The organism is Streptomyces diacarni, from assembly GCF_003323715.1.
GTDB lineage: Bacteria > Actinomycetota > Actinomycetes > Streptomycetales > Streptomycetaceae > Streptomyces > Streptomyces diacarni.
This window is the reverse complement of sequence record NZ_QOIN01000019.1, coordinates 57,319-114,989: the sequence shown is the minus strand read 5'-3', so window position 1 is coordinate 114,989 and position 57,671 is coordinate 57,319. Positions and strand designations below refer to the sequence as shown.

The 57,671-nt window shown below is 72.2% G+C and carries 49 protein-coding genes and 1 pseudogene (2 of these 50 only partly in view); 28 read left to right on the top strand and 22 right to left on the bottom strand.

Annotation, left to right across the window (positions count from 1 at the left end):
- From DTL70_RS00605 to DTL70_RS00565, 9 genes are all read left to right on the top strand, one after another.
- Window positions 1–29: the 3' end of an aspartate dehydrogenase domain-containing protein gene (locus DTL70_RS00605; protein WP_114019804.1), read on the top strand. Its footprint begins 766 nt before the window's first position; only the last 29 of its 795 coding nucleotides appear in the window; its start codon lies off the left edge, out of view; its stop codon occupies window positions 27–29.
- Window positions 30–82: 53 nt separating this feature from the next.
- A complete protein-coding gene (locus DTL70_RS00600; RefSeq protein WP_114019840.1) occupies window positions 83–871 on the top strand; it encodes an alpha/beta fold hydrolase in 789 nt (262 codons plus the stop codon).
- 44 nt (window positions 872–915) lie between these two features.
- Entirely contained in the window at window positions 916–1,437 is a 522-nt protein-coding gene (locus DTL70_RS00595; RefSeq protein WP_114019803.1) for a cupin domain-containing protein, read from the top strand.
- The gene (locus DTL70_RS00590) at window positions 1,430–2,191 is read left to right on the top strand and encodes an SDR family oxidoreductase (protein ID WP_114019802.1); all 762 of its coding nucleotides are present in this window, start codon (window positions 1,430–1,432) and stop codon (window positions 2,189–2,191) included. Before DTL70_RS00595 ends, DTL70_RS00590 begins: the two co-directional genes overlap by 8 nt.
- Window positions 2,192–2,258: 67 nt before the next feature.
- The gene (locus tag DTL70_RS00585) at window positions 2,259–3,047 is read left to right on the top strand and encodes an SDR family oxidoreductase (protein ID WP_114019801.1); all 789 of its coding nucleotides are present in this window, start codon (window positions 2,259–2,261) and stop codon (window positions 3,045–3,047) included.
- A 20-nt stretch (window positions 3,048–3,067) separates the two neighbouring features.
- Entirely contained in the window at window positions 3,068–4,720 is a 1,653-nt protein-coding gene (locus tag DTL70_RS00580; RefSeq protein ID WP_114019800.1) for a thiamine pyrophosphate-binding protein, read from the top strand.
- An 11-nt stretch (window positions 4,721–4,731) separates the two neighbouring features.
- Window positions 4,732–5,718, top strand: coding sequence for a PDR/VanB family oxidoreductase (locus DTL70_RS00575; RefSeq protein WP_114019799.1), 987 nt, complete (start codon window positions 4,732–4,734; stop codon window positions 5,716–5,718).
- Between the two features lie 34 nt (window positions 5,719–5,752).
- Window positions 5,753–5,986 (top strand): recombinase-like helix-turn-helix domain-containing protein, encoded by a 234-nt coding sequence (locus tag DTL70_RS00570; protein ID WP_114019798.1) that lies wholly within the window; start codon window positions 5,753–5,755, stop codon window positions 5,984–5,986.
- Window positions 5,987–5,988: 2 nt separating this feature from the next.
- On the top strand, window positions 5,989–7,113 hold the full coding sequence (locus tag DTL70_RS00565; protein WP_114019797.1) for an aromatic ring-hydroxylating oxygenase subunit alpha: 1,125 nt from the start codon (window positions 5,989–5,991) through the stop codon (window positions 7,111–7,113).
- Here DTL70_RS00565 and DTL70_RS00560 read toward each other — a convergent pair.
- From DTL70_RS00560 to DTL70_RS00505, 12 genes are all read right to left on the bottom strand, one after another.
- Window positions 7,035–7,577 carry a MarR family winged helix-turn-helix transcriptional regulator gene (locus DTL70_RS00560; RefSeq protein ID WP_114019796.1) on the bottom strand — a complete coding sequence of 181 codons (543 nt, stop codon included), beginning with the start codon at window positions 7,575–7,577 and terminating at the stop codon, window positions 7,035–7,037. The two genes, DTL70_RS00565 and DTL70_RS00560, sit on opposite strands and share 79 nt — an antisense overlap.
- Window positions 7,578–7,922: 345 nt before the next feature.
- Complete coding sequence (locus DTL70_RS00555) at window positions 7,923–9,272, bottom strand: cytochrome P450 (RefSeq protein ID WP_245978871.1); 1,350 nt, start codon at window positions 9,270–9,272, stop codon at window positions 7,923–7,925.
- Between the two features lie 40 nt (window positions 9,273–9,312).
- Window positions 9,313–10,542, bottom strand: a complete 1,230-nt coding sequence (locus tag DTL70_RS00550; RefSeq protein WP_220183583.1) for a selina-4(15),7(11)-diene synthase — start codon at window positions 10,540–10,542, stop codon at window positions 9,313–9,315.
- A gap of 396 nt (window positions 10,543–10,938) precedes the next feature.
- On the bottom strand, window positions 10,939–12,444 hold the full coding sequence (locus DTL70_RS00545) for a cytochrome P450 (RefSeq protein WP_114019838.1): 1,506 nt from the start codon (window positions 12,442–12,444) through the stop codon (window positions 10,939–10,941).
- A 44-nt stretch (window positions 12,445–12,488) separates the two neighbouring features.
- A complete protein-coding gene (locus tag DTL70_RS00540; RefSeq protein WP_114019795.1) occupies window positions 12,489–13,109 on the bottom strand; it encodes a GTP-binding protein in 621 nt (206 codons plus the stop codon).
- The gene (locus tag DTL70_RS00535) at window positions 13,090–13,440 is read right to left on the bottom strand and encodes a DUF742 domain-containing protein (RefSeq protein WP_114019794.1); all 351 of its coding nucleotides are present in this window, start codon (window positions 13,438–13,440) and stop codon (window positions 13,090–13,092) included. Before DTL70_RS00535 ends, DTL70_RS00540 begins: the two co-directional genes overlap by 20 nt.
- Window positions 13,437–13,841 carry a roadblock/LC7 domain-containing protein gene (locus tag DTL70_RS00530; protein ID WP_181860706.1) on the bottom strand — a complete coding sequence of 135 codons (405 nt, stop codon included), beginning with the start codon at window positions 13,839–13,841 and terminating at the stop codon, window positions 13,437–13,439. Before DTL70_RS00530 ends, DTL70_RS00535 begins: the two co-directional genes overlap by 4 nt.
- Window positions 13,842–13,844: 3 nt before the next feature.
- Window positions 13,845–15,383 (bottom strand): sensor histidine kinase, encoded by a 1,539-nt coding sequence (locus tag DTL70_RS00525; RefSeq protein ID WP_114019793.1) that lies wholly within the window; start codon window positions 15,381–15,383, stop codon window positions 13,845–13,847.
- Window positions 15,384–15,715: 332 nt separating this feature from the next.
- On the bottom strand, window positions 15,716–16,021 hold the full coding sequence (locus tag DTL70_RS00520) for a hypothetical protein (protein WP_114019792.1): 306 nt from the start codon (window positions 16,019–16,021) through the stop codon (window positions 15,716–15,718).
- Window positions 16,022–16,100: 79 nt separating this feature from the next.
- A complete protein-coding gene (locus DTL70_RS00515) occupies window positions 16,101–17,759 on the bottom strand; it encodes a catalase (protein ID WP_114019791.1) in 1,659 nt (552 codons plus the stop codon).
- A 168-nt stretch (window positions 17,760–17,927) separates the two neighbouring features.
- Window positions 17,928–18,401 carry an acyl-CoA-like ligand-binding transcription factor gene (locus DTL70_RS00510; RefSeq protein WP_114019790.1) on the bottom strand — a complete coding sequence of 158 codons (474 nt, stop codon included), beginning with the start codon at window positions 18,399–18,401 and terminating at the stop codon, window positions 17,928–17,930.
- A gap of 91 nt (window positions 18,402–18,492) precedes the next feature.
- A complete protein-coding gene (locus DTL70_RS00505; RefSeq protein WP_114019789.1) occupies window positions 18,493–19,089 on the bottom strand; it encodes a DinB family protein in 597 nt (198 codons plus the stop codon).
- A gap of 199 nt (window positions 19,090–19,288) precedes the next feature.
- Here DTL70_RS00505 and DTL70_RS00500 point away from each other — a divergent pair, with 199 nt between their 5' ends.
- The 4 genes from DTL70_RS00500 to DTL70_RS00485 all read left to right on the top strand — a co-directional run bounded on the left by DTL70_RS00500 (window position 19,289) and on the right by DTL70_RS00485 (window position 23,892).
- A complete protein-coding gene (locus DTL70_RS00500) occupies window positions 19,289–20,050 on the top strand; it encodes a DeoR/GlpR family DNA-binding transcription regulator (RefSeq protein WP_114019836.1) in 762 nt (253 codons plus the stop codon).
- On the top strand, window positions 20,047–20,991 hold the full coding sequence (pfkB, locus tag DTL70_RS00495; RefSeq protein WP_114019788.1) for a 1-phosphofructokinase: 945 nt from the start codon (window positions 20,047–20,049) through the stop codon (window positions 20,989–20,991). The genes DTL70_RS00500 and pfkB overlap by 4 nt, the downstream gene beginning before the upstream one ends.
- A 67-nt stretch (window positions 20,992–21,058) precedes the next feature.
- Window positions 21,059–23,161, top strand: a complete 2,103-nt coding sequence (locus tag DTL70_RS00490) for a PTS fructose transporter subunit IIABC (RefSeq protein ID WP_114019787.1) — start codon at window positions 21,059–21,061, stop codon at window positions 23,159–23,161.
- A gap of 197 nt (window positions 23,162–23,358) precedes the next feature.
- Window positions 23,359–23,892 (top strand): ferritin-like domain-containing protein, encoded by a 534-nt coding sequence (locus DTL70_RS00485; RefSeq protein WP_114019786.1) that lies wholly within the window; start codon window positions 23,359–23,361, stop codon window positions 23,890–23,892.
- 9 nt (window positions 23,893–23,901) lie between these two features.
- On the opposite strand, the gene DTL70_RS00480 is transcribed toward DTL70_RS00485, so the two are convergent.
- From DTL70_RS00480 to DTL70_RS00460, 5 genes are all read right to left on the bottom strand, one after another.
- Window positions 23,902–26,121, bottom strand: a complete 2,220-nt coding sequence (locus DTL70_RS00480) for a right-handed parallel beta-helix repeat-containing protein (protein ID WP_245978867.1) — start codon at window positions 26,119–26,121, stop codon at window positions 23,902–23,904.
- The gene (locus tag DTL70_RS00475) at window positions 26,118–27,608 is read right to left on the bottom strand and encodes a M1 family metallopeptidase (RefSeq protein ID WP_114019785.1); all 1,491 of its coding nucleotides are present in this window, start codon (window positions 27,606–27,608) and stop codon (window positions 26,118–26,120) included. Before DTL70_RS00475 ends, DTL70_RS00480 begins: the two co-directional genes overlap by 4 nt.
- Window positions 27,605–29,278 (bottom strand): extracellular solute-binding protein, encoded by a 1,674-nt coding sequence (locus DTL70_RS00470; protein WP_114019784.1) that lies wholly within the window; start codon window positions 29,276–29,278, stop codon window positions 27,605–27,607. Before DTL70_RS00470 ends, DTL70_RS00475 begins: the two co-directional genes overlap by 4 nt.
- A 65-nt stretch (window positions 29,279–29,343) precedes the next feature.
- Window positions 29,344–30,204 carry a carbohydrate ABC transporter permease gene (locus tag DTL70_RS00465; protein ID WP_114019783.1) on the bottom strand — a complete coding sequence of 287 codons (861 nt, stop codon included), beginning with the start codon at window positions 30,202–30,204 and terminating at the stop codon, window positions 29,344–29,346.
- A gap of 115 nt (window positions 30,205–30,319) precedes the next feature.
- A complete protein-coding gene (locus tag DTL70_RS00460) occupies window positions 30,320–31,198 on the bottom strand; it encodes an ABC transporter permease (RefSeq protein WP_114019782.1) in 879 nt (292 codons plus the stop codon).
- 395 nt (window positions 31,199–31,593) lie between these two features.
- On the opposite strand from DTL70_RS00460, the gene DTL70_RS00455 reads away from it, so the two are divergent.
- The 10 genes from DTL70_RS00455 to DTL70_RS00410 all read left to right on the top strand — a co-directional run bounded on the left by DTL70_RS00455 (window position 31,594) and on the right by DTL70_RS00410 (window position 45,597).
- Window positions 31,594–32,580 (top strand): hydroxyacid dehydrogenase, encoded by a 987-nt coding sequence (locus DTL70_RS00455; protein WP_114019834.1) that lies wholly within the window; start codon window positions 31,594–31,596, stop codon window positions 32,578–32,580.
- Between the two features lie 65 nt (window positions 32,581–32,645).
- Entirely contained in the window at window positions 32,646–33,743 is a 1,098-nt protein-coding gene (locus DTL70_RS00450; RefSeq protein WP_114019781.1) for a LacI family DNA-binding transcriptional regulator, read from the top strand.
- 40 nt (window positions 33,744–33,783) lie between these two features.
- A complete protein-coding gene (locus DTL70_RS00445; protein WP_245978865.1) occupies window positions 33,784–36,201 on the top strand; it encodes a polysaccharide lyase 8 family protein in 2,418 nt (805 codons plus the stop codon).
- 29 nt (window positions 36,202–36,230) lie between these two features.
- Complete coding sequence (locus DTL70_RS00440; RefSeq protein WP_114019780.1) at window positions 36,231–38,171, top strand: DUF2264 domain-containing protein; 1,941 nt, start codon at window positions 36,231–36,233, stop codon at window positions 38,169–38,171.
- 132 nt (window positions 38,172–38,303) lie between these two features.
- Window positions 38,304–39,584: an FAD-binding protein gene (locus tag DTL70_RS00435; protein WP_114019779.1), complete on the top strand. Its 1,281-nt coding sequence runs from the start codon at window positions 38,304–38,306 to the stop codon at window positions 39,582–39,584.
- A gap of 163 nt (window positions 39,585–39,747) precedes the next feature.
- Window positions 39,748–40,734, top strand: a complete 987-nt coding sequence (locus DTL70_RS00430; RefSeq protein WP_114019778.1) for a glycoside hydrolase family 16 protein — start codon at window positions 39,748–39,750, stop codon at window positions 40,732–40,734.
- A gap of 78 nt (window positions 40,735–40,812) precedes the next feature.
- Window positions 40,813–41,109 carry a DUF1330 domain-containing protein gene (locus DTL70_RS00425; protein WP_114019832.1) on the top strand — a complete coding sequence of 99 codons (297 nt, stop codon included), beginning with the start codon at window positions 40,813–40,815 and terminating at the stop codon, window positions 41,107–41,109.
- A gap of 200 nt (window positions 41,110–41,309) precedes the next feature.
- Entirely contained in the window at window positions 41,310–42,764 is a 1,455-nt protein-coding gene (locus DTL70_RS34005) for a cytochrome P450 (RefSeq protein ID WP_245978863.1), read from the top strand.
- Entirely contained in the window at window positions 42,761–43,879 is a 1,119-nt protein-coding gene (locus DTL70_RS00415) for a cytochrome P450 (protein WP_245978862.1), read from the top strand. The genes DTL70_RS34005 and DTL70_RS00415 overlap by 4 nt, the downstream gene beginning before the upstream one ends.
- A 269-nt stretch (window positions 43,880–44,148) precedes the next feature.
- Entirely contained in the window at window positions 44,149–45,597 is a 1,449-nt protein-coding gene (locus DTL70_RS00410) for a PP2C family protein-serine/threonine phosphatase (RefSeq protein WP_245978861.1), read from the top strand.
- A 57-nt stretch (window positions 45,598–45,654) separates the two neighbouring features.
- Here the strand turns inward: DTL70_RS00410 and DTL70_RS00405 are convergent, their stop codons facing one another.
- On the bottom strand, window positions 45,655–46,425 hold the full coding sequence (locus DTL70_RS00405; protein WP_114019777.1) for a LysR family transcriptional regulator substrate-binding protein: 771 nt from the start codon (window positions 46,423–46,425) through the stop codon (window positions 45,655–45,657).
- Between the two features lie 58 nt (window positions 46,426–46,483).
- Here DTL70_RS00405 and DTL70_RS00400 point away from each other — a divergent pair, with 58 nt between their 5' ends.
- Together DTL70_RS00400 and DTL70_RS00395 are read left to right on the top strand one after the other, a co-directional pair.
- Window positions 46,484–46,891, top strand: coding sequence for a DUF5997 family protein (locus DTL70_RS00400; protein ID WP_114019776.1), 408 nt, complete (start codon window positions 46,484–46,486; stop codon window positions 46,889–46,891).
- Window positions 46,892–47,083: 192 nt separating this feature from the next.
- Window positions 47,084–48,298, top strand: coding sequence for an acyltransferase (locus DTL70_RS00395; protein WP_245978860.1), 1,215 nt, complete (start codon window positions 47,084–47,086; stop codon window positions 48,296–48,298).
- A gap of 43 nt (window positions 48,299–48,341) precedes the next feature.
- On the opposite strand, the gene DTL70_RS00390 is transcribed toward DTL70_RS00395, so the two are convergent.
- The 4 genes from DTL70_RS00390 to DTL70_RS00375 form a co-directional block, all read right to left on the bottom strand.
- Window positions 48,342–49,790, bottom strand: coding sequence for a polysialyltransferase family glycosyltransferase (locus DTL70_RS00390; RefSeq protein WP_114019775.1), 1,449 nt, complete (start codon window positions 49,788–49,790; stop codon window positions 48,342–48,344).
- Window positions 49,791–49,799: 9 nt separating this feature from the next.
- A complete protein-coding gene (locus DTL70_RS00385; protein ID WP_114019774.1) occupies window positions 49,800–50,765 on the bottom strand; it encodes a glycosyltransferase family 2 protein in 966 nt (321 codons plus the stop codon).
- A gap of 312 nt (window positions 50,766–51,077) precedes the next feature.
- Window positions 51,078–52,112 (bottom strand): acetylserotonin O-methyltransferase, encoded by a 1,035-nt coding sequence (locus DTL70_RS00380; RefSeq protein ID WP_245978859.1) that lies wholly within the window; start codon window positions 52,110–52,112, stop codon window positions 51,078–51,080.
- A 77-nt stretch (window positions 52,113–52,189) separates the two neighbouring features.
- Window positions 52,190–52,801 carry a TetR/AcrR family transcriptional regulator gene (locus DTL70_RS00375; protein WP_114019772.1) on the bottom strand — a complete coding sequence of 204 codons (612 nt, stop codon included), beginning with the start codon at window positions 52,799–52,801 and terminating at the stop codon, window positions 52,190–52,192.
- A gap of 330 nt (window positions 52,802–53,131) precedes the next feature.
- Between DTL70_RS00375 and DTL70_RS00370 the strand changes: the two genes are divergently transcribed.
- The 3 genes and pseudogenes from DTL70_RS00370 to DTL70_RS00360 form a co-directional block, all read left to right on the top strand.
- The gene (locus DTL70_RS00370) at window positions 53,132–56,059 is read left to right on the top strand and encodes a penicillin acylase family protein (RefSeq protein ID WP_114019771.1); all 2,928 of its coding nucleotides are present in this window, start codon (window positions 53,132–53,134) and stop codon (window positions 56,057–56,059) included.
- Window positions 56,060–56,400: 341 nt separating this feature from the next.
- Window positions 56,401–57,456 carry a Ppx/GppA family phosphatase gene (locus tag DTL70_RS00365; RefSeq protein ID WP_114019827.1) on the top strand — a complete coding sequence of 352 codons (1,056 nt, stop codon included), beginning with the start codon at window positions 56,401–56,403 and terminating at the stop codon, window positions 57,454–57,456.
- Window positions 57,457–57,589: 133 nt separating this feature from the next.
- A pseudogene (locus tag DTL70_RS00360) lies at window positions 57,590–57,671 on the top strand (SigB/SigF/SigG family RNA polymerase sigma factor) (its annotated part continues 752 nt past the right edge of the window); the annotation flags it as partial.

The window sequence follows — 57,671 nt, the reverse complement described above, 5'->3', positions numbered from 1 at the left end:
TGGCCCACAGCCCGGGGCGGATCCTGTGACCGCCGCGCCCCGGCACGCCGCCGCCGGCGCACGGGCCCGGCCGGCCTACGACCTGCGCGGCTTGCACGTGGTCGAGGCGGGCGCCGAGGGGCCGCTGCTGCTGTGCCTGCACGGCATCGGCTCCTCCTCCGCCTCCTTCGGACCGCAGCTGGCCGAACTCGGCGGGCACGCCCGGGTGCTCGCCTGGGATGCTCCCGGCTACGCCGACTCGGCCGACCCCGAGGCGCCGTTGGGCCTGGACGACTTCGCGGACGTGGCCGCGGCGCTGCTGCGCTCGCGCGGCGCCCGCGAGGAGCCGGGCTCCCGCGCCCACGTGCTCGGCGTCTCCTGGGGCGGGGTCGTCGCCCAGCGGCTCGCTCTGCGCCACCCCTCTCTCGTCGCGTCCCTCGTGCTGGCCGACTCCACCGCCGGATCGGGCGGCGACCCGGGCAAGGCCGAAGCCATGCGGGCCCGCGCGGCTCAGTTGCGGGAACTCGGGGCCCGGGCCTTCGCCCGGGAGCGGGCCCCGCGGCTGGTCTCGGCCGCCGCGCCCGAGGACCTGGTCCGCCGGGTCGCCGACACCATGGCCGCGGCCGTCCGGCTGCCCGGGTACGGCTACGCGGCCGAGTCCATGGCCGCCACCGACCTGCGGGCCGACCTGCCCGCGCTGGCGGCGCCCGCGCTCGTGCTCTGCGGCGACCAGGACCGCGTCACAGGGCCCGAGGCCTCCCAGATCCTGGCCGGCGGCATCCACCGCGCCGCCTACGTGATCGTCAAGGACGCCGGTCACCTCGCCAACCAGGAGCAGCCCGCGCGCTTCAACGCCTGGGTGCTCTCCCACCTGCACATCGTCACCGCGTGACACCGACCGGGTCACCGCCAGACACCGACCGAAAGGACACCACCGTGCCGCTGACCACCACCGCCTACGACGGCAACGGCGACCTCGCCGCCTACACCGACTCGCTCATCGCCACCCGCGCCTCCCGCGAGCCCGACTGGGACACCCTCGCCTTCCAGGAGAAGGCCGGGCCGCAGTTCCGCCGCGCCCAGATCCGCTACGTGGGCTCCGGTGCCACCGGCAACCACGAGGGCGACAACCACATACTGGCCTCGGGCGGGTTCACCTTCTCCAACATGCTGCTGCCGCCCGGCGCCGAGGGCCCCGCGCACACCCACCACGACGTCGAGGAGGCGTTCTTCGTCCTGGAGGGCGAGGTCCGCGTCGGCGTGCACCGCGGCCCCGACGAGACCGAGTACCGCACCCTGGGATACCGGGACATGATCGTCGTGCCCGCAGGGGTGACGCGCTCCCTCAAGAACGAGGGCGAGACCGACGCGCTGTTCTGCGTCATCATCGGCACCCAAAAGCCGCAGGTGCCCTCCTACCCCGAATACTCCCCGCTGTACGGCGTCACCCGTGACTGAGCCACCGGCGGCAGCCCGGACGGTCGTGGTGACCGGTGCGGGCCGTGGTCTGGGGGAGACCATGGCCCGCCGGGCGGCCCGCGACGGATTCCGCGTCGTGGTCGCGGAGGTGGACGCCGCGCGCGGCGAGGCGAGTGCCGCACGGCTGCGCGAGGAGGGGCTGGAGGCGCACGCGACCCCGTGCGACGTCGCCGACCCGGCCTCCGTCGCCGCCATGGCCGACCGCGTCACCGCCCTCGGCCCGCTGTACGCGGTGGTCAACAACGCGGCCCTGGCCAACGGCGTGGGCGGCAGGGAGTTCCAGGAGATCGACGTCGCGGACTTCGACCGGCTGTGGGCGGTCAACGCGCGCGGCCCCTGGCTCGTCGCCAAGGCGCTGTACGGGCCGCTCACCGCGCACGGCGGGCCCGGACGCATCGTCAACATCGCCAGCGACGCCGCCTTGTACGGGTCGCCCCGGCTGGCCCACTACCTCGCCACCAAGGGCGCCGTGATCGCCCTCACCCGGGGCATGGCACGAGAGCTCGGCGACCACGGCGTCACCGTCAACGCGCTGGCGCCCGGCCTCACCGAGTGCGAGGCGACCGCCTCCGTGCCCGGGGAACGGCACGGGCTCTACCGCGCGAACCGCGCCATCTCCCGTGCCCAGCAGCCCGAGGACCTGACCGGGCTCCTCTCCTTCCTGCTGAGCGAGGAGTCCCGGTATGTCACGGGTCAACTCCTCGCCGTCAACGGCGGCTTCACCATGCACTGACGGCACTGACGGCACTGACCAGGCCACCCGCACCACTCCCCCGCCCCTTCCCCTTTGGAGTACACCCATGGATCTCGGCCTTGCCGACCGCGCCTACCTGGTCACCGGCGGTAGTTCGGGCGTCGGCCTGGCCACGGTCCGCGCCCTGCTGGCGGAAGGCGCGCGGGTCGCCACCTGCGCCCGTGACGCCGCCCGGCTGGCCGCAGCCACCGACCGGCTGCACGCCGAGCCCGCCGCCCTGTTCAGCGACGTGTGCGACGTACGGGACGCGGACGCGGTGGCCGCCTTCACCGACCGTGCCGCCGCCGCACTCGGCGGTCTCGACGGCCTCGTCAACAACGCGGGCGGGTCCCGCATGAAGACGCTGGACGAGACGAGCGCGCAGGACTGGCGGGACGAGCTGGAGCTGAAGTTCGCCGGGATACTCCATCCCCTGCGCGCGGCCCGGCCGCATCTGCGGGCCTCGGACGCGGGCAGTATCGTCAACGTCAACGCCGTCCTCGCCAAGCAGCCCGAGCCCCGGCTGATCACCACCAGCGCGGCCCGCGCCGGCATCCTCAACCTCTCCAAGTCCCTGTCCAGCGAGCTGGCCGGCGAAGGAATCCGGGTCAACTCGGTGTGTTTGGGACTGATCGACACAGGACAGTGGACGAGACGACACGCCGCGGCGGACTCCGGCCTGAGCTACGCGGACTGGCAGGCCGAACTCGCCGCCGACCGGGGCGTCGCACTCGGCCGCCTCGGCAGCGCGGAGGAGGTCGCCTACGCCGTCGTCGCGCTGCTGTCCCCCCGCGCCTCCTACATCACCGGCACCAGCCTCGACGTCTGCGGCGGAGTCGGCCGCGGCGTCCTGTGACCCCCCGAGGAGCACCCTGCATGCGTTACGACAACGGAGGCGAGCTGCTGGTCGCCGTCCTGCGAGAACTCGGCGTCGAGGTGGTCTTCGGAATCGTCAGCGTGCACAACCTGCCGCTGGTCGAGGCCGTCGACCGGGAACTGCGGTTCGTGCCCGTACGGCACGAGGCGAGCGCCGTCAACGCGGCCGACGCCTACGGCCGCGCCCGCGGCGGCATCGGCTGCGCCCTCACCTCCACGGGGACCGGCGCGGGCAACGCCGCCGGATCCCTCATCGAGTCCCTCAGTGCGGGCGCGTCCGTGCTGCACGTCACCGGGCAGATCGAAAGCCGCTACCTGGGCGGCGGCCGGGGCTTCATCCACGAGACCAGGGACCAGCTCGGCATGTTGCGGGCCGTCTGTGCCCACGCCGCCACCGTCGGGTCGGCCGGCGACGCGGGGCGGGTACTGCGCGCCGCGGCGGCCGCCGCGCTGGCCACCCCCGGCGGGCCGGCCAGCGTCGAGTGGCCCGTCGACCTCCAGTACGCCCGGCAGACCGACCGGAGCGAGCCGCCCGCGCGAGCGGCGCTCCCCCACCCCGCCGGCAGCGGGCTGCGGTCCGCGGCCGAGGCGCTGGCCGGCGCCGCCCGCCCCCTGGTGTGGGCGGGCGGCGGCGCGGCCCGCGCGGGACGGCAGCTGCGCACCCTGCTGGAGGCGACCGGCGCCGGGCTGCTGACCTCCAACTCCGGGCGCGGCGCCGTGCCCGAGGACCATCCGCAGGTCATCGGCAACTTCGCCACCGCTCCCGCGGCCCGCGCCCTGCTGTCCGACGCGGACGTGCTGCTCAGCGTCGGCACCCACTTCCGCTCCAACGAAACCGCCGACTACGCCCTCGCCCTGCCCGACACGCACCTCCAGATCGACGCGGACGCCGCCGCGCTGGGCCGCGTCTACCCGGTGACGCACCCGCTGCACGGCGACGCGGCCCGCGTCCTGACCGCGCTGACCGACGCACTGCCAGGCACACTGCCCGACGGCGCGCACCCGCAGGAGAGCTGGGGCGCCCGCGTACGCGGCGTACGCGCCGACGTGCGCGCCGCGCTGCACGACTCCCTGGGGCCCCAGGCCGCCGTCTGCGACGCGCTGCGCACCGCACTGCCGCGCCGGGCCGTGGTCGCACGGGACGTCACCATCCCCTCCTCCAGCTGGGGCAACCGGCTGCTGGAGCTCTACGACCCGCGCGACAACGTCTTCCCGCGCGGCGGCGGCATCGGCCAGGGCCTGGGCATGGGCATCGGCGCCGCACTGGCCCGCCCGCACGAGCCGACCGTGGTGGTCGCCGGGGACGGAGGCCTCGCCGTGCACCTGGGCGAACTGCTCACCCTCGCCCAGGAACGCCCGCGCCTGACGCTCCTCGTCTTCAACGACGGCGGCTACGGAGTGCTGCGCAACATGCAGGACGCGTACGCCGAGCGCCGCAGCGGCGTCGACCTGTGCACCCCCGACTTCGCCGGGCTCGCCGCCGCCTGCGGCCTGCCGTACGCACGCGTCGCCGCACCCGAGGAGGCCGCACCGGTCATCGGCGAGGCCGTCGCGGCGCACGGACCCACGCTCGTGGAAGTCGACCTGATGGCGCTCGGCCCCATGAAGACCCCGTTCACCCCGCCCGTCAAGATCCCCGCCACAGGTGCGTGAGGAGGCCGGCCATGACCGATGCCACCGGGCCCGACCCGGCCGAGGGCGGCGACGCCGTCCCGCTCGAACTGCTCGTCCACCGCATGACCTGGGAGGCCGACGGCGTCCTCTCCCTCGAACTCGTCCACCCCGACGGCAAACCGCTGCCCGCCTGGACACCCGGCGCCCACCTGGACGTGTCGGCCGGGGGACACACGCGCCAGTACTCGCTGTGCGGAGACCCCCGCGACACCGACCGCTACCGGATCGGCGTCCTGGACGAGCCCGGCTCGCGCGGCGGTTCGCGGCACATCCACACCGCGCTGCGCCCCGGCCACACGGTGGCCGTGCACGGCCCGCGCAACCACTTCGCGCTGGAGGACGCCGAGGCCTACGTCTTCCTCGCCGGCGGCATCGGCATCACCCCGATCCTCGCCATGGCCCGCGAAGCCGACCGCGGCGGCGTGCCGTACACCCTCGTGCACGGTGGCCGCACCCGGACCTCGATGGCGTTCGGCGCAGAGCTGGAGGCCCTGCGCGGCGGCACCGTACGGCGCGTACCGCAGGACGAGCAGGGCCACCTCGACCTTCGGGCAGCACTCGGACACCTCTGCGAGGGCACGCTCGTCTACTGCTGCGGCCCCGAGGGGCTGCTGGCCGCCGCCGAGGAGGCCTGCCCCCCGGGACAGCTGCGCACGGAAAGGTTCGCGGCACCCGCCGGTGGACAAGCCGGGGCCCGGGACGGCGACGAGGCGGCCTTCGAGGTCGAGTGCCGCACCTCCGGGATCACCCTCGACGTCGCACCGGACACCTCCATCCTCGACGCCGCGGAGGCCGCGGGGCTGCCCGTCGCCAGCTCCTGCCGCGACGGCATCTGCGGCACCTGCGAGACCAGGGTCCTCGACGGCACGCCCGACCACCGCGACTTCCTCCTGAGCGAAGCCGAACAGGCCGCGAACACCACGATGATGATCTGCGTCTCGCGGTGCGCCTCGGACCGGCTCGTTCTCGACATGTGACCGCCCGCCACCTCGACCCGCTGGAGAACAGCCCATGAGTACCGCAGAGCACACCTGGCCCTCCCTGGACGTCCACCAGTCCCGCAACCACGAGCCCACCCCCTACGAGAGGAAGCTCGCCCGCACCCTGGAGGAGGTCTTCACCCAGGACGGGCACGAACTGGCCGACGTCGTCGCCGGGCTCAACGCCCGCCAGGTCCGCACCCCCGACGGGCAGCCGTGGACCGAGGAGACCTTCACCGCCGAGATGCACCGCCTGGGAGCCTGACCATGAAGTACACCCCGCTGTCCACCGCCGCGGACGCCGAGCACATCTACGCCAACGGGCTGCGCAACCAGTGGCACCCGGTCGTGCCCTCCCACTTCGTACGCCCCGGCGGACTGCGCAAGGTCACGGCCCTCGGCGAGAACTGGCTGCTGTTCCGCCGCGCCGACGGCACCCTCGCCATGCTCGCCGACCGCTGCCCCCACCGCGGGGCCCCGCTCTCCCTGGGCCGGCACCTGGGCGACCGTATCGCCTGCTGGTACCACGGTGTCGAGGTCGACGGGGGCGGCACCGTCACCTCCGTCCCCGGGCTGCCGGGCTGCGCGCTGGAGGGCCGCACGCTGGTGACCTCGCTTCCGGTGCGGGAGATCGGCGGAGCGATCCTCGCCTACTTCGGGGACGAGGAGCACCCCGAGCCGGTTCAGCTCACCCTGCCCGAGCCGCTGACCGACCCCGAGGTCTCCTCGTTCCTGTGCTACGCCGAGTGGGAGGTCCCCTGGCGGTACGCCATGGAGAACCTGCTGGACCCGATGCACGGCGCCTTCCTGCACCACGAGTCGCACACCATGTACGACGGCGACACCACGGCGAAGTTCCGCATCAGGGAGACCGAGCGGGGCTACTTCTTCGAGAAGACCGACCAGCGCGGCGTCAACTTCGACTGGGTCGAACTGTGCCGCACAGGCGTCGACTGGGTCGACCTGTCGATTCCCTACCCGCCCTCGGCAGGACCCGGCGGCCCGTTCGGCATCGTCGGGATGGCCTGCCCCGTCGACGCCGGGCGCACCGGGGTCTTCTTCTGGCGCTACCGCCGCGTCACCGGCTGGCAGCGCGACACCTGGCGGTTCCTGTACCGCACCCTGATCGAGGAGCGGCACTGGCAGGTGCTCGAACAGGACCGCGCGATGCTGGAGGCGATGCCGCGCGACGCCGACCAGCGCGAGAACCTCTACCAGCACGACCTCGGCGTCGTCCGGCTGCGCCGGCTCTACCAGGGCCACGCCAGGGAACAGGCGGGCCGGGCGGGGGAGCGGTCCGCGGGGAACGGGGCTCAGGTCTCCTCGGCGCCTTCGGGAACCTCCGCGTCCAACAAGGAGCGCTCCAGCTTGGACAGCAGCCGGGCCAACTGACGCCGCTCGGCGGGTGAGAGACCGCCGAGCATCCGGCGCTCGTTGTCCAGATGCTCGGCGAACACCTCGTCCACCGTGGCCAGCCCCGCGTCCGTGAGCCGCGAGTAGACGATCCGCCGGTCCTCGGCGTCCCGCTCGCGCACCAGCAGTCCGTCCTTCTCCAGCCGGTCGATCCGCAGCGTCACGCCCGCCGAGGAGACCAGCCCGGAGTCGGCCAGTTGCCCCGCCGTCAGCCGGTAGGGCGCGCCGGCCCTGCGCAGCGCCGTCAGTACGTCGAACCCGGCCACCGAGAGGCCGTGCCGCTCGATGGGGCCCTGCATCCGGGCACTGTAGTGGAGGAAGGAACGATGCAGCCGGGCGAGCACCTCGAGCGGAGCGGTGTCCAGGTCGGGCCGCTCCCGCGCCCAGTCCTCGACGATCCCCGCCACCGCGTCGCGCCGCCCCGCGGCCTTGCCCGCCGCCATACCGCCCCCTCGCCTCGTGTCCGTGACAGCGAGGAAATCTTAGCCCCTAAGTTTCGACGGCCGACCGCCGCGAGGCCGCGCGTGCGGCACGGCGCCGGGCTGACGCGGGCCGTTGGGGTGGTGGCGGGCGGCGCCCACCCGGGCGAGGAAGCGCTCGCCCGAAGACGACGCGACGCGGCGCTCGACTTCAGCTTCGGCTTCGGCTTCGGGGCGCCGCGGCGGACCGCCGACCTGAACCCCGTCCGCACCAGCCGGTGCTTCACCAGGCTCCGGGCCGACGCGACGCCCCCGGTCCGGTGGCCGGGGGCGAAGGCACGAGGGAGAGCGGCTACCGCGCTCGGGCGGTCACACCCTCGCCGTCCGCGGCATCACCCGCATCGGCAACCGGTCCGGGTGCGCCACCGCCGAAGCCACCTCCTTCACGGAGTGTTCGGGCAGGGGTTCCAGCCGCCAGCGCGCCAGCACGGTGGCCAGCGTGATGACGATTTCCGCCCAGGCGAAGCCGTCACCGATGCACTTGCGGTTGCCGGAACCGAACGGGATGTAGTCCTCGCGCGGTCGGCCCTGGCGGCGCTCGGGCAGCCACCGGTCCGGGTCGAACCGCTCGGGGTCCTCGTAGAGGCGCCCGTCGCGGTGCAGCGCGTAGAGGCTGAAGGCGATCTCGGTGCCGACCGGCAGTTCCGCGCCGCCGAGTTCGACGGGTGTGGTGACCCGGCGCATCAGCAGCGGAACCGAGTGCATGCGCGACACCTCGCGCAGCACCTGGTCCATGTACTCCAGCTTGGGCACGTCCTCGAAGGTGACGGGCCGGTCACCGACCACGGATTCGATCTCGGCCAGCAGGCGGTCCTCGACCTCGGGGTGGGTGGCCAGTTCGTGGAAGGTCCACGACAGCGTCGAGGCGGTCGTCTCCGTGCCGGCGAACATGATGGCGACCAGTTCGTCACGCACCTCACGGTCGCTGAGCGCCTCTCCGGTGTCGCTGTCGCGGGCGGCGAGCAGCATGGAGAGCAGGTCGTTGGCCTCGGGGTCCTCGTGCTCGCGGGAGGCCGCCACGACGTCGTCGATGACCTTGCGCAGGCGGGTGGCGGCCGCGTCGAACTTCCGGTTGGCCGGGATCGGCAGCCGGTCCAGCAGCCTCGGCGTCACGGCGCGCAGCAGTGCGGTCTTCAGCAGGATCGGCACGTCGCGGCGGACGGCCACGGCGGCGGGGCGGCTGATGTCGGTGGAGAACATCGTCTCGGCGAGGGTGCCGACCGAGAACTCCGCCAACTCCTCGTCGACGGCGATCGTCTGGCGGGCGGACCAGCCCTCGGCCATGGCCGTGGCCCGGTCCGCCATCACGCGCGCGTACTCGGCGATGCGCTCCCGGTGGAAGGCCGGCTGCATCAGCCTGCGGTGCGGACGGTGGATGTGCGAGGGCGCGGTCGGCAGGGAGTCGCCGACCAGGACCCGCGCCCTGACGAAGAAGCGGCCCTTGTCGACGTTTCGGGCCTTGGTCACCAGAAGTTCGTGGGTGAGGTCGGCGCTGGTGACGAAGTAGATCGGGAGGGTGCCGACGTCCACCCGGACCAGGTCGCCGGTCGACCTGAGGGACTGCATGAAGTCCAGCGGTCGCCGCAGCAGGGGGACGACGTGGCCGAGCAGGGGAAGTCTTCCCGGGGCCCGGGGTATCGCGCGCAGGGCGGTGTTCACTTGGGTGCTCCTCTTCGTGACGCTCTCGGCGGTCTTGTGCTCAGGCGCGGGAGCAGTGGTGGTGTCCGGCCATCGCCACGCGGTCCTTCGCGGGGCGCTGGGCGACGGGGACGGCCGCGTCCCCGCCGGCCGGCTGCCTGCGGCGCGGGGTGGGGAGCGCCGCCGGGACCGGCCCGTTGGAGCCTCGGGAGCCGTCGGGGCCTTCCGGTCCTTCGGTTCCTTCCGGGAGGAGGTCCCACCACCAGGAGACGGCCGGGATGTCGAGAGGTTCGGTGCTGTCGTCCGTCGGTGTGTCGCGGAACGTGGTGGGCAGGTCGGCGGGGTCCTCGGGGGTGGTGTACCGGCGCGAGGAGATGCCCCAGTCCTGGGCGGCCCGGATGAAGGAGGTGAGGCTTGTCAGGTACTGGCGCAGTTGCGGGCTGCCGGAGGCGGCGAGGTGGGCGCTCAGCCTCAGGAACAGGCACATGACGCGGTCGCGTTGGGCGACGGCGGTCTGGAGGGCGTCCGCGGGTCTCATCGCGTGGTGGTGTTCCAGCACGCGCAGCACGTTGAGGTAGTACTGCTGGCCCCGGGACTCCTTGTGGTAGGAGAAGAGGTCGTTGTCCCACGTGATGATGAAGTAGGCCATCTCGGCGGCGGCCCGCACGGACGTGCTGTCCCTCTCGTGCGGCTGGAGTTCATAGCCGTAGCCCATCTCCAGCAGCGGCATCACGACGGACGTGGCGCCGTCGTAGAGCCGCATGAGGGTGTAGTCGTTGAGGTCGGGGACGGTGCCCTTGTTGCGGTGCGAGGCCTCCCACACGACGGACAGGAAGTACTCCCGCAGCGCGTCGACCCAGCGGGCGACCTGCCCCGGTGTCGCGTGCAGGTTCATCCGGTACCGCAGGTCCCGCAGCCCGGCGGCCAGGGAGTCGCCGGTGAGCATGGGGGCTTCCGGGTTCTGGGCTATGCGCAGCAGCCGGGAGAGTTCGGGGACGAGTTCCTTGGGGTCGGCTCCGAGTTCTCCCTCTTCGCAGTGGCCGTCGTCGACGCCGAAGAGCCACAGGACGAAGTCGGCGAGCAGCGAGATGACCTCTTCGTCGCCGTCCGGGAGGATGCGGGCGGCGAAGGTGCCTATGTCGTGGCCGATGAGCTTTTCGCGCAGTTCACGTGAGCCGATGTCGAAGCTCTTGGCCCAAGCGGCGGTCTGTTGGTCGATCCGCTCGTGGCGGGGGTGTATCGCCGGGGGAATCGGAGAATAGACGGGCGGAACCAGTACCCCGTGCTCCACTATCGATCACCTCAGTCACTCCTGCGGCCGCGCCGCTTCCTTGCCCGAACACTCGTCGAGGGTCTGCCGGCGGCGCGCCGGGGTTCCGGACGCGCCGCCGCGCACGCCAGGCGCCATGCCGAGGCCCGCCCCCTGGCGGGGACGGGCCGACACGTGGCACGGAGCGGATGACGCGGCGTGACCCTCTTTGCTCATGTGTATCCATTGCCACAAGCAACCATTCACGCCACAGGTGACTCAGTGGGGCGCGCTTGGCATATTCGGCACGGCAACTGGGGCGATTCCGCCGCGGACCGAGAGAACTCGGGCGTCATCCTGCGGGAGCGCGCACGGACGCGCACCCCGCAGGAAGGCAGAAGAACCGGATGAACGAGGCGAGTCGGAACAGTCAGGCAATCACCGGCCACGGCCGCGCAGTCGGCGCCTGACGGCCGCCCAGCCCGTCCCGCGCTCCGGCTCGGACGACGGTACGGCCCCGGCCGCCGCCGGGGCCCCGGGCGGCGGCGACGGCCGCACCTGGGTTCCGACAGCCGCGCCAGCTGGGGGCTCGGGCGGCGGCAGGGGCTGCCGGGCCGACGCGGACGTCTCGCCGGGCCTCGGCCGCCCCGTCCGACGCGGCGACGTGAACGAGGTGGGCAGCGCCACGAGCCGACGGGACATCAGGGCCGAGTCCCAGCGCAGCTCCTCCTGCGGCACCGCGAGCCGCAGGTCGGGAAGGCGCGAGAGCAGCGTGTCGAGTCCCGTGTCCGCGATGGCCCGGCCCAGGTCCCGGCCCGGGCACTCGTGCGGCCCGGCGCTGAAGGCCAGATGGGAGCGGTTGCCGTGCAGCGGCACCGACAGGTCGGGCCGGACCGCGGGGTCGACGTTGCCCGCCGCGAGCCCGAGGACCAGCATGTCGCCGGCCTTGATCTGCCGGCCGGCGAGCTGGGTGTCGCCCGTCGCCCACCTGCCGATGTTCGTCGTCATCGGCGGCTCGTCCCACAGCACCTGTTCCAGGGCGTCCGGCAGGGTCATGTGCCCCCCGGCCAGGGTCGCCCGGAAACGGCGGTCGGTGAGCAGCATCCGCAGCGTGTTCGCGATCAGGTTGACCGTCGGCTCGTTGGCGGAGACCAGGGTGACGCGCAGGTGCTCGCGGACCTCGTCGTCGGACAGCCCCGCCGGGTGCTCGATCAGCTTGGAGGCCACGTCGTGCGCCGGCTCCACCCGCTTGCGCTCCACCAGCCGCTGGAGGGTGTCGGTGATGAAGTCGTTGCTCTCGACTGCGGTCTCGGTGCCCTGGATCATGTCCTTGGCGGCCTTGACCAGCTGGGGCCCGTACTCCTCCTCCATGCCGAACAGCTGCGTGATGACCCGCAGCGGCAGCTGGTCGGCGAACTGCTCGACCAGGTCGGCCTGTCCGGCGTTCTCGAAACCGTCGATCAGCTGGTGCGTGAAGCGGATCACGTACCGGCGGATGCCGCGCGACTCGAAGCGCGACAGACTGTCGGTGAGCGCCTGGCGCAGCCGCTGGTGCTCCATGCCGTCGGCGAACACGCACAGCGGCTGCCACGTGGTCAGCGGAGCGAGCGGATGGTCAGGGGGGATCCTGCCCTCGCGCATGGCGTGCCAGTGGCGCGAGTCCCGGGAGAAGAGCGAGGGCGTGCGGGCCACTTCGAGGTTCTCACGGTGGCCGAGCACCAGCCAGACACGTACGTCGCCGGGCAGCAGCACCGGGGCCACCGGGCCGTGCTCGGACCGCAGCTTCTCGTACAGCCTCATGGGGTCGGTGTCGGCCTCGGGGCCGAAGAGGCGGCGCAGCCCGTCCGCGCCGCCGCCCGGCCCGGCGCCCGCGGCGTGCGCGGGGCAGCCGGGCGGCGGGGCGGCCGCCGTTCCGGCGCCGGGCTCGGGCCGCGGGGACGGCACATACGTCTGATGCCGCTCGTCCGAGGGGTTGGGGGGTTGCGGGGTCACGTCGCCTCCGAAGTCATGGCGAGGGAGTGCAGGTACTGCATCAGCGCCAGGAGGACGCCCTTGCTGGACTCCCGGTTCCGGGCGTCACACGCCATGAGCGGCACCTCGTCCGTCAGGTCCAGCGCCTCACGCAACTCCCCGTCGGTGTAGGACGGCGCCTCGTCGAACGCGTTGACGGCCACCACGAAGGGCGTCTGCGACTCCTCCAGGCGGCCGAGCACGTCGAAGCTGGCCTCCAGCCGCCGGGTGTCGACGAGCACCACGGCACCCAGCGCCCCCTCGAACAGGCCGTTCCACAGGAACCAGAAGCGCTGCTGCCCCGGTGTGCCGAACAGGTACAGGACCAGCTCGTCGTTGAGGCTGATGCGGCCGAAGTCCATGGCGACGGTCGTCATCGACTTGCGCTCGACGCCGGCGAGATCGTCGACGCCGGCGCTGGCCTCCGTCATCGTCTCCTCGGTCGTCAGCGGCCTGATCTCGCTCACGGAGCGCACCAGGGTCGTCTTGCCGACGCCGAAGCCGCCCACGATGACGATCTTGACCGCGGAGGTGGCCGACGCCGGCAGCGCGTCCTCGCTCCGAGGCCCCGCTGCCGTCTCAAAGGTTCTGGAGGCCATGGATCACCGCCTTGATGATGTCGATGTCGGGAAGGGCAGGGGCAGGCGCCCTGGCTTCCACACGTTCTTCGGCCAAGAGGTCGGCGAGCAGCACACTGACGATGCTCACCGGGAGTTTCAGGTGTGCCGAGATCTCCACGACACTCAGCGGGGACGCGCACACCCGCAGGATCGACTCGTGCTCGGGCTGCATGCCGATCTGCGGCGGGGTACGGGAGACGATTAACGTGACCAGGTCGAGGCCGGTCTCGTCGAAGCCGCTGCGCCCGCCCGTCAGGACGTACAACCGCTCCGGACCGCCCTCGTCCCAGTCCTCGCCCACCTGCGTCATCGCGCCAGCCGGTCGCCACGCGGGGGGCTGGTGAGGTGGGCGCCGATCCGGGTGACCAGGCCGCGCATGTGCTGCCCGACGAGGCCCATGTCGACCCCCTCGTCGACCAGGACGACCAGGTGCGCCCCCTCACCCGCCGCCATCAGGTGCAGGAAGCCGCCGTCCAGTTCGATGACGACCATGCGCATGCTGCCGTTGCTGTGCGGGAACTCCTCGGCAGCCGCTCTGGCCAGGCTCTGCAGGCCTGCTCCGATCGCCGCCAGCCGGTCGGAGGTGTCCTTGTCCAGCGGGCATTGAGCCATGCACAAGCCGTCCGACGACAGAAGGACGACATGGCGGGTCTGCGGGATGCTGTCCGCCAAGTCCTTGAGCATCCAGTCCATGTCGGGCTGCCGAACCATCGATCACTCACCTTCATCCGACGACTTGTCGCTGTGTTCCTGGGCGGCAGTCGTTGCCGATCGCTTGCCTGACAGGCCCTCCTGGAAGGCGCCCATCCACATCCCGGGCGCGGGCTCGTCAGACGTCGTCTCCTCCCGCTCGCTCTCCTCCACCGCGGGAGCACCGGCCCTCGTGCGGGCGGTGGACCGGCCGCCCCGGCGGCTGCGCCGCTGCGGCAGCCCACTGGCGGTGCGCTCGGCGACCTGCGGCGTCTCCTCGTCCATCAGCTCCTGCTCCCCGCGGCCGGAGGTCGACGGTGTGTCCTTCCTGGCCGGCGACACGGACGCCGCGGGCCGGTCCGCCGGCCGCTGCCCCGATGTGGCGCCGATGCCGTGGGCGCGCCCGCTCGCGGGCGCCGTGGTGATCAGTTCGTGGGGGACGACGAGAACGGCGCGCACGCCCCCGTAGGCGGACGGTGCCAGCGACACCTGGAAGTCGTACTCCTGCGCCAGGCGCCCGACCACGGTCAGGCCGAGGCGCGGCGCCTCACCGAGGTCGTTGAGGTCGATGCCCTCTCGCGCGGTCTCCAGCATGTGCTCGGCGCGGCTCCGCGCCTCCTCGCTCAGCCCGAATCCGCCGTCCTCGATCTCGACGGCGATGCCGGCGTGCACCTCGCCCGCCGTCAGGTGGACGCGGGTCTGCGGCGGCGAGTAGCAGGTGGCGTTGTCCAACAGTTCGGCCAGCGCGTGGATCAGCGGCTCCACCGCGCGTCCCATGACGGCGACCTCGGCGACCGAGTGCAGCGAGACCCGCTGGTAGTCGGCGATCCGCGACATCGCGCCACGCAGCACGCTGTAGAGCGGCACGGGCTGGCTCCACTGCCGCCCGGGCCGGGCACCGCCGAGTACCGCGATGGTGTCGGCGAGCCGGCTGATCAGGGCGTTGCTGTGGTCCAGGCGCAGCAGGTCGGCGAAGAACTCGCGGCTCTGTCCGTGCCGCTCCTCCATCTCCCGCAGGTCGGTCGCCTGGCGGTGCACGATGGCCTGGACGCGGCGGGCGATGTTGACCACGCCGCGCTGCGCGGAGTCACGCAGCGACTCCTCGGCCCGCACCGCCTCGACCACGGAGCGCACCAGCTCGTGGTGCGCCGCCTCGAACTCGGTCCCGAGCCCGGTGGCGGGGCCCGCGGAAGCGGCCGAGCGCACCACGTTCTCGGCGAACTCGCCCCGGCGCAGCGCTTCGACCGCTTCGGGTAGCCGCTCCTTGGCCAACCGCACGGTCGCGGCCTCCTGCTCGTGCAGGTGCCGCTGGAGGGCCGCCTGGTGCTCCGCGTACTGGCTCCGCAGCGTCTCCAGCGCCCGTCCCCTGCGGGACAGTTCACCGGTGGTGAGTGCGACGGCGGCGGTCCCCACGACCCCGCACCAGATGACCGCGGAGCGCGCGTCGCCGGGGACCTGGGTGGCCGCGACGGCCGTGGCGGCGGCCATGGCGAGCGCGGGGAGCCACCACATCCAGGGCGGCGCGGACCGTTGACCTCCGGGCGACGAACCCGTGCGCATCATCAGCGTCCTCAAATCGTTCGACGGACTGGGCAAAGAGGCGATGTGGGCAGCAGCGAGTGCACCTCCGGCCCGCCGACGGGCTCGCCCCACCGTTTTGGGACCCGTGCAGAACTGGACGTGACCGGAGATCCGGTGACGCACCGTCATGCCGAGTCGCAGGCAGCATAACCGGAATGGATCACCACGGAACAAGCGAGGTCCACTCCGGATGTGCGCGCGCCACCCTCGACGCGGTGGACACGCCGTGGCCGCGCCCCGGCGTCACAGCTCCCTCACGACCCTCTCACCCCGCTGTCACCGCGCCGTGGCCGGCCACCTGCCCAGGCGCGCGTTCACGGCCGGGGGTTGGTGCGGTGCCAGCGGGGGCGTGCCTCACCGCCGCGGCGTCCTGCGACGGACGCGCAGCGGGGGCACACCCGCTGCACGCGGTCCGCCGCTCCCCCGGAGTCGGGGAGGATGTCGGGCCAGGCGACGTGGGCGAACCGCGTCAGCCGCGACCGGCTGAGCGAGAGGCCGCACACGGTCTGGTTCAGGCCCTGTTCCCAGGCGTGCGCCTCGCCCGCGGGCAGCCGGCGGCCGTCTTCGTCGTCCACCCACTGCCCCGACGCGGCGACCGCGTACCGCTTCGTCGCTGCCATTCCCGCTCGTGCCTCCCGACGTGCTGATCCCCTGCGCGTTCTCCCCTTCTCCGGTTCCCCGTGGGCTTCCCCTGACGCGTCAGCGGGTGACGACGTGCCGCTCGTCCGGGACGCAGTGGGTCATGGTGAGGCCCGAGACGTCCCGCGCAGGGTTGCTGCCCAGGTGCGCCAGCCGCTCGCGGTCCTCCTCTGTCAGGTTCTGGCCGGCCAGCGGCTCGAGGCCGGAGACGTCATCGGGACCGATGCCCAGGCCCTCGCCGACGCGGAGGCCGAGTTCGTTCTCCACGAGCAGGAAATGCCAGACCATCCGTTCTTGGACCCTGCGGTCGGCCTGGGAGATCAGGTCGACGAAGTTCTTCACCAGGTCGTCCCGCTCCCAGTCCTCCAGCAGGCGGTACCGCTGGCCCGCCTGAAGGTAGTCGTTGGTGCGCGGAATGCGTTTGCGGGTGACCCGGCCCTGGATTTCGGGCCCTTCGTCGTCGGTGGTCGGATACCGGCTTTCGCGCAGTCCGCCCATGACCGACGGCTCGTAGTTGACCTCCGGATTCCCCGCGTGCGGATCCTGTTCGAAGGCCATCATTCCGTCGCGCTGGTTGGTGTGCACGGTGGCGTTCTTGGCGCGGTTGACCGGGAGCTGCAGGTAGTTCGGGCCGACGCGGTAGCGCTGCGTGTCGCTGTAGGAGAAGGTCCGCCCCACGAGCATCTTGTCGTCGGAGAAATCCAGGCCGTCGACGAGGACGCCCGTGCCGAAGGAGATCTGCTCGTTCTCCGCGTAATAGTCCTCGACGGTGCGGTCGAGAACCATACGGCCCACCGGCTTGGGCGGGAAGTCCTGCTCCGGCCAGGTCTTCGTGTCGTCCAGGGGATCGAAGTCCAGCTCCGGATGGTCGTGGTCGTCCATGATCTGGACGAGCAGTTCCCATTCGGGATGGTCGCCGCGGCGGATCGCCTCGTACAGGTCCTTCGTCGCGTGGCCCAGTTCTGCGGCCTGGACGGCGGCCGCGTCGTCCTCGGTCATGCTGCGCACACCCTGCTTGGGCATCCAGTGGTATTTGACCAGGACGGTTCTCCCCTCGCCGTTCACCCATTTGTAGGTGTTCACGCCGAAGCCCTGCATGTGCCGGTAGTCGGCGGGGATACCGCGCGGGCTGAAGAGATTGACGAGCATGTGCATCGACTCCGGGGTCTGCGACATGAAGTCGAAGATCCGGGCCGGCTTCTGCTCGTGCGAGACCGGGTCGGGCTTGAGCGCGTGGATGACGTCGGGGAACTTGATGGCGTCCCGGATGAAGAAGACACCCAGGTTGTTTCCGACGAGGTCCCAGTTGCCCTCCTCGGTGTAGAACTTCACCGCGAAGCCGCGCGGGTCGCGGGCCGCCTCCGAGGAATCCCGGCCACCGATCACGGTGGAGAACCGCACGGCCACATCGGTGCGCTTGCCGCGCTCCTGGAAGAGCTTCGCCCGGGTGTAGCGGCTGACGGGCTCCTCGCCCCAGCCGCCGTAGCTCTCGAAATACCCGTAGGCGGTCGCGCCGCGGGCGTGGACCACCCGCTCGGGAATGCGTTCCCTGTCGAAGTGGCTGATCTTTTCCAGGAACTGGTAGTTCTCCAGCGTGGCAGGGCCGCGTGCGCCGACCGTCCGCTGGTTCTGGTTGTCGTAGACCTTGTGACCCTGCCGGTTGGTGAGCACCGGGCGGTCGTCATCGGGCGCGGATCCCTGGCTGGCTACGTCTGTCACTGCTCTTGGGTCCCTTCGGCACGCGACGGCGCTCGGTCCGCGCCGCGGAGGAGAACTCGGGTGAACAGGGGTACCCGTTCGGGCGGCGGTCCCACAGACCTCACCGCATTGGCGCACTCGTTCGGCGCACACCGCCTGAGAGCCCGCCAGCGGGGGAAGCCGACGAGCTCAGGGGCCTTCGGAGGGCTGGACGGCCAGGAAGCCCGCGTCCAGTACGCGGCAGGTCTCCTCCAGCAGCCGCTCCCGCTCGGCCGCGCCGACTTCCGCGGTACGCATCGTCACCGTGAGCGCGGCGACGGCGGTGACGGCGCCGAGGCGCACGACGTGGGAGTCCGCCGGCAGGCCGAGACGCGCGGCGATGCCCGCCTCGACGGCGCGGACGACCTTGCGGGTGAGCTGGGTGGCCTGCGCGGCCACGCCGGGACTGTGGGCCATGACCTCCCGCACGACGGTGGCGCGGCTGCCGGGCTCGGAGGCGAAGGCGGTGGTCGTCATGGCCCACAGTGCGGCCCGTACGGCGCTCTCCGCCCTGGGCCTGTCCACGATGAGGCCGGCGAGGTACGCGTCGTCGGAGGCGTCCCAGGCCAGGAACGCCTCGTCCTTGGTCGCGAAGTGGTTGATCCCCGTCAGCCCGGTCGCCATCCGCTGAGCCGGGCGAGGCCGCACCCTGCGCCACTGCCAGGCCGCGCCCGGCCGACCGTCGGCCGGGCCTGCCACCGGCCTGCCAAGGCTCTCAAGGCCGGTCGGCCCCCACCCCGCGCGCCACCCGCTCCAGACGGTGGCGGTAGTCCTCCCACCAGGCGAGACCGGCCGGCGGCATGTTGTCGTTCCCGTCCCGCAACCCGGTGGCGCCATCGAGGAGCTCCCGCACGATGTCGGCGTGCCCCGCGTGCCGTTGGGTCTCGGCGAGCATGTGCACCAGGATCCGGTGGAGTGTCACCTCGCTTCGGTCGGCCGGCCAGTGCGGCACCCAGCCCGCGGCGTCCAGCGCCAGGCTCTCGATCGTCGCGTCCGCGTGCGCGCACACCCGGCGGTACCGCCCCACGACGTCCTCGCGCGACTCGTCCGCCCTCGCCCACATGTCCGCGTTGGTCTCGGCGTCCTGGGTGAGGCGGGGCAGCAGGTGGTCGGCGGGGCGCCCGAAGGTGTCGCCGAAGTAGCCCAGTTCGCAGTACGACACGTGCTTGACGAGCCCCAGCAGATTGGTGCCTGTGGGCGTCAGCGGGCGCCTGATGTCGTATTCCGACAGCCCTTCAAGCTTCCACAGCAGCACGTCACGGGCGGTCTGCAGGTAGCGGTGGAGGTCCTTCTTCGGATCCGGTGCGGTCATGCCCGACAGCCAACCATCCCCCCGCGCCCCGCGCCCCCTGGTTGGCGGCATTGGCGGCGTTGGCGGCCTCCGCGGACCGTCCGACGCCGACGCGTCCGATCATGACCGCCTCATGTCCGAATACATTTACTTCCCGGTTCCGCACTCGTAGCATGGCCGCGCACCAACCGAGACGGTCATGAAACGGACGCAGAACAACATGTACGCACCGGAGCGCCAGCAGGAGATCCTGCGCCTGGCCCGTGAGAGCGGGCGGGTGGACGTACTGTCCCTGGCCGAGGAGTTCGAGGTCACCGCGGAGACCGTACGGCGCGATCTGAAGGTGCTGGACCGGGCGGGGCTCATCCGCCGCGTCCACGGTGGCGCCATCCCCGCAGGCCGGCTCGACTTCGAACCCGACCTCGCCGAGCGGGACGCGGTGGCCGCCGACGAGAAGGACCGGATCGCGCAGGCCGCGCTGGCCGAGCTGCCCGCCGAGGGCAGCGTCATCCTCGACGCGGGCACCACCGCCGCCCGGCTGGCCGCCCTCCTCCCCCTCGACTCCACCCTCACCGTGGTGACCCACGCGCTTCCCGCCGCGGCCCGGCTCGCCGACCACCCCGGCATCGCCCTGCACCTGGTCGGCGGCCGCGTACGGCACCGCACCCGGGCCGCCGTCGACGCCTGGGCGCTGCGGGCCTACGGCGAGATCCGGGCCGACGTCGCCTTCGTCGCCACCAACGGCTTCTCCCACACCGGCGGGCTGACCACCCCCGACCTCGCGGAGGCCGCCGTCAAGCGTGCCGCACTCGCGGCTGCCCGCAGGGTCGTACTGCTCTGCGACTCCGCGAAGTTCGGTCAGGAGCACCTCGCCCGCTTCGGGGCCCTCGGCGATGTCGATCTGCTGATCACCGACACGGGCCTGGCCCCCGAGGACGCGCAGACGATCGAGCGTGGGGGCACGGCGGTGGTGCGCGCGTGATCCTCACCCTGACCCCGAACCCCAGCCTGGATCGCACCTACGAACTGCCGGACCTGGAGCGCGGCGCGGTGCTGCGCTCGGCCGGCGACAGGGTGGACCCCGGCGGCAAGGGCGTGAACGTCTCCCGCGCCGTCGCCGCCGCCGGCGGCCGTACGGTGGCGGTGGTTCCGCTCGGTGGCCCTGAGGGCGCGCTGCTGGCCCGGCTGCTCGAAGAGCACGGCATCGAGGTGGCCGGGGTCCCCGTCGCGGAATCGACCCGCGTCAACGTCACGCTCGTCGAGCCGGACGGCACGCTCACCAAGGTCAACGCGGCGGGTCCGCAGATCGAGCGGGCAGCCGCCGAGGCGATGCTGGAGGCCGTCCGCGCACGGTCGGCGGACGCGGAGTGGATCGCCTGCTGCGGCAGCCTGCCGCGCGGCCCAGGACCCGAGTGGTACGCCGAGGTGGTGGACCGCACCCACCGGGGCGGCGGCAGGATCGCCCTGGACACCTCAGGTGCGGCCCTGACCGCCGCGCTCGGGAAGCGGCCCGACGTGGTCAAGCCGAACGCCGCGGAGCTGTCCGAGGCCGTCGGGCGCCCCCTGGCCACGGTCGGTGACGCGGTGAAGGCCGCGGAGGAACTACGCGGGCGCGGTGCCCGTGCCGTCCTGGCCAGCCTGGGCGCCGACGGGCAACTGCTCCTCGACGAGACCGGTACGTACTTCGGTACAGCGGCTCAGGTGGTCGCGCGCAGCGACGTCGGTGCGGGTGACGCGTCGCTGGCCGGTTTCCTGGCCGCCGGCGGCCAGGGCCCTGCGGCGCTCGCCGCGGCCGTCGCCAACGGAACCGCCGCCGTGCAACTGCCGGGCAGCGCGATGCCGGGCCCCGCGGACCTCGACCCGGCGCTGGTCACCACGACCACGGACATCCCCGTCGACCGCGCCTTGGGCCAACCGACGTGATGAAGACCGGGTTCCCCCTCCCCTCCCCCAGCCGCCCGTGCGGGCGGCCGGTCACCAAGGAGCCGCGATGAGCGAGCTGATCACCCCGGATCTGGTCGATCTCGACCTGTCCGCCGACACCAAGGAAGCGGCCGCCAGGACGCTCGCCACGCGGATGGCGGCGGCCGGCAGGGTCACCGACATCGAGGGATTCCTCGCCGATGTCGCCGCCCGCGAGGCCCGGATGGAAACCGGCCTCGACGGCGGTATCGGCATCCCGCACTGCCGCAGCGCACACGTCACCGAGCCGACGCTGGCGTTCGGCCGCAGTGCGCGCGGTATCGACTTCGGCGCGCCGGACGGACCCGCCGACCTGGTCTTCCTGATCGCCGCGCCCGACGGGGCCGACAGCGAGCATCTGGCCATCCTCTCCGCGCTGGCGCGGCGGCTGGCGGACCAGGAGTTCGCGGCGGCGCTCCGCGCGGAACAAGACCCGGGCGCGGCGGCTGCCATGATCCGGGGCGACGGGCCGACGACCGCGCACGAGGACGAAGCAGAGCCGGCGGACGACGCGGAGCCGGATGCGGTGTCCGCGCGTGACGGGTCCTCCACAGCGCCGGCCGCCGGGGCGGCGGGTACGGGGGCGGACGAGACCCCGTTCCGGATCGTCGCCGTCACGTCCTGTCCGACGGGCATCGCGCACACCTACATGGCCGCCGAGGCCCTGGAGCGGGCCGGGCAGGAGGCCGGGGTCGAAGTGACCGTGGAGACCCAGGGGTCAGGGGGGTTCAGCAAGGTCGAGCCCGGCGTCGTCGCCGGCGCCGACGCCGTGATCCTCGCGCACGACGTGGAGGTGCGGGACAAGGCCAGGTTCGCCGGCAAACCCACCGTCGACGTCAGCGTGAAGGCCGGGATCAACCGCCCCGCGGAGCTGATCGCCGAGGTGCGCGCCAAGGCCGCGCGCGGCGAGACGAGCGGGCCTGCCGGCCAGGAGCCGGAAGCAGTCGAGGAGCCGGGGGCGGGCGAGGGCTTCGGCTCGCGGCTCCGCCGCTACCTGATGAGCGGCGTCAGCTACATGGTGCCGTTCGTCGCCGCGGGCGGCCTGCTGATCGCGCTCTCCTTCGCCCTGGGCGGCTACGAGATCTCCGACGCGAAGTCGGTCGCCGACCACTTCGTGTGGACCGAGGTCCACAGCTGGGCCGCCCTGCTCAACCAGGTCGGCAGCGCCGCCTTCGCCTTCCTGGTACCGGTGCTGGCCGGCTACATCGCCTACGGCATGGCCGACCGGCCCGGCCTCGTCCCCGGCTTCGTGGGCGGGTCGATCGCGGTGACCATCGACGCGGGCTTTCTGGGCGGTCTGGTCGCGGGCCTGCTCGCCGGCGCGGTCGTGACGGCGATCCAGCGCGTGCGCATTCCGCCGACGCTGCGCGGCATCATGCCGGTGCTGGTGATACCCCTCGTGGCCTCCGCCCTCGTTGGCTTCTTGATGTTCGTGGTGATCGGTGAGCCGATCGCGGCCCTGCAAAAGGCGCTGACCGACTGGCTCGGCGGTCTGTCCGGATCCAACGCCGTCGTCCTCGGCGTGGTGCTCGGCCTGATGATGTGCTTCGACCTCGGCGGCCCGCTGAACAAGGTCGCGTACGCCTTCGCCGTGGGCGGTCTGGCCGACCCGAACGACGGCAGCCTGAAGGTGATGGCCGCGGTGATGGCGGCCGGCATGGTTCCCCCGCTGGCGATGGCGCTGGCCACCACCGTACGGGGGAAGCTGTTCACCGAGACCGAGCGGGAGAACGGAAAGGCCGCGTGGGTGCTGGGAGCCTCCTTCATCACCGAGGGCGCGATCCCCTTCGCGGCGGCGGACCCGCTGCGGGTCATCCCTTCCGCGATGGCGGGCGGCGCGGTCACCGGCGCGCTGTCGATGGCCTTCGGCTCCACGCTGCGGGCCCCGCACGGAGGAGCGTTCGTGGTGCCGCTGATCGGGAACCCGCTGCCGTACCTGCTCGCGATCGCCGCTGGTACGGCGGTGACGGCGGGCCTCGTCCTCGTCCTGAAGGGGCGTCGCCCGCGGGCGGCGGGCGCCCGCGCGGAGACGCCCGGCGCTCGCGGGAAGACGGCGGAGCCGGTGGCGCCGGCGGCGCGTCGTGCGGGCGCGGCGGGCGAGGTGGCCGAGGTGGCCGACTCCTCGCGGTGAGGCGGCTCACGCCTCGTCGTTGCGCGGACGGCCACGGGCCCGTGCGCGGACGGCGGCCGTGCGCGGGCAGCGGCCGTCCGCAGCCTCCGCTGGGGTGACGTGCGGGCGTGCTGGAGCGCGTTTGCCGGGTGCTGTCGGCTCGGGGACTTCTACTTGTCGACCGAACCCCTCCCCGAGCCCTCGAAGGACAGTGAGCCATGACGGACGATTTCGTTGTCGACGTGAGCCGCATCCGCGCCGACGCCCGGGCGAAGATGGAAAGCGGTCCTGTGACGGGCACCTACGAAGCCGATCGGGACCGTGTGGTGGCTGTTCTCAACGACGTGGTCGCCACCGAGGTCGTGTGCTGGATGCGCTACACCCGGCACGCCATCTCCGCGACCGGCATCGACAGGGCGCAGGTCTCGGCCGAGTTCACCGAGCACGCCAAGGAGGAGTGGGATCACGCGCTGCGCGCCGCCGAGCGCATCTCCCAGTTGGGCGGCGAGCCCGATTTCGACCCGGCCACCGTGGCCCAGCGCTCCCACACCGACTACACCGCCACCCCCGACGGCGAGCTGAAGCAGATGCTGCGGGACAACCTGGAGGCGGAGCGGATCGTCATCGGCGTCTACCAGGAGATCATCCGCTGGCTGGGGGACAAGGACCCCACGACGCGGCGGGTCATGGAGAGCATCCTCGAAGAGGAGGAGGACCACGCCGACGACCTGCTCGACCTGCTGGGCGGCTGACCTCGGGGATCACGGGTGGACGAGGACCTGGGCGAGCGCCACCCGGCCTGTGCCGGTCGCCTTGATCGTCACGTGGCGGGTGGTGCCGGCCAGCTCGACCAGGGTGGGGCGCAGGGCCTCGCCCGTCACGTGGACGGTTCCCGTGTCCGTGGTCACGTCGAAGTCCGCGGTGGTCATCGAGGCGTCGTTCCAGACCTCGATCCGGCTGACGTGCCGGGGGCGGCCCAGGTCCACGCGCCACCAGGCCCCCTCCTCGCGGAGCGTTCGGGTGTCGGTCGTGGTGTCACCGTCGATCGCGCGGCTCGCCGCGGCCGAGCCGTCGTCCGAGGACTGGCTCGGCGTACCGGTGCGCGCCAGGTCGCGCCGCAGGTGCTCGGCCGGGGCGCTGCCGGCTCCCGCGGAGACGGCCGTGCGCAGGGCCTGGGCGGGCAGTTCGTCCAGGCCTGTGTGGTTGCCGGTCATGACGGAGCCCCGGCCGCCGAGGTCGGGGGCCGCGGTGTCGGTCCAGTTGCCGCTCACGGTGTTCTCGATCCCGTAGTCGGCCCAGTTGGAGACCCATTTGTAGCCGACGCGGGTGATCACGTTGCGTTCAACGCGCAGGTGGCTGCTCTGCTCGTCGAGGTAGATGCCGTTGCCGTCGCGTTCGGTGTTGCCGTAACCGGAGCGGTTGATGTAGTTGCCGGAGATCACCGTGCCCGGCTGGGAGCCCTGGGTGTAGACGGCACCCCCGTCGTGCTGGCCGTGGGAGACCTCCATGACGTGCGTGAGGCGGTTGTTGGTGACCTTGTTGTCGCGGAGGACGGACCGCCTGGCCTCCGGCTGGTTCCAGCCCCAGCCGACCGAGACTCCCGAGTACGGCAGGTGGTCGAGCGTGTTGTGGTCGACGGTCAGCTCCGCCTCGTAACCGGCCCAGATGCCGACAGCGTCGGTGTACTCGACTCCCGCCTCACGGACGGTGTTGTGGGAGACGGTGTTGCGCTCACCCGCGAGGGCTTCTTCGGGCCGTGGCTCGGTGTCCCCCACGTACAGGGCGCCGGAGGAGAGGTCGGTGAAGGAGGAGCGGGTGACGGACGAGTCCTTCGTGCCGGCTTCCAGGATCGCACCCGCGCCCCCGAGGTGGGTGAAGTGTGCGCGCTCGACGGTGATATGCCGCCCGCCGCGCACGGTCAGGGCCGCCGACGGCTTGGTGTAGTGGCGGCCGGCGTGGTCGACGGGGCCGTCGGCACCCGTGAGGGTGAGACCCGCCTGGGTGCCCGCGTAGCCCTCGTCGGTGCCGGGCTGCCGGTAGGCGGCGTGGGCGAACCCGAGGCCCGCGAGGGTGAGGTCGTGGGCGCCGTCGATCACGAGCAGCTGCTCGGTGTGCGGGGTGACGGCCCGCGCCCGGCGCATGTCCTCGCCCTTGCGCGGCAGATAGGTGACCGTGCGTGCTCCCGAGTCCCACACGAACTCCCCTGGCTTGTCCAGGAGCTCCACGGCGTTCTCGAAGAAGGCGACACCCGCGTACCGGTCGGAGTCGACGGTGGTGCTGTCCCAGGAGGGGCCCGTGCGGTCGGTGCCGCTGGAGGAGTTGGTCCAGCACGGTTGGGCGAAGGTCAGGTCGTCACCGCTCAAGCCGGTGACGCGGCAGTGGTAGTTGCGCCAGCGGACCCTGATGACGGCTTCCGCGTCGGTGGGCCTGCGCCAGTCCGCGATGCCGGTGGCGCGGGCGCCGCTCATGCCCTCCTTGGTCGCGTCGCAGACGTCGGCCGCACACGCCGCGCCGCGTGCCCGGACCGCGCGCTCGCCGTCCACGAACAGCTGGCGCGGGGCGACCCCGTCCGGCACGTCGGCCGTCCAGGTGCCGTCCCCGTTACGGGACCAGCCGGTCAGTGCACGGCCGCCGGACAGGACGGGGCGGGCTCCCGGGGCCGCTGCCCAGGTGACGGTGTGCCCTTCGCGTCCTGAGTCCCGCGCGTCCAGGCGCAGCGGCTCGGTGCGGGCGTAGGTGCCCGAGCGGAGAAGCACGCGGGTGTCGCGGCCGGTCACCGTGCGTGCCTCGTCCCGTGCGCCCTCCAGGGAGCACGGCCGTGCGCGGGTGCAGGTGTCGCCCTGCCCGTGCGGGGCCGCGTACAGGGTGCGGGGGCCGCTGTCGGCGTGCGCGAGGGGCGGGCCGGCGAAGAGGGTGAGGAGGAGTGCCGCGGCCAGGAGTGCGGTGACCGCGGGCCGTGCTGCTGCGGTGAAGCGGTTCACGTGTCTGCCTTCCAGTCGGGGTGGCCCGGCATCGGCGGGTTGACCGCGCCGAACAGCCAGTCGCGCAGGAAGCGGTCGAGGGAGCGGTCGCCGGTGACGCGCACGGTGTGCCGGATGAAGTCCTCGCTGGTGACGTTCCGGTCCTTGAAGCGCTCGGGCCACAGCCGCATGACGCGGGCGAATCGCCGCTCGCCGAGGCGCAGGCGCAGCGCGTACAGGACCAGGGCACCGCCGTCGTAGATGTTGGTGCCGCCCAGCTCCCGGGGAAGCCCCGGCGGGCCGTGCTCGGCGCGGACCTCGTCGAGCTCGGCGTAGGTGGCCTTCATCTTCTCCTCCAGGACCGACCACCCCCGCTCCTCGCCGTAGAGCGCGGCGTAGTAGACGGCTGGTCCCTCGTTCAGCCACGCCTGCTGCCAGTCGGCGGGCGTGACGGAGTCGCCGTACCACTGGTGCACCAACTCGTGCACCATCGTGGTCTCCCAGACGGGGCGTCCCTCCTCGTCGGGTTCGAACCAGTCGGTGGACAAGAGGCTGAGGGTCTGGTTCTCCAGTGCGTCGGAGTAGCCGTCGTAGATGTGGCAGCCGTAGACGGAGAACGGGTAGCGTCCGAATCTGGCCTCCAGCCAGGCGAGATGGTCGGCGGTGCGGTCGACGATCGGACGGTATTTCTCCTCCTCGCCCTGGGGGACGACGTGCCGCAACGGCAGGCCGCGAGGTCCACTGCCGTACAGGTAGGTGCCCTTGACCACCGCGATGCCCACGAGTTCGGTGGCCATGCGCTCGCGCAGGGCGAAGTGCCAGACGGCGGAGCCGTCGGGGCGCGGCGTCTTGTGCAGCAGTTCGCCGTTGGCGGTGGCGACGTAATCCTGCGGTGCGCCGATGTGGAACGTCCAGGTGGCCTTGTCGGAGGGGTGGTCGTTGCAGGGGAAGAAGGTGTCGGCCCGGGAGGACTGGGCGGCGCAGGCGAATCCGCCGTCGGAGCCGAACCGCCAGCCGGTCAGGCCCGTGCGGGGAGCCTTGCCGTTGCCGTGGTAGCGGATGTCGAGTGCGAAGGCGGTGGAGCGGCGCAGCGGGCGCCGGGGGGTGACGGTGAGCTCCTGGCCGCTGTCCCCTTCGGACAGTCGCCATGCCGCCGCCCGGCCGTCCACGGTGACGGAGTCGATCGTGTGCCCGTCGGTGTCCAGGTTGAAGGCGGACAGGTCCTGGGTCGCCGTGGCGCGCAGGGTCACGCGGCCGGTGAAGTCGTAGGTCGCCGGGGTGAAGTCGAAGGTCAGGTCGTAGTGGCCGACCTGGTAGCCGCCGTTGCCGAGGGTCGGGAAGAGCGGGTCGCCGAGGCCGTCGGAGCCGGGCCGCGGGTCGAGACCGGCACCACCTGCGGACTCGGCGGCCCGGGCGGGTGAGCTGAGGGCGGGTACGGCGAGCGCGGCGGCCACCGCCGTGCCGCCCAGCCGCAGGGCGGCACGTCTGCTGGAGGGTGGGTGGCTCATTTCTTCCCCTTCTGGAGGGCTTCCTCGAACTCGCCGCGGGCCTTCTCCGCTCCCTTGTCGAGATAGTCCTTGACGAGACCGTCGTAGGCGGACATCGGTTTGCGGCCCGAGATGATGTCCTTGAGGCCGTCCTGCTTGAGCGTGTGGAGGCTGCCGGTGCCCTTGGCCTCCCAGGTCGGCGAGAAGACCGCGAGGGTGGGGTCGGGGGCCAGCATCGGGATCATCTTCGAGTAGGCGGCGTGGGCGTACCGGACCGCGTCCTTCGAGGTCGGGCTGAAGACGGCGGGCACGGCGGAGGCGAGCATCTTCCACGGTGCGGCCACGTCCTGGGTGCCGCGTTTGGTGAGCACCGGGTTGCCGTGGGTGTCGCGGGTGAAGTCGGTGCCCTCGACGCCGTAGTTGATGAGCGTGTACTCCTCACTGCCGAAGGGGGCCGCGACGAAGTCGGCGAGAGCGAGCAACTGCTTGACGCGTGCGGCCGGCGCCTTCCTGACGAAGGTGGTGGAGAGGCTGAGGTTGTCCGTCCAGGAGACGGCCCCGGAACCGAAGGGCGTCATGGGGCGGGGGTCGTAGGTCTTGTCGACCGCCGCCATGGCGGCGACGTATCCGGTGCTGGGCGTCAGATAGGGCGGCATGCCGTCGTAGACGTAGGCGGCCTTGCCGTTCTTGAACAGGTCCGTGTACTGGGCCTTCTGGGCGCCGGACATGCCCAGCGAGCCGGGGTAGAAGCAGCCTGCCTCGTGCAGCTTGCGGGCCGTCTCGACGGCGAGCCGGTACTCGTCGGTCTCCAGGTCGGCGGTGAACCGGCCGCTCTTGGCGTCCATCCGCCAGTGGTAGGGCGCTCCGGCCGACATGGCGAGCAGATTGGTGACGTCCGCCATGATCGCGTACTGGTCGTGCCCGGGGCGGGTCAGCTCCTTGCACAGCTCCGTGAACCGGTCGAGGCCGGTGATCTCGTCGAGGTCCGAGACACCAGCTCTGGCGAAGAGATCGTGCCGGTAGAAGCCGGCGCCGCCCGTGACCGCCCGGGAGATCGGGACACCGTAGAGCTTCCCGTCGTAGATCGCTTTCTGCCAGGCGCCCTTCGGAATGGCGGCGAGGTTGGGGTACGCCTCGATCCCGTCCCCGGCGAGGAAGGGGGTGAGGTCGGCGCAGGTGGCCGCGAGGAACCCGGCCTTGTTGTCGAGCCCGCCCGTCTCCGGGTACATGAACAGGTCGGGCAGGTTGTTGCCGGCCACCATGGTGGAGAACTTGCTCGGATAGTCGTCGGCCGGTACGGCGGTCAGGTCGACGGTGCCGCCCAGCTTCTTCTCGATCGCCCGCCAGGCGGCGTTCCTCTCGCGTCCGGCCGGCGGTGGGGCGAAGGTCTCCATGGCCGCCGAGACCGGCTCTGCGCCCTTGAGGGGACGGCCCTTCACGGCCGGCAGCGGCGTGGCCGGGTAGCGGAAGAACGCCTGCGGCACGCCCTCGGCGGTGCCGGGCAGGTCGGGCTTGACGCCGATGTCGCGCACCGCGGTGTGGGGCAGCAGCTTGGGGCTCCTGGTGCCGGGCCTGGCTTTCGTGCCCCCGTCTCCGCACGCGGTCATGAGCGGGGTGGCGGCCAGGGTGAGGCAGAGCCCGGCTCCGGTACGCAGGAGCGCTCTTCGGTCGATGCGGGCGGAGGAGGGCACCTTGCGGTCTCCTTGCGTGGGACGGGGAGGGCGGGGGGCGGCGGAGCGGCGCGGACGTCAAGGGTTCAGCCCTTGACGGCTCCGGTTAGGACGCCCTTGGTGAAGTAGCGCTGCAGGAAGGGGTAGACGAGCAGGATCGGGACGACGGCGACGACCAGGACGGCCATCTGCACGGACTGGTGAGGCGCGGTGCTCTCGCCCAGGGCGGTACCGCCCAGGCTCTGTCCCTGGAGGACGAAGGTGCGCAGCACCAGCGGGATCGGCCACTTCTCGGAGTCGTCGAGGTACAGCAGCGCGTTGAAGAACGCGTTCCAGTAGGTGACGGCGTAGAACAGGCTGATGACGGCGAGGACCGCCTTGGACAGCGGCAGGACGAGGCGTACCAGGATGCGCAGGTCCCCGGCGCCGTCCACGCGTGCGGCGTCGAAGAGTTCACCGGGCAGGTTCATGAAGAACGAGCGGAGCACCACCAGGTTGAACGCGCTGACCAGGGTGGGCAGCACGAGCGCGGCGTAGGTGTCGTACAGCCCCAGCTCGTTGACGAGCAGGAAGTTGGGGATGATGCCGGGATTGAACAGCATCGTGAACAGGGCCGTCATCAGCATGAAGCGCGATCCTGTGACGTCCCGCCGGGAGAGCCCGTAGGCCATGCCTATGGTGATCAGCAGGCTGGCCACGGTGCCCACTACGGTGATGCCGATGCTCACCAGCAGGGCGCGCAGGACGACTCCGCCGGTGAAGAGGGTGCGGTACGCCTCCAGTGTGGGGTGGTCGGGCCACAGGACGAGTCCGGTGCTTTCGACGATGTCGGTCTGGGAGGCGAAGCTCGTCCCGATCACGCCCAGCAGCGGGTAGGCGACCGCGAGGACGACCACGGAGAGGACCGCGGCCTTCGCCACCAGCGTGGCCTTCCTCGGTTTCTCCATCCACGGTGGGCGGGCCTGCGCACCGCCTCGCCCCGTGGCCAGACGTCGGGAGGGAGGGCGGGGGATGGTCCGGGCTCCGGTGTCCGGTCCCGGGCCCGTCTCCGCCGTGGTCTGCTCAGCGGTCAGCACCGCGGTACACCCCTTCGTGGCCGAGGCGGTGGGCGACCTTGTTGGCCCCCAGGACGAGGGCGGTGCCGATGACCGCCTTGATCAGGCCCACGGCGGCGGCGACGCCCCAGTCGTTGTCCTTGATGCCGTGGTAGTAGACGTAGGTGTCGAGGACCTCTCCCGCGCCGGGGCCGACCGCGTCGCGCTGGAGCAGGATCTGCTCGAAGCCCACGGACAGGACCTGGCCGAGGTTGAGGATCAGCAGCAGGATGATCACCGGGGCGAGCCCCGGCAGGGTGACGTGCCACAGCCGGCGGGCGGGTCCTGCCCCGTCGATGGCGGCGGCCTCGTAACTCTGGCGGTCGATGGTGAGCAGCGCGGCGAGGATGATGATGGTCCCCCAGCCCGCGTCCTTCCACACCATCTGGAGGGTGAGCAGCCAGGGGAAGGCCTCCGGGTCGCTCATCATGTCGTAGCGGGGCAGCCCGAGGCTCCCGAGGACGTCGGGGAGCAGCCCGGCGCCACCGAGGATCTGCTGGAAGATCGAGACGATGATGACCCAGCCGATGAAGTGCGGGAGGTAGACCACGCTCTGCACGAAGCGGCGGAGACGCTCGCTGACGACGCTGTTGAGCAGCAGGGCGAGACCGATGGGGACGGGGAAGAAGAAGACCAGCTGGATCACGGCGATCTGCAGGGTGTTGCCGACCGCGGACCAGAAGGCCGGCTGGGCGAACGCCGTGGTGAAGTTGGTGAAGCCGACCCAGACGCTGTGCATGTAGCCGAGGTAGGGCTGGTAGTCCTGGAAGGCCACCATATAGCCGAGCAGCGGCACGTAGTGGAAGACCACGAAGTAGGCGAGCCCGGGCAGGGCCAGCAGCAGCATCACCTTGTCGCGCTTGATGCGCTGCCAGAGGGTCAGGCGGCGAACCGGTGCGGGGCAGGCGGTCTTCGGGTGCTTCGGCGTGGTGTGTCCAGCGGTGCGGGTGGAGCTGTGTCAGCCATGATGCGGTCCTGTCGGGCTGGGGCGATGCCACGGGGCCTACTGCGCCCGCAACGTAGTAACCGCTTACGTACAGCGTCAAGAGATGTGTCAGTGTGCTCTGCGCCGTGGAGGGGGAATCCGCTTGACGAGGGCTCAGTGACTCCCTAGCTTTTCCAGCAGCCCATAGAATGCGTTTACTGTCCGGAGGCAAGGTGCGCACTACCGACGAGGCGCCGGCTCACACCGGTACGGACACCACGGCACAGCCCTCCCGTCGGCCGCGCACCCTGCTGGCCATGACGTCGGGCCTCCTCGACCAGCTCTTCCCGCCCCCCGCAAGGGCCCTTCTGGAGGAGATCGCGGACATCCAAACGCCCGCGCCCGCCGACGAGTTCACCTCGCCCGGGGCCCGCGAGGCGCTGGCGCGCTGCGAGGTGCTGCTCACCGGCTGGGGCTGCCCGCCGGTGGACGCGTCCGTGCTGGAGCGCGCCCCGGCGCTGCGGGCGGTCGTCCACGCCGCCGGAACCGTCAAGACCTTCCTCGCGCCCGACGTCTTCGAGCGCGGCATCGTCGTCTCGTCCGCCGCCGCGGCGAACTCGGTGCCCGTGGCCGAGTTCACGCTGGCCGCCATCATCATGGGCGCCAAGCGCGCCTTCCCGCTCGCCCGCCTCTTCCGCGAGCGCCGCACCCACCGCACAGCCTCCGACCTGGGCCGCCAGCACTGGCTCGGCACCAACGGGCTGCGGGTCGGCGTCGTCGGAGGCTCCAGGACCGGACGCCGCGTCATCGAGCTGCTGGGCGCCCTCGATGTGGACATCACCCTCTACGACCCCTACGTGACGGACGCCGAGGCCCGCGCGCTGGGGGCGACCCGCCTCGAGCTGGACGCGCTGCTGGCCACCAGTGACGCGGTGACGGTGCACGCTCCGCAGACCCCGGCCACCCGCCACCTGCTGGACGCCCGCCGCATCGGACTCATGCGTCCCGGCACGCTGCTCGTCAACACCGCACGCGGCGCCCTCGTCGACACCGAGGCACTGACCGAGCACCTGGTGCGCGGACGGATCGACGCCGTACTCGACGTCACAGAGCCCGAACCGCTCCCGGCCCACCACCCGCTGTGGGACCTGCCGAACGTCCTGATCACCCCGCACCTGGCCGGCGCCCAGGGCAACGAGACCGCCAGGCTCGGCACCCAGGCCGTCGAGGAGCTGGCCCGTTTCGCGCGCGGCGAGCCGTTCGCCCACCCGGTGCTGGCGGCCGAGTTGGAGCGCCTCGCATGACGTACCGCTCGCCCCGGGCCATAGGCTTCGCGCCACCACATGACGTCACGGAGGGGATGGGCCGTATGGGGCGCCAGAGCGGCACGGACGCGGACGGACAGCGCCGCTCGACGGTCACCGATGTGGCGCGGCGCGCGGGGGTCTCCACCGCGACCGTCTCGCGCGTGCTGAACCGCAACTACCCGGTCGCAGCGGCCACGCGGGAACGCGTCGAGAAGGCGATCCAGGAGCTGGGCTACGTCGTCAACGCCCACGCGCGGGCGCTGGCGGGGGTGTCGGGGCGGACCGTGGGCATCATCGTCAACGACGTCGTGGACCCGTTCTACGCCTACATCGCACGCGGTGTGGAACGGGAGGCGTCCCGTGGCGGCCGGCTGTGCCTGGTCTGCTGCACCCAGGGTGATCCGCAGCGGGAGCTGGCCTTCGTCGAGCTGATGCACGAGCGCCGCGCCGACGCGGTGATCGTGGTGGGCGGAAGCGTCGCCGACCGCGCGTACACGGGCGAACTCGCCCGGCGCGCAACAGAGTTGGACGCGGACGGCGCCAAGCTCGTGCTGTGCGGGAGGCCGCCGCTGGGTGAGCGCGTGCCCACCGCGTCGGTCGAGTACGACAACGAGGGCGGTGCGTTCGCACTCACCGACCACCTGCTGACGCAGGGACACGAGCGCGTCCTCTACCTGGGCGGGCCGCCCGGCCTGTCCACCACCCGCGACCGGCTCGCGGGCCACCGGCGCGCGCTGGAACTGCGCGGCGCCGAGGCGGATCCCGCGCTGGAGCAGCCCGGCGCCTTCAGCCGTGCCTTCGGCGCCCGGCGGATGGCCGAGGTACTCAGGCAGGACATCCGGTTCACGGCGGTGTTCGCGGCCAACGACATCGTGGCAGCCGGAGCGGCCCAGGCGCTGGAGGAGGCAGGGCTGCGGGTGCCGCAGGACGTGTCCCTGGTCGGGTACGACGACGTGCCGGTGGCGCAGGAGATGCGCCCCCGGCTGACGACCGTGCACGTGCCGCTCGAGGAGATGGGGCGGCAGGCCGTGCGCGTCGCCCTGCGCGACGAGGACGAGGACCCCTGGCGCGAGCCCACCACCGGCGTGATCCGGCTGGGCACGCACATCGTGGTGCGGGACTCCGTGGCGCCGCGGGGCACACACCGCGGCCGCACGTGACCGCTCACTCCGACGCACTCACCGTCCGAAGGAGCCAAGGATGCGCTCTTCCCACACCCGCATGGTGACCGGCCGCCGCGCCCTCCTGGCCGCACCGGCCGCCGCCCTGCTCCCCCGCGCCGTTCAGGCCCGCGCGGCACAGCCCGGGAGGCCGGCCAGGGAGGCCGACGTGTTCGAGACCCTGCTCACCCGCGCCGCCCAGCTCCTCACCGGGCGCGCCGCCGATCCCGGCGACACCGACGTCGCCGCCGCCCTCGCCCGGCTGGAGACCGCGGCGACCGACCTGTGGCAGCGGCTGGACCGCTCCCCTTCCAGGACCGCGCTGTGGAGCGACCTGTCCCCCGCCACCGAGCCGGGCAACTTCGGACAGAGCTACACCCGCCTGCGTACCCTCGCCCTCGCATGGGCCACCCAGGGCACCCGCCTGACCGCTTCGGAAGAGGTGGCGGAGGCGCTGGTCGGGGCGCTTCGCTTCCTGCACGACGAGGCGTACCACGCGCAGGCCCACGAGAGCGGCAACTGGTGGTTCTGGGAGATCGGCGCACCCCGCGCGCTGCTGGACAGCTGCGTGCTCGTGCGCGCGCACCTACCGGCCGACGACCTGAGCCGGTACCTGGCCGCGGTCGACCGCTTCTGCCCCGACCCCGACCGCCGCACCAACTCCCCTTCCCTGTCCGAGACCGGCGCCAACAGAGCCGACAAGTGCCTGATCGTCGCCCTGCGCGGCCTGCTCGGACGGGACGAGGGGAAACTCGCCTCCGCCCGCGACGGCCTGTCCGACAGCCGCGACTCCGGGCGCAACACCCTCTTCGGGTACGTCACCTCGGGCGACGGCTTCTACGAGGACGGCTCCTTCGTCCAGCACGAGGCCGTGGCCTACACGGGCTCGTACGGGAACGTGCTGCTCACCGGAGTCGCCCAGGCCCTCGCGCTGCTCGCGGACTCCCCCTGGGCCGTCACCGACACGCACGTGGAGGCGGTGTACGAGGCGGTCGAGAAGTCCTTCGCACCGCTGGTCTTCGACGGGCTGATGGCGGACGCCGTACGCGGGCGCGCCGTCTCCCGCGAACAGCACAGCGACCACACCGCCGGCGCGGCGCTGATCTCCACCGTCCTGCTGCTCGCCGAGAGCGCCCCCGCCGCCCGCGCGAAGAGGTGGCGGGCCCTGGTCAAGGGCTGGATCGGGCGCAACCGCAGCTACCCCTACGTCGATGAGGCGGACGTCCCCCAGGTGGTGCGCGCCAAGGCGTTGCTGGCCGACGGCCACGTGCGTCCCGCCGAGCGCCCCGCCCTGCACGTGGTCTTCGCCGACATGGACCGGGTGGTGCACCGCCGGCCCCGCTGGGCGCTCGCGCTCTCGCTCTCCTCCCGGCGCATCGCCGGGTACGAGGCGGGCAACGGGGAGAACCTGCACGGTTGGTACACCGGCGACGGCATGACGTACCTCTACACCGAGGACGACCTCGGCCAGTTCGGTGACGGTTTCTGGCCGACCGTCGACCCGTACCGGCTGCCGGGCACCACGGTCGAGGTCCGGCACCGCGAGGACGCGGGCACCGGTGCCGGGACCGGCCTCTACCTGCCCTCGAACCGCGCCGCGGGCGGCGCCGCGCTGGAGGGCCGGTTCGGGGTGTCCGCCATGGAGCTGATCGGCGTCGAAGGCAGTCCGCGGGCCAAGAAGGCCTGGTTCTTCCTCGACAACGCGCTCGTCGCCCTCGGGGCCGGCATCCGCTCCGGGGAAGGCCGCAGGGTCGAGACCGTCGTGGAGAACCGCAACCTGCACGCGCACGGCACCTCGGCCCTCCGCGTCGACGGCGTCCGCATGCCCGGCACCCAGGGGTGGTCGCAGGCCTTCGACCGGGCCGGCTGGGCGCACCTGGAGGGCGTAGGCGGCTACGTCTTCCCCGCGGGCGCCGCACTGCGCGCGCTGCGCGAGGAGCGCACCGGAGCGTGGCGGGACATCAACACCGGCGCGGACACCGCCGGCAGCTCCACGCCGCTGACGCGGCGCTACCTCACCCTCTGGTTCGACCACGGCACCTCCCCCGCCGACGCGGGCTACGCCTACGCGGTGCTGCCGGGCGCCTCAGCGGCGGCGACCGCCCGGTGGCGGGTCTCGCGGCCCGTACGGGTGGCTGCCAACTCGCCGACGGTGCAGGCGGTCGAGTCGCGCCGGGACGGCCTGACGGCGGCCCACTTCTGGCAGGCCGGCACCGCCGCGGGCCTGGCCACCGACGGGACCGCCTCGGTTGTGGTACGCCGCGGCCACGGTGAGGCGGCCGTCTCCGTCGCCGACCCGTCACGCACCGCTGACCGGGTCACCGTCCGCCTGCCCTTCCCCGTACGGTCCGTTCTCAGCAGCGACGACACCGTGGCCCTCACCCCTGGGCGCCGCCCGCTGCTGACCGTCGCGGTGGGCGGCTCGCGCGGCCACACCCACCACGCCCGCCTGACGTGACACCGCCCGCATCCGGAGGGTCCTTCCCCATGTCCGTCCCGCCCCACCTGCCGCTGCCGCCGACCGACCGCGTCCGCTCTCCCCGCACCGGGTGGACGCGCGCCCACTGGGAGGCGGTCGCCGACCGGCTCCTGGACGCCTTCCTGCCGTACGCCACTCCAGGGCTCGCCCAGTACCGGCTGCCGGGCCGGGGCAGTTGGTCGGGGGTCGTCCTCGACGGTCTGGAAGGCTTCGCCCGCTCCTTCCTGCTCGCCGCCTGCCGCATCGCGGGCGCGGGCGGCGACGTCGACGCGGCGCTGGTCGAGCGGTACGCCGCCGGGCTCGCCTCGGGAACCGACAGGGACGGCGGTGAGGCCTGGCCCGCGCTGACCGACTGCTCGCAGCAGATGGTCGAGGCCGCCTCGATCGCCGTCGCCCTGCACGAGACCAGGCCCTGGCTGTGGGACCGGCTGGATACCCGGGTGCAGGAGCGGATCGTCGACTGGTTCTCCGGCTTCGCCGGCGCACGTACCTGGGACAACAACTGGCGGCTTTTCCAGGTGGTCTCCGAGCAGTTCCTCGCCTCGGTGGGCGCTCCCCACCGCAGGGCCGACATCGAGAGCGGCCTGGACCGGATCGAGGACTGGTACGTGGCGGACGGCTGGTACACCGACGGGGACGGCCGCAACTTCGACTACTACGGCGGCTGGGCCCTGCACCTGTATCCGCTGCTCTGGTCCAGGATGGCAGCGGCAACCGAGGGCACCGACGGCGGCCGGGGCGAGGTCTACCGGCAGCGGCTGAGCGCCTACCTCGCCACCTATCCGCACTTCTTCGGCGGCGACGGCGCGCCCGTCCACCAGGGGCGCTCCCTCTCCTACCGGTTCGCCGTCCTGGCACCGGCGTGGATGGGCGCGCTGGCGGACTGCACCCCGCTGGCGCCCGGCCTCACCCGCCGCCTCGCCTCGGGAACGCTGCGGCACTTCGTGGAGCGCGGCGTCCCCGACGAACGTGGGCTGCTGCCGCTCGGCTGGTACGACACGTTCCTGCCCGCGTCGCAGCCCTACTCGGGCCCCGCGTCGCCGTACTGGGCGAGCAAGGGGTTCCTCGGGCTGCTGCTGCCCCCGAACCACCCGGTGTGGACGGAGACCGAAAGCCCGCTGCCCGTGGAGGAGACCGACCAGTGCGTCGCGCTCCCGGCCCCCGGCTGGCTGCTGCACAGCACCCGGCACGACGGCCTCGTCCGGCTCGTCAACCACGGAAGCGACCACCAGCCGCCGCGCGGCGTCGGCCCGGACGATCCGCACTACGCCGCCTTCGCCTACTCGACGGCCACGGCGCCCACCAGCGCCCCGCACGCCCGGCAGCGCACCCGCGACAACCACCTCGCGCTGCTCAGCCCCGACGGCATCCCCTCTTCGCGCCGCCGCATCCATCCCCTCAGCTGTGCGGACGGCCAGGCGTCGTCCTGGCACGAGGCCGAACTCCCCGGGCATCCGGGCGCGTTCCGCATCGAGACGGTCTCGCTGCCGCACGGGCCGTGGGAGGTCCGGGTCCACCGCGCCCAGGCTCCGCCGGGCGCGTCGGTCCGTGAGAGCGGTTACGCGGTCGCCCACCGGCAGCCCGTGCACACGGCGACCGGCCCCGGGTGGGCCCTCGCGCGTACGGCGGACGGGCTGACGAGTGCCGTGATCGCGCTGCACGGCTGGGACGAGGACGGGGCCTCGGTCGCTCTGGAGACGCACGCCAACGCGTACGGACCGCACTCGGCGACGCCCTCCGTGACGCTGACCGGCCGCCCGGAGGACGCCGGGGCGGCCGGCGGTCTGCACGCCTCTTTGATCGTGCTCTCCCGGGACGCCGTGGATCCGCGCGCGCTGCGTGCGTCGGTGACCGCCGAGGTCAGCGGCGACACGCTCCTCGTCCGCTTTCTCGACGGCACCGTGCTGCGACCGCGCTGGGCGGCGCCGACGGAAGCGGGGGGACGGTAACCCCGCGGACGCGCGGCACTGTCGACCGCTCCAGCGGTGTGCCACGGGCGTTGTCTGCTCACCGCCCGGCGTGATCACGTGGGGGGCCGAGCCCGCACGACGGTGCCGGCGGGAGTGACGGGAGAGGCGTCGATGGCGAAGGAAGCGCAGGGGGAGTCCTCCCGGCCGGTCAACTGGGCGGGGAACATCCGGTACACGGCCGAGCACGTGCACCGCCCCGCTTCGCCGGACGCGCTACGAACGCTCGTGGCCGGAAGCCGCCAGGTGCGGGTGCTGGGCAGCGGGCACACTTTCAACCGGCTCGCCGACACCGACACCACGCGGGGCGCGCTGGTCTCACTGGCCGGGCTGCCACATGTGACGGAGGTGGACACCGCGGCCCGTACCGTACGGGTGGGCGGCGGGGTGCGCTACGCGGAGCTCGCCGCACACGTGCACCGCCACGGCCTCGCTCTGGCGGCGATGGCGTCGCTGCCGCACATCTCGGTCGCGGGCGCTGTGGCGACGGGCAGCCACGGCTCCGGCGACACGACGCCGCCGCTGTCGGCCGCGGTGCGGGAGGTGGAGCTCGTGACCGCGGACGGCTCGCCGGCCGTGGTGCGGCGAGGCGAGCCCGACTTCGCAGCCGCCGTGGTCTCGCTGGGCGCGCTGGGCGTGGTCACGGCGCTGACGCTGGACCTGGAGCCGGCCTACGAGGTGGAGAGCCACGTGTTCGACGGGTTCCCGATGGCGGACCTGGACACGGACGGCGCCGTGGCCGCGGTGACGGGGTCGGCCTCCAGCGTCAGCCTGTTCACCGACTGGCGCACACCGAGGTGGACACAGGTGTGGCTCAAGCGGCGCTGCGACGGACCCGAGGTCCGCTTCCCCTGGTCGGCGCCCGTCACGGAGCAGCGCCATCCGGTGCTGGGCCGAGCGGGGGCCAACTGCACCGCGCAGGGCGGCCTTCCCGGCCCCTGGCACGAGCGGCTGCCCCACTTCAGGCCGCAGTTCACCCCCAGCAGCGGTGCGGAGTTGCAGTCCGAGTACCTGGTGCCGCGGACGGAGGCCCGGCCCGCGCTCGCCGCGCTGGCCGAGGCCGGACAGACCGTCGCGGCGGCGCTCCAGGTGTGCGAGGTGCGGACGGTCGCGGGCGACGACCAGTGGCTGAGCCCGGCGTACGGCCGCGACTCGCTGGCCGTCCACTTCACCTGGACACCGGAGCTCCCCCTGGCGGGGGAAGCGGTGGCGGCCGTCGAGGAGGCTCTGGCGCCGTTCGCGGCGCGCCCGCACTGGGGGAAGGTCTTCACCGTCTCGCACCGGTGGCTGCGGGACGTCCACCCGCGCCTCACCGACTTCGCCCGCGTGGCGTCGCGCTGGGACGCGGGCGGGAAGTTCCGCAACGACTTCCTCCGTACGGTCCTGGAGGGGTGAGACCGGCGCCCGCCGGACGGCGCGGAGCTGGGGTGGACCGAACGGGGGTGTGCGTGCCCGTGTCGGCCCGATCGCACCCGAGGCCTTGACGTTGGTCCAGACCTTGGGCACGGTGCTGTGCCGAGAGAGCGCTCATCCCCCCACCGTGAAGGAGCGCATCGTCATGGTCCGTACTGGCAGAAGACGCCGCGGGTACCGTCCGGCGGTGATGGCCGCGATGGTGACGGCACTCGGCACGATGGCGCTGCCGAGCGCCCAGGCCGACGGGACGTCCGGGCAGCCCCCGCAGGCCGCCGAGCACGCACAGGTCGGACAGGTCGCCCAGGAGGCGTGGCGCACCGACTTCGACGGGTCGGCCGGGTCCCCGCCCTCCGGCGACGACTGGATCGTCGACACCGGCACCAGCTACCCCGGCGGCCCGCCCAACTGGGGCACGGGCGAGGTGCAGACGTACACCGACAGGCCGGAGAACCTGCAACTCGACGGCGAGGGCCACCTGAAGATCACCGCCCTCAAGGACGGCGACGCCTGGACCTCGGCCCGCATCGAGACCCGGCGCACGGACTTCGCGGCGCCCGAGGGCGGCACGATGCGCGTCTCGGCGAGCCTGAAACTGCCCGAGGTCTCCGGCGACCAGGCGCTGGGCTACTGGCCCGCCTTCTGGACCCTGGGCGCCGACTACCGTGGCAACTACCAGAACTGGCCGGGCGTGGGCGAGTTCGACATCATGGAGAACGTCAACGGCCAGAGCGCGGCACACGGCGTACTCCACTGCGGTGTCAATCCCGGCGGCCCCTGCAACGAGACCACCGGCATCGGCAACAGTGCGACGTGCGACGGCAGCTGCCAGGGCGGCTTCCACGAGTACGCGCTCGAACTCGACCGCAGCGGCGCCACCGAGGAGCTGCGCTGGTACCAGGACGGCCGGCTCTTCCACACCGTGCGGGAGTCCGACATGGACGCCGCCACGTGGCAGAACGCCACGGACCACGGCCACTTCGTCCTGCTCAACCTGGCCATGGGCGGCGCCTTCCCCAACGGCGACGCGGGCCAGGACACCCCGACGGCCGCCACCGCGTCCGGGGGCTCGCTCCTCGTCGACCACGTCGCCGTGGACGTCACCGCTCCCGCCGGGCACGCGGCGGGGTGAGAGAACAGGTCTCCTAGCGGCGCTCCCCACCTGTCGCGGGGGGGGGCGCCGCTTGACGTGCCTGGCAGCATGACCGCCATGTCTGTTTACGTGATCTCCGAGGTCGAGGTGTTGGACGAGGAACTCGCCGACACCTACCGGCAGTTGGCGGAGGACTCCATTCGTCGGCACGGCGGCCGCTACCTCGTTCGCGGTGCCCTGCCCGACGCCGTGGAGGGCGCCTGGCCCGCCTCCGAGCGCCTCGTCGTCCTCGAGTTCCCGGACGCCGAGCGGGCCAGGGAGTGGTACGCGTCCGCCGCGTACGCGCCCGCGCTGAAGCTGCGGCAGTCCGCACTGGAGCGGCGGCTTCTCTTCGTCGACGGGGTGTCCGGGTAGCGGGCCTGGGAACCGCCCGGCCGGGCCCGGCAGCGCACAACGGCGGCCCGCACCGGCGGGGCCGGGCTCCGCTGTGACCGGCACGGCGCAGCCCCGACCGGCGAGGCACCCGCTCGACGTCAGGCCCCAAGAGCCGCGTCCGCCGGTTCGGGGCCGCCCGCGGCTTGATCCGGTGATCGATGCCGTACAGGATGATCGCCGTGTCAACTCACCCCGCAGTCAATCCCCTTGGCGGCGCCTGGCCCCGTGTCTCGGCGCCGTGGCCCGAGCGCAGCGCCCCACTCTACGGTCAGGACTTCGCACGCGACCCGTTCTCCTACTACGCGAGCCTGCGCAGAACCTTCGGTCCTGTCGCCCCGGTGACGCTCGAGGAGACGGGGGCCTTGCGCGGGTACCTGGTCCTCGACCACGCCGACCAGTTGGACATCCTGCAAAACCGCGGCCACGTGCTGTGGACGCGGGACTCCCGCTGGTACCGCGACCTGGCACAGGGCACCCTTCCCGCAGGGCATCCGATGATCCCCCAGTTCGCCTACCGGCGCAGCCGCCTGTACGCGGAGGGCGCGGAGCACGCGCGGCTGGCCGAGCCGGGCAACAAGGCGCTGGCAGAACTCGACCTGCTGCGCACCCGCGACCTGATCGAGGACCTCGCACACCAGCTCATCACCGCGTTCTTCCCGGAAGGCGGGCCGCGGGAGTGGAACGAGGTCGACATCCTGGCCCAGTACGCGCTGCCGCTGCCACTGCTGGTCGTGATGCGGCTGATGGGCATGGACGAGAGCGGCGCGCTGGCCACGGGCAACGCCATCCACGACCTGCTCAGCGGCGGCGCCGGTGCCCAGCGTGCCGCCGCCGAGCTCGACGCGCAGATGCGTGCCCTGGTCACCGGCAAGCAGCGCGCCCCGGGGCCCGACCTGGTCTCGTGGATGCACCACTACAACCGCGAGCTGAGCCTGGGCATGGACACGCACGAGTTGAGCGAGGACGTGTGGCTCCAGATCGTCGCGGGGCGCGGCGCCAGCACGACCTGGATCTGCAACACCGTGCTGGAAATGCTGACCAACCCCGAGCTCCACGCCGACGTCATCGCCGGGCGCTGCCAGATGGAGGAGGCGATGAACCGCGTGATGTGGGTCAACGCCCCCATCCAGAACCTCATCGGCCGGTGGGCCACCCAGGACACCACGCTGGGCGGATACCCCGTCAACTGCGGTGACATGGCCATCATCTGCCTCGGTGCGACAGGCGCCGATCCGACGATGCTCTCGGCGGGCTGGGACGTCTCCCGGGTCAACAGGTCGCACCTGGCGTGGGGCGCGGGGGCGCACGCCTGCCCGGCCCACGACATCGGCACGCTCATCGTGCGCACCGGGCTCGAGGTGCTGTGGAGCCGGCTGCCGGGCCTGCGGATGTCCGTGGCGAAGGAACAGCTGAACTGGGACCTGCCGTACATCGCGCGGTCCCCCACCGCGCTACCCGTCATCTTCCCCCTCCCGCCGACGGCCTCGACGAACGGACAGCAGTGGACCGCACAGCACAGCTTCATCTCGAACCCGCCCCAGCCGATCTCCACGGAGGCGAAGGAGCAGCCCTCCGCGCAGCAGGGCCGGTTGCCACTGTGGCGCTCCCTGGTGGCGTGGTGGCCAAAGCGGTGACGACGCGGGAGGCGGGCGCCCTCGTGATGAGCGACGCCCGCTTCTCCAAGGACATCGGGAACTGGGGCGCCCACGCGCGCGGCGAGATACCGGCGGACTGGCCGCTGCTGTTCATCGTCGAGGGCAAGGGGCTGCTCACCACCGACGGTCAGACCCACCGCCGGCTGCGGCTTCCCGTGCAGCGGGCCATCTCACCGCGGCGCGTACAGGCCCTGCGGCCCCGTATCGAGGCCGTCACCGACCGCCTGCTGACCGGGCTCGCCGCCGTCCCCGCGGGCCAGGAGACCGACCTTCTGAGTGGCTTCGCGCTGCCGCTGCCGTTGGAGGTCATCTGCTCGCTCCTCGGCGTCCCGGAGGAGGGGGCACTGCGCGAGGAGCTGCGTGAGCTGTCGGCCGCCGCGATGAACTCCGAGGCCTCCGTCGAGGAGGTGCAGGACACCGTCGGGCAGCGCTTCCCCGCGACCCTGCTGGCGCTGATCGAACAGAAGCGGGCACGCGGCGACCGTGACGACCTGACCATGGACCTGGCCACGGCCATGGACGAGGGCGAGCTCTCGGAGGCGGAGGTCATCGGGAACCTGGTGGTGACCATCATCGGTGGGCACGAGACCACGGCCAACCTCATCTGCCACGCCGTCACAGGGCTGCTGACCCACCCCGACACGCTCGCGGCGGCCAGGAAGCGGCAGGACGCGGGCAATGACGGGGACAACCCCTGGCCGGAGGTCGTCGAGGAGGCGCTGCGCTGGGAGTCCCCCAGCCGCAACGTGATGTTCCGCTACGCCACCGAGGACGTGGCCATCGGCGATGACGTCGTCCGCGAGGGAGAGGCGGTGCTGGTGCCGCTGCCGGCCATCCAGCGCTGCCCGCACGCCTTCCCCGACCCGTCGCCCGACGTGTTCGCCCCCGGCCGCGCCGACGCCTCCCGCCACATCGCCTTCGGGGTCGGCCCGCACCGCTGCCCCGGCGCGTCCCTCGCCCGGCTCGAGGCGGAGATCGCCCTGAGCCGGCTGTTCGACGCCTTCCCGCACCTGCGACTGGCCGCCACACCGGCCCCCCGGGTGCCGTCCCTGGGTATCAACGGGTACCAGAAGCTGCCGGTCCACCTGGGCTGAGACGAGGTGCCGGATCCGCCGTGCGGCGCCGCCCGGGGCCGGGTGGCGCCGCACGGGCGGGTTTAGCGGCCTGTCGCCAGGGGCACCGCGTGGGCCGGGTGCTGCTCCGGTCCGGGCCCCAGCGCGTGGCGGCACGCTTTCGACCACTTCCCGGGCGCTGCTTACCGGGCGCTGCGCGGCGTCGCGGTCGGTCGGCTGCCGGTGACGCGCGGCGGGCGGGCGAAGACCCGGCAGCGACGCTGCCCAGCCCTCTCCCCACGGGAGGTCGCATGAGCTTCGATGGCGGCACGGGCCGCGGTGACGGCTTCGACGACGGTCAGGACCGCGGTGACCGCTTCGACGACAGCCCGGCCCGTGGTCACCGCTCCGACGACGGTCAGGACCGCGGCGGAGGTACGGACCGCGACGACGGCATGGACCGCGGCGGAGGTACGCAGCCGGAAGAGCGCTTTCCGGAGAGCGCGACCGAGCGGTCCGCGATGCTCGGCGCGCTCATCACCGCCAGCCATCTGTCCACGCTGGAGAGGCTTCCGCACCACCTGTCCGAACAAGCGGCCCGCGTCGGACTGACCGACGTGAAGATCTACCTGGTCGATCTGCAACAGGACCTGCTGACCCCGCTGACCGCCCACCCCCCGCCCGCCGGTGGGGAGGGCCTGCGCCCGGAGGAGATCAGCGTGGAGGGAACCGTGGCCGGACGGGCGTTCCAGCACGGAGAGGTCCTTCCGGCGTCGCCGGGCGACCGCGACCACTGGTGGGTGCCGCTCGTGAACGGTACGGACCGGCTCGGTGTGCTGCGCATCACCGCACCGGACGCCGACGAGGCGGCTCAGCTGGACATGCGCCGGCTGGCCGGCCTGGTGGCCCTGATGGTGGTCAGCAAGCGCGGGCTCAGTGATTCCTACAGCCGGCTGGTCCGCCGCCGGCGCATGGATGTGGCGACCGAGATGGAATGGCGTCTGATGCCTTCCAGGAGCTTCGCCACCGAAAGCCTGATGATCAGCGCGCTGATGGAGCCCGCGTACGAGGTGAGCGGAGACGTCTACGACTACGCCTTCGACGGGCGCATCGCGCACTTCGCCCTGTTCGACGCGATGGGCCACGACACCGCCGCCGGACTGACCGGTAATCTCGCGCTGTCCACGGCCCGCAACGCCCGCCGCGAGGGAGCCGATCTTCCGCAGACGGCCGCGGCCGTGGAGGACGTCCTGTTGGAGCAGTTCTCCGGGGAGCAGTTCGTCACGGGCATCCTGGCTCAGTTGGACGTGACCACCGGTGCGCTGCGCTGGGTCTGCTGCGGGCACCCGCCTCCGGTCGTCGTCCGCGGACGCCGCACCTTCCACCTGGACCGCCCCCCGGCGCCTCCCATCGGGGCCGGTTTCGGCGCGCCGGAGGACTTCTGCAGCACGGAACTCGAACCCGGTGACCGTCTGCTGCTCTACACCGACGGCATCACCGAAGCCCGCAGCCCCGCGGGGGAGGAGTTCGGCCTGGGCCGCTTCCTCGACTTCCTCCTCCGCCACCAGGCGGACGGCCTGCCCGTCCCCGAAACACTGCGCCGGCTGATCCGCCACCACCTGGAATACCACCAGGGGCGGCTCGACGACGACGCGACGATCCTGCTCGCGGAGTGGCACGGTCCTGTCGGCCTCGCCACCGGCGAGGCCAAGGACCGCATCGGCGTCCCGGCCATACCGGAAGGCCGCCACCAAGACTGAGACCCCGCGGACCGGCTTCGGCGGGTGAGGCGAGAGGCCCGCCGTGGGCGGGAGGGGTCACGGGCGGCGGGGCTTGCCGCGGCGTGAGCTGCCGCCCTGCGCACCCCTGCCGCCGCCTCCGCCGCGGGCGCTTCGGCCCCCCGCCCTGCCGGCCGTGGGCTTGCGGCGCGGTGCGGGCTTGTCCGGGCGCTTCTGCTTCGGCTGGGCCTCGGGGGCCTTGCGGCCCCGGGTGCTGTTGACGGTGCGGCCGCGGACGATGCCGATGAAGTCCTCCACCCCGTCCGTGGTCCGCTCCTGGGGCCACGCGAGCGCCACCTGGGAGGTGGGGGCGTCCGTGACGGTGCGGTACGTCAGATCCCTGCGGTGGTGGAGGCGGGCCAGGGACTGGGGGACGACGAGGAGCCCCACCCCGGCGGCCACCAGCTCGACGGCGTCGGCGGTCGTGGCGGGTCGTTCCCTGGCTGCCAGGCCGGGCAGGTCCTCCCAGCCGAGGACGTCGTCGAGGGGGTGCAGCAGGATGTCCTCGGCCAGGTCGCCGGTGGTCACCTCGTCCGCCGCGGTCACCAGGTGGTCCTTGGGGACCACGACCACGGTCTTCTCCGTGTAGAGGGGAATCGCGCTGAAGTACTCGCGGTCGACGGGGAGCCGCACGAACCCCGCGTCGGCACCGCCGTCCCGCAGCAGCCCCGGCGCCTCGGCGCCGGTCACGGGGGCGAGGTGCAGCGGCACGTCCGGCAGCCGCTCCTCCCAGATCCGCGCCCACTTCGTGGGCGTCACACCGGGGACGAACGCGACCGTGAACGAAGGGGAGGATTCCGAGCCTGTCACGCCGCCAGGCTACCGGGCGTGGTGAAAGGCACCGCAGACGATCGATACCCTTGACCCCATGACGTCGCACAAGACCACCCAGACCATGAAGCCCGCGACCGCGGCGAAGAAACTGGGTGTGTACCTCGAAGCCACCCCCGCCGAGTTCCAGGAGGGCGTGGTCTCGCGCGACGAGCTGAACGCCCTCCAGGCCGAGCCGCCCGAGTGGCTGCTGGAACTGCGCCGCAACGGCCCCCACCCGCGCCCCGTGGTCGCCGCGAAGCTGGGCGTGTCCATCTCGGGCCTCGCCCGGGGCGGCGTCACCGAGGCGCTGACCACGGAGAAGATCGACGCGCTCAAGGCGGAGAACCCCGAGTGGCTGCGCAAGGAGCGCGCCACCCAGGCCGAGGTCCGCAAGGAAGCGGCACGCATCAAGGCGAAGAACGCCGCCGCTCGCGACGAGGAACGGCAGGCGCCCCGCCGCTGAGCACGGGGACGGTGACCGGCCCCCCGCGGCCGCCCGTGCGGGCTCTCGGCCGGACTCCCTGAGGCGTAGGAGTTCGGCTTTTGTTCCCCTCCCGTACAGGTTCCCGGGCGTATACGAGTGGCAGGATGCGCTGGTCTGCTCGCCTGTGACGGGCGAGGTAGCGCACATTCCTCGCACGCACAGGGCTGGTCCATGTCGCTTGAGAACGTCTCCCCGAGTCCGGCGGTAACGGAAACCGCCGTACCCGAACCCCGGCCGCTCTCCGGCGAGTCGGCTTCCGACGAGTCGGCTTCCGACGAGTCGGCTTCCGACGAGTCGGCTTCCGGAAAGGCGAGCCCCGGGAATACGAGTCCGGGTGCTACCAGGCCCGAGAAGACGGGCTCAGGGGCCCGCCAGGGCCACCGGTACGACATCGACCTGCTGCGCGTTGTGTGCGCCTGCTCGGTCGTCGTCGGACACGTCGGTGGCGCGTGCATGGAGGCGGTCGACAGGAGCGCGGACAACGGACGTGCGGTCTACTGGACGGGCCTCTTCCTCGACTCGGTCACCAGCTGGGCCGTCCCGATGTACTTCGCCATCGCTGGCTGGGCCGTGCTGGTGGGCGCTCCCCCGCGCAGCGGCCGGACCCTGCGCCGGCGCTCCCTGCGCATGCTCGTGCCCGTGGGTATCTGGTCGGCGGTCTATCTCGCCTGGGGCCGGCTGCGGGACACCAACGAGGGACCGACGTCGAAACTCGCGCTGGAGGCCGTGTTCGGCACCGTCCAGCCCGCCTACCACCTGTGGTACTTCTACGCCCACGTCCCGCTCATCCTGATCCTGGGCCTGGTGATGCTGCTCAAGGCCGGACAGCGGCCATGGGGAGTGGTCGCGGCTTTGGTGGTCATCTCGGCGGGGCCCACCGCGGTCAGCGACCTGGCCCGGCTCACCGGGTGGGACGTGCCGCGCTTCGGCTGGCAGCCCGGGAGCTACGCGCTGGTCTACGCCGTGGTCGGCGCCCTGCTCCTCAGCCTGCCGGCCACCCCGCGCAAGCACCGCGGCTGGTGGGCGGCGGGCGCGGTGGCGGCGCTGGCCGCGGTGCTGTGGTCCCAGGACCGCATCCACTTCGTCATCCCGAACGCCAGCGTGCTCGTGGCGGCGCTGAGCGTGTGCGTGCTGTTCGCCGTCAACGGGGTGCGGATCCCCGAGCGGTTCCGTCCCCTGTTGGGCAAGCTGACGGACGCGGGGCTGGGCGCTTTCATGTTCCACGTGCTCATCCTGAACGCGGTCGCGCCCTGGTTCGTCTCCGCAGGACGCGGAGGGCTCGGCGCCGCCGGAGCCGCGGCGGCGCTGGCCGTCGTGACGCTGGTCCCCTCCTTCGCGCTGAGCATGCTGTGGGGACGGTTCGCGTTGCGGCGCTACCTCGGATAGTCAGGCCGGCAGGCCGGGGACGTGCCCGGCCTGCCGGCCCGCGTCATCGCAGTGCGCGCTGCGCGGTGCGGATCCGGCGCGCCGCCCAGCGCGCGGACGGGCTGCTGCGCAGCAGCCGGGCGCGGACCGATGTTCCGCCTCCGGGGAGCGCCAGCGCGGTGAGGCGGCGGCGCTTGAAGTAGCGCTCGGTGTTCTCCTCGAGGCGGGCGTCGAGCCAGGCGATGGCCTCCTCGCGCAGCAGCGGGTGGAGCTTGGCCTGCATGCAGTAGCCGACAGTCCGCAGGAGAGCGGCGAGTTCTTCGGTCCGCTCGCAGGGGTCGGGCGCGTACGTCCGCTGCCCCGTGACGGGCGTGTGCCCCGTGACGGGCGTGTGCCCCGCGTCGGCGGTCGCGCCGCCTTCCAGGTCGGGGACGAGGAAGTCGACGAGGGTCACCGGCACACGGTTGCTGTTCTGGTACGGCGTCAGCCGGTCGAGCAGCGGTGTCGTGCCCACTCGGGCGATGTCGATGCCGTAACAGGTGGCCGCGGTCAGCATGGCGGTCGAGAAGCAGCCCACCACCAGGCTCGGCCGGCACCGTTCGTAGACGGTCTCGGCCAGCACCGGGCTGTCCAGGACGTGCAGCCGCACCCCCGCCTGCGCCGCGGTCTTCTCCAGGACGTGCGAGTAGCGGGCCGGAGCGGTGGGATGCGGCTTGAACACCAGGCACTCGTGTCCCGCCGCGACCGCCCCGCGCAACATGCGCACGTGGAGTTCCTCCTCCTCTTCCGGGCTGAGGATGCCCAGCGCCGCGAGGTACTGCCCGAGCAGCACGGCGCTCGGCCCCTCCCCAGCGACGCCGGCGAGCTCCGGCAGCCCCGCGGCCGCCTCGCCCAGTTCGCCGAGGACCGCCCTGAAGGCGTCGGTCGGCACGATCTCGGGCCGCACGGCGTGCTCCGCCAGCAGCAGCGGACGCAGCCCCGGCACCAGGTCCAGGTGCAGCAACCGCTGAATCCGGCAGCCGAGCCACTGGGGCAGCCGCTCCCTGGTGGGGCCGTAGCTCATCAGCCCGTCGGCGTAGACGTGGACGGCGCTGCCGCTGAAGATCGTGGCCAGCGCTTTCGCGGGGCTGACGTGGACCGATTCCACGACCAGCTCGACCGGCGCGTCGCCGAGCCGCCACGTGTGGCGGAACATCCGCTCCCACACGGGGGATTCGTCGCGCAGCGGAGCCCAGGTGCTCGGGTGGAAGGGGCGGATGGCCTCGTTCCAGTCGATGGTCTCGTCGAACCGCTCGGCGAGGCGGTCGAAGCCGGTCATGGCGGTGAGCCCGGTCGCCGCCTCCGGAGTGGGGGCGTTGGTGGTCACCAGGAGAATCCTGCGGGCGGCTTCCCGCGGCCCGAACTGCCCCGCGTCCAGGGAGGCGGCCAGGGTCGCCGCTCCGTAGAGCGTGGAGACCTCGAAGATCTGTACGGGGCGAACGGCCCGGTTGTCCCGGGTGTGGCGAGGAGGCATGCCCACGGCTCAGGCCGCCTTTCGCGCGGAACGGTGGCGTCGCAGCATGTCGGCGCGTGCGTGGTCCATGCCGGCCAGGGTCTCCTCCAGCACGTCCTGGGGCATGCCCTGCATGGCGGTGGTCACCATCTTCTTCAAACGCCTGGCGACCGGGGCGTGATAGCGCCGGATGGCGGCCAGGTGGAAGGCGAGCAGCGCGCAGTAGGTCCGTACCGCCTTGGGCAGGAAGCGCTCGCCCTCGGGGTCGGCGGCGAGGTCGGCGAGCAGGGCGTCGTGGGCGGGGATGAAGTCGAGTTGCCGGGCGTCGCGGATCTGGGTGAGGGAAGTGGCCACCCCCCGCCGGTAGAAGACGCCGAGCAGGCCACTCGCCGCGAAGGAGCGGGCCTTCAGGTGCAGCCGCCATGTCCACAGCCGGTCCTCCGCGGTGCGCAGGCCGGTGTCGAAGCGCAGCGCGCCGTCGGCGAACAGTTCGCGCCGGTAGACGCCCGCCCACACGAACGGGTAGTCCACCATCGTCTCGGACTGCGGCGGGGCGATCACGTCCCGGGGGTGCAGCACGGTCTCGCGCACCGGTGCCGGAGCGCGGCGCACGACGCGCTCGGTGCCGGTGCTGCGTACGTGGTCCGTGCGGACGAAGTCGCAGCCCAACTCCTCGATGGCGCGCACGAGCGCGGCGAGGTGCCCTGGGCCGTACCAGTCGTCTCCGTCGAGGAAGGTGATGTAGTCGCCGCGCGCGGCGTCGATTCCGCTGTTGCGGCTCTGGGCGATGCCCTTGTTCACCTCGTGCCGCAGAACGGTGGCGCCGGGCAGCCGGTGTGTCCACCCGTCGAGGATCTCCGGGGTGGCGTCCGTGGAGCAGTCGTCGACGAGGAGGAACTCCGTGCCGGCGTCCGCGTTGTTGGCGAGGCTCCGCAGAGTGTCCTCCGCGAATTCCTGCACGTTGTAGCACGGCACGATGACGGTGAGCTTTGGCATGGGCAATCCAGGGGGCAGGGCGGAATAACGGAGAAAAGAGCCGCACGACGAACGGTTGGTGAATTCGCGGTGAACTCGGAAAGGCGGAAAGGAGTGAGTGCACGCGGAACCCGGCAGCCTGGTCAAGGACAACGGGCGAGAATTGCACGGCAGCAGCGTAAGCACTGCGGGTGGCTTTTCGGTCCGGTTTGAGTGAAGCGAAGAAAAACCCGGCATGCGAATCGACCCGGCAAAAGACGCAAGCATGGCCAGTTGCCCAGCTGTCCGGTGAATTCTCCGAGATTCATCTCACAGGGCGGGCGCCTGCGCGGCTCAGACCGCCTCCGCCTCGATGAGCGAAGAGAGGGACGGGGTCTCGGCGATGCGGTTGAGCCGGAACCCGGAACTGTCCAGCAGCATCCGGAAGTCCGCGGCGGTGCGCTCCCGGCCCCTGAGGACCATGAGCATGACGATGTCCAGGTCGAGTGCGGGGTGCGGGGTGCCGTCGTCCGGCAGCACCGCGTCGATCACCAGCAGGCGGGCGCCCGGCGTCATCGCCGCCCGCACGGCTCCGAGAATGCGCAGGCAGTCCTCGTCGGCCCAGTCGTGGAGGACGTTCTTGAGGAGGTAGAGGTCACCGCCCGCGGGCACCGCGGTGAAGAAGTCGCCGCCCTCGGTGCTCCAGCGCCCCTCCAGCTCCGGTGCGTCCAGCAGGTGTTCGGCGACGGTCCCCGGCCGGTCGTAGAGCACGCCGGTCAGGCCGGGGAAGCGGGTGAGGAGGTCGCGCAGAAGCCCGCCCCTGCCGCCGCCGACGTCGACGACCTTGCCGCTGTCCGGGAACGGGTAGCCGTCGGTGATGTGTGCGTTGACGGTGCCGGGACGCGAGGTCATCGCGGCGTCGAAGAGCCGGCTCTTGTCGGGCGCCGCGGCCAGGTGATCGAAGAAGGAACAGCCGTAGGCCGCGTCGAAGCCGGGCTCTCCGCTGCGCACGGCGCCGGGGATACCGGCCGCGGCCAGGCGGAACATCTCGTCCGTGAACATCAGGACGGGGGCGTGCTGCGAGCCGGGGACGTCCGTGCGCAGGGCCGTCCCGCTGTCGGTGAGGGTGAAGGCGCCGTCCTCCTCGTGGAAGAGACCGCGCGCGGCCAGCAGCCGCAGCACCCGGCGCAGCGGATCGGCCCGGGTGCCCGAGCGATCGGCCAGTTCTTCCGCGGTGCGGGGCCCGTCCGCGAGAAGGTCGGCGATCTTGTGCTCCACGACGGCGCGCAGGGCCGAGGCGTGGATGTGCCCGTACATCAGGTCGCGCAAAGGGCCGACGGGGGCGGGTGCCGGCACGCCGGTCGGCTGGTCGTCCTGGGTGGAGGTCACCGGTTCGCTCCTGTCTTCGGGTGTGTCACACCACCGTCGCCGACCGCGGTGGGGCGTAGGCGTCCGTGACACGCGGCTCATCGCTCGGGGGCGTCCCGGTGCGCCAGGAGAGAGACGACGTGTGCGGCGAGCGCGTCGAGGACGGCGGCGGCGCCCTCGCCGTCACCGAGGACGAGGTAGTTGAGAGTGAGGCCGTCGATCATCGAGGCGAGGTAGCGCACCAGGGTCTCGGGCGGAACGAGGAGCCGCAGGCCGAGGTCCGCGCACAGGTGCTCGATGAGGTCGCGGTTGGCGGCAGCGTACTGCTCGTACTGGCGCCTGGCCAGGTACTCGAAGCCGGGCTGGCGCAGGGCGTACTGGGTGAGTTCGTAGGTGAGCATGTGCTCGTCGGGGTGGGCGAGCACATGGCCCCAGTAGGTGTCGAGCGCGGCCCTGACGCTCTGGCGCATGTCGTCGGTGGGCTGGATGCGTGCGGCGACGGGCGTCACCGAGTGCGCGGTGATCGTCTCCATGACGTCCTCGATCAACGCCTGCTTGGAGTCGAAGCAGTAGTGGAAGACGCTGAGCGAGACGCCGGCCTCGGCGCAGATGGAGCGGGTCGTCGCCCGTGCGACACCGTCGCGGGTCATCACGCGGATGGCCGCTTCCACCAGTTGTCTGCGCCGTTGCGTCGACGGCAGCCGTTCCATGGTCGGCTTCCTCCTCGGGTCCGGGCCGGCTCGCCGCGGACGGCGACGGTGAAAGTTGCGTGGAGGCCGTGCGGGGAGCCGGGGGCGGTCTCGTACGGCGGGCTTCAACGGGACGCGGGCTGCCTGGGTTTGGGCGACTGGGGCCCGATTTGTGCGCGGTGGATACGGGCAGAGAGCAGCTTGAGGGTCCGTCAGGGCACCTGGGCAGGTCAAGCGTCCGGGACGGTTGACCTGGTCATCCGGCGCCCGCATTCTGTGCCGGTCACAGGACGCGGCAGGCCGGCCTCGCGGCGCGCCCCGTCGAGCAGCGATCGTCTGGAGGAGCGCCAGATGCGGAAACGATGGACCGGCCTGGTCACGGCAGCCTGTCTGGTGGTGACCGCGGCACCCTCGCTCGCGGTCGCCGCTCCCACCGCGCGCGCCGCGCCGGAGCGTAGCGGCGCGACGCCCTCTGAGGTGACGGACTACTGCGAGGGGCAGTGCCACGACATCCTGCCGCCAGGGCAGAACGGCTCGGCCACCGCGGCGCAGATCATCCTCAACAAGATCACCGGCGCCAAGCCCAAGCACACCGACGACCAGTTGGGCAAGTACGCCGACCTGGTGGACAACTACGCGGGCCTGACCAACGGCAAGCTCAGCACCTTCTTCAACGACGCCTCCTTCGGTGTCCCCGACGACCAGGTGGAGAGCCGGAAGAACCCGGGCGGACGCAAGGACGTCACCATCACCCGGGACACGACCGGGATTCCGCACATCAAGGGGACGACCCGCGCCGGCACGGAGTACGGGGCCGGGTACGCGGCCGGCCAGGACCGGCTGTGGATGATGGACGTCTTCCGGCACATCGGCCGCGGCCAACTGACCTCCTTCGCGGGCGGCGCCGAGGGCAACCGGCAGTTGGAGCAGCAGTTCTACCTGGGCGGCGCCTACAAGGAGAGCGAGCTGAAGGCACAGGTCGACCGGGTACGCGACTCCGGGCCGCGGGGACGGCAGGCCTACGAGGACGTCACCGCCTACCTGAAGGGGCTCAACCGGTACATCGACGAGGCGAAGAAGGGACTGTACTTCCCCGGCGAGTACGACCTGACCGGCAACGCCAACATCCTCACCGGCGAGGGGATCGAGCCGTTCGAGCCCACCGACCTGGTCGCCATCGGCACCGTCATCAGCGCCCTGTTCGGCGCGGGCGGTGGTGAGCAGGTCGCCGCCGCCCTCGTCAAGCAGGCCGCCCAGCACAAGTACGGCAAGGAAAAGGGCGAGAAGGTCTACCAGGCCTTCCGGATGCAGAACGACCCGGAGGCCGACCTCACCCTCCACGACGGCCAGCGGTTCGACTACGCGGCCAGCCCCGAGAACCCGCACGGGGTCGCCATGCCCGACCCGGGCTCGGTGAGCAAGCAGCAGGTCGTCTACGACCCCACGGGATCAGCCGCGGACGGTGCGAAGGCCAAGGCGAAGGGGAAGGGGAAGGGGAAGCGGAAGGCCGACGGGGGAACCGGCGGTGAGGAGGGCGGTGCCGCCGCCGACGAGGCGCGGGACCGCTCGGACACCGCGAAGGCCAACCTCCGCCACAAGCCGAAGCTGGCGAAGGCCAAGGGGACACTGTCCGACGGCGTCCTTCCCAAGGACCTCTTCTCGCGCAAGCACGGCATGTCCAACGCCCTCGTGGTCTCCGGCAAGCACACCGACACCGGCAACCCCGTGGCCGTCTTCGGCCCGCAGACCGGCTACTTCGCACCGCAGTTGCTGATGCTCCAGGAGATCCAGGGCCCCGGTCTCAGCGCCCGTGGCGCCGCCTTCGCCGGACTCAACCTGTACGTGCAGCTCGGGCGCGGCCAGGACTACGCCTGGAGCGCCACCTCGGCCAACCAGAACATGACCGACACCTACGCCGTCGACCTGTGCAACACCGACGGCAGCCCCGCGACGAAGAACTCGACCGCGTACATGTTCCACGGAACCTGCACGCCGATGGAGAAGCTCGTCCGCGAGAACGCCTGGAGCCCGACCATCGCCGACGGCACCGAGAAGGGCTCGTACAAGCTGGTCGCGCACCGGACGAAGTACGGGGTGGTCCGCTACCGGGCCACCGTCGACGGCAAGCCGGTCGCGTACACCACGCTGCGCTCCACCTACCGGCACGAGGTCGACACGCTGATCGGCTTCCAGATGTTCAACGACCCCGAAGCGGTGAAGGGGCCCGAGAGTTTCCAGAAAGCCGCCTCGAAGATCGGCTACACCTTCAACTGGTTCTACGCCGACGCCGAGCACACGGCCTACTACAACTCCGGCCTCAACCCGACGCGCAGTCCTGGGGTGGATCCGAACCTGCCCATCAGGGCGAGCGAGAAGACCGAGTGGCGGGACTGGGACCCGGAGACCAACACGGTCCCGAACACGCCCTTCGGCGAGCATCCCAACGACATCGACCAGGACTACTACGAGTCCTGGAACAACAAGATCGCCAAGGGATACACCGTGGCCGGCTTCGGCGACGGGCCCGTCTACCGCAGCGATCTCCTCGACAACCGGATCAAGGATCTGATCAGCGACGGCAAGAAGGTCTCGCGCGCCTCCCTGACCCGCGCCATGGAGGACGCGGCCGTCACCGACCTGCGCGGCGAGGCGCTACTGCCCGAACTGCTGAAGGTCATCGACACCGAGAAGATCACGGACCCCGGCCAGAAGGAGGCCGTCGACGGCCTCCGCAGCTGGCTCGAGGACGGTGCGGAGCGCAAGGAGACCGGCCCCGGCAGCAAGACCTATGCCCACTCCGACGCCATCCGGCTGATGGACGCCTGGTGGCCGCTGCTGGTCGAGGGCGCGTTCCGTCCCGCCCTGGGAGGGGAACTCTACGACGCGCTGACGAACGCGCTGCAGGTCGACGAGACGCCCTCCACCCCAGGCGACGGCGTGGCCCACAAGGGCTCGGCCTTCCAGCACGGATGGTGGTCCTACGTGCACAAGGACCTGCGCAACGTCCTGGGCGAGAAGGTACCGGGCGCGGCACCGCGGAAGTTCTGCGGCGCGGGTGACGTGGCACAGTGCCGTGCGACCCTGCTGAGCACGCTTGCCGAGGCCGCGAAGACCCCGGCGGAGACGACGTACCCGGGTGACGACGTGTGCGAGGCGGGCGATCAGTGGTGCGCCGACTCCATCCAGCAGCGTCCGCTGGGCGGCATCACCGACGATCTGACCAACTGGCAGAACCGCCCGACCTACCAGCAGGTGGTGCAGTTCCCCGCACACCGGTGAGCTGAGGCGGCGGGACCCGAAGGGCGGCCCGGCAGCGGAGGGGTACCGGCAGGGCCGGTACCCCTCCCTCGTGTCCCTCGTGCTGCGGTCCGTCGCGGCTTCCGGATCGGACCGAAACGCCTCCTGGGCGGCATGGCGGCCGCGCGGACGGGTACCGGTGGTCAGCGAGTACCCTGCGGTGACGGGCGCGTAGTGCGTACTTCGCGGTGACGGGCGGCGGGATGCGGCCGGGAGGCCGGCGGGACGAGGAGGAGTACCGGAAGGCAGGCCACTGCCTTCGCGGTCATCCGCGCGAGCCTTCGCGGTGGGTGCCGACAAGGAGGCTCGAGGCGATGGCAGGCGTGCGGCTGGGTGTGCTGGACGTGGGGTCGAACACCGTACGGCTGGAGATCGCGGACGCGGACGGCGCGGCGCCCCTCCCCCTCCACACGGCCAAGTACCCGCTGCGGCTGGCCGACGACGTGGCCGAGGACGGCCGGCTGCCAGGTGACGCGGTCGCCCGGCTGGTCGAAGCCGCGGCGGCGGCGCGGGACGAGGCCCGCAGGTGGGGAGTGCGCCGGCTGATGGCGTTCGCCACCGCCATCGTGCGCCACGCGCCCAACCGCGAACAGGTGCTGCGAGCCGTGCGCGAGGAGGCGGGGATCGACCTGAAGGTGATGTCCGGTGACCGGGAGGCCGAACTGACGTTCCTGGCGGCCCGCCGCTGGATGGGCTGGCGCGCCGGTTCCCTCGTCCTCATCGACATCGGCGGCGGCTCCGCCGAGGTGGCCTTCGGCCGCGCCGGGCTCCCGGACTTCGCCGTGTCCCTGCCGCTGGGAGCCCGTCACCTGACGCGCGAGCACTTCGGTGCGGCGGACCCGCCCGCGCGCGACGCGGTCAAGGCGCTGCGCCGCCAGGTCAGGCACCAACTCCGGGACGTGGCCGCCCGGATCCGCTGGGAGGAACCGCACACGGCCGTCGCCACCTCCCGCACCTTCCAGCAACTGGCCCGGCTGTGCGGGGCCGCGCCGGGACGCAAGGGCCCCTTCGTGCCGCGCTGGTTGGACCGCGGCCGGCTCGGGCGGCAGATCGGGACGCTGGCCGAGCTGCCCGCGGCCGAACGCGCCCGCCTTCCGGGGGTCTCACCGGCCCGCGCGGGACAGATCCTGGCGGGCGCCGTGACCGCCCACGCCGCGATGGGACTCCTCGGCCTGGAGCAGCTGCTCATCTGTCCGTGGGCGCTGCGCGAAGGCGTACTCCTGGAACATCTCGAGGGCTCAGAGCCCGCCCTCGCGGGCGATCCGGAAGGCGGGGTGCCGCACGAGAGGCGCGCGGACGGCTCACCGGCCCGGGCCACCGCGGTCAGAGGGGAACACGTGGGCGACGACGCGCGCGCGTACGAGAGGGTTCACCCGTGAGTGGCCGGGTGGCCGGATCCGGACGGGCCGGGAAGATGGCGCGCCGATGGGTGACATGCAACGGCGCGCGGTGGGCAGGTGTCGTGACACAGTCGTGACCTGGGCCAGCCGGAACGCGTATGGAGGCGAAGCCATGAGGGTGACCGATCTTACGGACAGCGGGAGCATCGAGGCCGGGGAAGCCGGTCCTTCCTTCCCGCTCGGGAATCCGGCCC

Coding starts and splice junctions, on each gene's coding strand:
- DTL70_RS00400 (WP_114019776.1), top strand. CDS start 46,484: ATGACGTCGCACAAGACCACCCAGACCATGAAGCCCGCGACCGCGGCG.
- DTL70_RS00465 (WP_114019783.1), bottom strand. CDS start 30,204: ATGGAGAAACCGAGGAAGGCCACGCTGGTGGCGAAGGCCGCGGTCCTC.
- DTL70_RS00485 (WP_114019786.1), top strand. CDS start 23,359: ATGACGGACGATTTCGTTGTCGACGTGAGCCGCATCCGCGCCGACGCC.
- DTL70_RS00435 (WP_114019779.1), top strand. CDS start 38,304: ATGGCGAAGGAAGCGCAGGGGGAGTCCTCCCGGCCGGTCAACTGGGCG.
- DTL70_RS00445 (WP_245978865.1), top strand. CDS start 33,784: ATGCGCTCTTCCCACACCCGCATGGTGACCGGCCGCCGCGCCCTCCTG.
- DTL70_RS00395 (WP_245978860.1), top strand. CDS start 47,084: ATGTCGCTTGAGAACGTCTCCCCGAGTCCGGCGGTAACGGAAACCGCC.
- DTL70_RS00565 (WP_114019797.1), top strand. CDS start 5,989: ATGAAGTACACCCCGCTGTCCACCGCCGCGGACGCCGAGCACATCTAC.
- DTL70_RS00430 (WP_114019778.1), top strand. CDS start 39,748: ATGGTCCGTACTGGCAGAAGACGCCGCGGGTACCGTCCGGCGGTGATG.
- DTL70_RS00505 (WP_114019789.1), bottom strand. CDS start 19,089: ATGACCGCACCGGATCCGAAGAAGGACCTCCACCGCTACCTGCAGACC.
- DTL70_RS00425 (WP_114019832.1), top strand. CDS start 40,813: ATGTCTGTTTACGTGATCTCCGAGGTCGAGGTGTTGGACGAGGAACTC.
- DTL70_RS00540 (WP_114019795.1), bottom strand. CDS start 13,109: ATGGCCTCCAGAACCTTTGAGACGGCAGCGGGGCCTCGGAGCGAGGAC.
- DTL70_RS00450 (WP_114019781.1), top strand. CDS start 32,646: ATGGGGCGCCAGAGCGGCACGGACGCGGACGGACAGCGCCGCTCGACG.
- DTL70_RS00580 (WP_114019800.1), top strand. CDS start 3,068: ATGCGTTACGACAACGGAGGCGAGCTGCTGGTCGCCGTCCTGCGAGAA.
- DTL70_RS00490 (WP_114019787.1), top strand. CDS start 21,059: ATGAGCGAGCTGATCACCCCGGATCTGGTCGATCTCGACCTGTCCGCC.
- DTL70_RS00385 (WP_114019774.1), bottom strand. CDS start 50,765: ATGCCAAAGCTCACCGTCATCGTGCCGTGCTACAACGTGCAGGAATTC.
- DTL70_RS00440 (WP_114019780.1), top strand. CDS start 36,231: ATGTCCGTCCCGCCCCACCTGCCGCTGCCGCCGACCGACCGCGTCCGC.
- DTL70_RS00375 (WP_114019772.1), bottom strand. CDS start 52,801: ATGGAACGGCTGCCGTCGACGCAACGGCGCAGACAACTGGTGGAAGCG.
- DTL70_RS00390 (WP_114019775.1), bottom strand. CDS start 49,790: ATGCCTCCTCGCCACACCCGGGACAACCGGGCCGTTCGCCCCGTACAG.
- DTL70_RS00530 (WP_181860706.1), bottom strand. CDS start 13,841: ATGGTTCGGCAGCCCGACATGGACTGGATGCTCAAGGACTTGGCGGAC.
- DTL70_RS00570 (WP_114019798.1), top strand. CDS start 5,753: ATGAGTACCGCAGAGCACACCTGGCCCTCCCTGGACGTCCACCAGTCC.
- DTL70_RS00510 (WP_114019790.1), bottom strand. CDS start 18,401: ATGGCGACCGGGCTGACGGGGATCAACCACTTCGCGACCAAGGACGAG.
- DTL70_RS00410 (WP_245978861.1), top strand. CDS start 44,149: ATGAGCTTCGATGGCGGCACGGGCCGCGGTGACGGCTTCGACGACGGT.
- DTL70_RS00585 (WP_114019801.1), top strand. CDS start 2,259: ATGGATCTCGGCCTTGCCGACCGCGCCTACCTGGTCACCGGCGGTAGT.
- DTL70_RS00560 (WP_114019796.1), bottom strand. CDS start 7,577: ATGGCGGCGGGCAAGGCCGCGGGGCGGCGCGACGCGGTGGCGGGGATC.
- DTL70_RS00535 (WP_114019794.1), bottom strand. CDS start 13,440: ATGACGCAGGTGGGCGAGGACTGGGACGAGGGCGGTCCGGAGCGGTTG.
- DTL70_RS00575 (WP_114019799.1), top strand. CDS start 4,732: ATGACCGATGCCACCGGGCCCGACCCGGCCGAGGGCGGCGACGCCGTC.
- DTL70_RS00525 (WP_114019793.1), bottom strand. CDS start 15,383: ATGATGCGCACGGGTTCGTCGCCCGGAGGTCAACGGTCCGCGCCGCCC.
- DTL70_RS00520 (WP_114019792.1), bottom strand. CDS start 16,021: ATGGCAGCGACGAAGCGGTACGCGGTCGCCGCGTCGGGGCAGTGGGTG.
- DTL70_RS00475 (WP_114019785.1), bottom strand. CDS start 27,608: ATGAGCCACCCACCCTCCAGCAGACGTGCCGCCCTGCGGCTGGGCGGC.
- DTL70_RS00370 (WP_114019771.1), top strand. CDS start 53,132: ATGCGGAAACGATGGACCGGCCTGGTCACGGCAGCCTGTCTGGTGGTG.
- DTL70_RS00455 (WP_114019834.1), top strand. CDS start 31,594: ATGACGTCGGGCCTCCTCGACCAGCTCTTCCCGCCCCCCGCAAGGGCC.
- DTL70_RS00500 (WP_114019836.1), top strand. CDS start 19,289: ATGTACGCACCGGAGCGCCAGCAGGAGATCCTGCGCCTGGCCCGTGAG.
- DTL70_RS00460 (WP_114019782.1), bottom strand. CDS start 31,198: ATGCTGCTGCTGGCCCTGCCCGGGCTCGCCTACTTCGTGGTCTTCCAC.